We start from the raw sequence: 47,461 nt of genomic DNA, 5'->3' as shown, positions 1-47,461 counted from the left end.
GCGGGGGGGGGGGGCGGCCGGCGCCCCCCGCCCCGCCGCGCCCCCCCCCCCCCCCCCGGCCGTGGCGCCGCCGACAAAGCGGCTGGCCAGCGCGCTGCCGGCGGCGGTGGCCCGCATGAGGCGGCCGGCGCCGGGACTGCGCGCCAGCGCGATGGCGGCTTTCTGGAAGATGCTCATGGGCGCTCCTGTGCAAAAGAGCGCCACTGTGCGCGCGGGCCGCGCCACTGTCTTGAACGCCCGTGCGGGCCCACCCGCACGCCGCGCGACGCGGGCCGCCCTGCGCGGGCCGCCCGCGATACCGCGCCGGCGGACTCAGGCCTTGCCGGCCGCCAGTGCGGCGCCGGCGCCACGGCCGAACAGCGGACGCTGCACGGTCTGCGCCAGCAGCACGCCGGCCAGCGTCACCGCGCCGCCCAGCAGGTGGTAGCCATGCAGCTGCTCGCGCAGCAGCGCGAAGGCGGCCATGGCGGTGAACAGCGGCAGCAGGTTGATGAAGATGCTGCAACGGTTGGGGCCCAGCCGATGCACGCCTTCGATCCACAGGAAGGACAGCAGCACCGACGAGAAGATGCCGGCGTACAGGATCAGCGGCACGGTCTTCACGTCCAGCGCGGCCTGGGCGGCGGGCACCTTGAGAAACAGCGGCAGCATGTAGAGCAGCGCAAAGAACGATTGCACGAAAGTCGATTGCCAGGCCGGCAGCGGCACCTTCCAGTGACGCAGCAGCACGCCGTACAGCGCATAGGAAAACGCGGCCAGCAGCATCAGCCCGTCGCCCACGTGCACGCCGTTGTGGAATACGGCCAGCATGTCGCCCTGCCCCACCAGGTACAGCAGGCCCAGGAAGGACAGCACGCCGCCGACGGCCATGCCCAGGGTCAGCGGGTCGCGCAGCACCACCACGCTCAGCAGCATGCTGAGCAGCGGAATCAGCGCGGTCACGATCGCCATGTTGGTGGCGGTGGTGGTTTCGGCGGCGCGGTAGGACAGCGCCTGGAACAGCGCCGAGGACAGCGCGCCGTACAGCGCCAGCTTGGGCCAGTGGCGCAGGATGATCTTGCGGTTGCGCCAGGCCGGCACGGCGGTGAACAGGCCCATGATGGCCAGGGCCAGGACCAGCCGGTAGAAGGTGATGGCGGTGGGAGAGATGGCGCTGGCCGCCATCTTGGACACGATGACGTTGCCCGCCCAGAACAGGATGGCGAACAGGGGGAACAGATAGGACATGATGGGGCTCACCCGGAGAATGGGAATCGGTTTCCGCTTCGCCAGGCAAGCCCGGCGCAACGGAACCGCCATCCTATTGATGCGGGGTCAGCCCGTCTGCCGATGAAAAGGCAATCGCTATCGCAAAAAGGACATTCCCGTGCGGGCGGCCCCGTCGAGGCGGCCAGGACTCAGGGCTGGAACGGCGCCGGATCCAGCGGCAGCTCCAGCCCGCCCATCTGCGCGCTCAGCAACGCCGCGCTGCCGCAGGCCAGCGTGAAGCCCAGCGCGCCCTGGCCGATGTTCAGCCACAGATTGTCGGCGGCGTGGCTGCGGCCGATCAGCGGCTTGCCCTTGGGCGTGGCCGGTCGCAGTCCGGCCCAGGGAATGGCCTGGCGCAGGTCCAGGCCGGGGAAGGCCTCGTGGACCTGGCGCTTGAGCAGCGCGATGCGTTCCGGGTCGATCTGCGCGTCGCCGCCGCCGATGTCCACCATCGCCGCGATGCGCAGCACGCCGCCCACGCGGGCGTACACGATGCGGCGTTCGTAGTCAGTGACGCTGATGGCGGGCGCCATGCGGTCGTCGTCGGCCAGCGGCACGGTCAGGCTGTAGCCCTTGAGCGGATAGAGCGGCACGTCGTGGCCCAGCGGCGAGAGCAGCGCGCGCGTGCCGATGCCGGTCGCCAGCACCACCGCGTCCGCGCCGATGTCGCCGTCGCGGCTCTGCACCGCCACGACGCGGCGGCCTTCCCGCTGCAGGCCCGAGACCGGATTGGACATCGCGCATTGCACGTTGGCCATGCCCTGCAGGCGGTCGAACAATGCCTCGGTGAACTGGCGGCAATCGCCCGCCTCTTCGCTGGGCGTGTAGATCGCGCCCGCCAGGCTGGCACCCATGCCGGCCAGGGCCGGTTCCAGCGCCAGGGTCTGAGCGGCGTCCAGCACCTGCTGGTCGGCGCCGTGCGCGGCATGGTAGGCGACCAGCGCGCGCGCCTTGTCCAGCAGCTCGGCGCTGCGGTAGGCGATGAGCTTGCCGTTCTTCAGATGGCCGAAGTCCAGGTTTTCCTGGGCCAGCAGCGCGTGCATGACGTCACGGCTCAGGTAGGACAGGGTGAGCAGCTCGGCGGTCGAGGCGCGCGCCACCGAGGCGCGGCAGGCCAGCGCAAACTGCAGGCACCAGCGCCATTGATGCGGATCCAGCCTGGGCCGGAAGCGCAGCGGCGAGTCCGAGCGCAGCAGCCAGCCCGGCACGCTGGGCAGCACCCCCGGGCCGGCCAGCGGCGCGACGTAGCTGTAGCTGAGCTGGCCGCCGTTGGCGTAACTGGAAACTTCCGCAGGACGCGGCTGGCTGTCGACCAGCACCACGTCATGCCCCTGGCGCGCCAGGAAATAGGCCGAGGTGACGCCCACCACGCCCGCGCCGATCACGCAAACCCGCATACCTTATCCAAATAGACTGACACTGCGGCCTATTCTGGAGCGCTGGCCCTCCGGCGGCAAATGCCAATACCGGGCAGACCCATAACAAAAGATCATGTCCCAGGGTGAACGCGAGCCGGGCGCGGAACGGCGCGGCCCACAGGTGCTGGCCGGCAGCGGCACGGCCGGCCAGGACCGCGATGGCTCAGGCCGCCCGATGCAGCCGGATGATGGCCGCGCCCGTCGGGTCGCGCACCAGATCGGCCAGCGTGTGGGCGTTGAGCCCGTCGAAGAAGGCCTGCATGGCCTGGGCCAGCACGCCGGACAGCCGGCAGGCGCCGTCCAGCGCACAGGGCGGCTCGCGGCAATCGATCAGCGGCCCCTGCTCTTCCAGTTCGCGCACCAGGTCGCCCAGCCGGTAGGCGGCGGGGGAATGCGCCAGACACAGCCCGCCCCCCTTGCCCCGCGTGGTGACGACCCAGCCGCGCTGCGCCATGAAATGCGCCACCTTGACCAGGTGATTGCGGGACGCGCCGAAACGGTCCGCGATCTCCGGGATGGTCACCGCCGTCGGGCGGTCGCGGCACTGCGTCAGGTACATGAGCACCCGCAGTCCGAAGTCGGTGAAGCGGTTCAGTTGCATGGCGGCTGGAAGGGAAAGGACGGCGGCTCGGCGCAAGCCGGATCGCCAGGATACACCGCGTTCAGGCCGGCGCGCCGCCGCTGCCGAAGGCTTCGGCGTGAATGCGGTCGGCGCCCACGCCCAGCGCCAGCAGCGCCTCGCGCTGGGCGCGCATGAAGCCCGCGGGGCCGCACAGGTAGTAGTCCGCGCCCGGCAGGATGGCGGCGTCGCGGATGGCGCGCAGGTCGACGCGGCCGGCGTAGTCGTAGTCGCGGCCCGGCTCGTCCCCGCCGCCCACTTCCTCATAGAAGACCGCCTTGCGCACATTGCCTCGGCCGGCGGCGATGGTGTTGACGTGGTCGCGCATGGCGTGCGCGTCACGGTTGCGGCAGCCGTGCACGAAGCGGATCTGGCGCCCGTCGTCGGCCCGCACCAGGTGGTTCAGCATGGACACCATGGGCGTCAGGCCCACGCCGCCGCTCAGCAACACCACGGGCGCGCCGACGGCCTCGCGCAGCTGGAAATCGCCCTGCGGCGGCGCCACGTCCAGCACGCCGCCCACCTGCAGGCGATCATGCAGGGCGTTTGACACGCGGCCGGCCGGCGCGCCGGCCACGCCCGGCTCGCGCTTGACCGAGATGCGCAGCCGTCCCTGCCCCGGCGCGTCCGACAGGCTGTACTGGCGCGGCTGCATCAGGCCCAGTTCGGGCACGTAAAGGCGCACCGACACGTACTGGCCCGGCTGGTAGCCCGGCACCTGGCCACCATCGGCCGGCTCCAGGTAGAACGAGGTGATTTCGGTGCTTTCCGCCTCGCGCCGCGCCACGCGGAAGGCGCGCCAGCCGGTCCAGCCGCCGGGCTTGGCGGCGGAATCGGCGTACAGCCGCGCCTCCTCGGCGATCAGCAGGCCCGCCAGCTGGCCGTAGGCGGCGGCCCAGGCATCGACGAGTTCATCGGTGGCGGCCTCGCCCAGCACTTCGCGGATCGACGCCAGCAGATGCTTGCCGACGATGGGGTAATGCTCGGGGCGCACGCCCAGGCTGACGTGCTTGTGCACGATGCGCGTCACCACCGGCGCCAGCACCGACGGATCATCGATCTGCTCGGCATAGGCGGCCACCGCGCCGGCCAGCGCCTGCTGTTGCTCGCCGCCGGCCTGGTGTCCCTGGTTGAAGATGTGCTTGAGCTCGGGGTTGTGCTCGAACATGCGCGCGTAGAAATGACGGGTCAGCGCGACGCCGTGTGTTTTCAACACCGGGGCGGTGGCCTTGACCAAAGCGCGGACGGACGGACTCAGGGCGGGGGAAAGGGACATCCAGGACTCCAGGGGCGCGAGAGGGCTCGCTTTTAAAGATGTATTAATAATACATCTTTAAAACAGCCTCCCGCAAACCCATGGCCGCCCTGCCCGCCCGGGCCTCGTCCGCCCATCCCGCGGGCGGGCGGACCGGCGCCGCGCGTGGGCCTTACGGGGATTCGGCGTATTGGGCCAGTCCATGGCCGAAGGACCAGTTCTCCTTGGCGACCTCGACGATGTTCACGAATACGTCCTCTCCCCGAAGGCCGGGGCTCTCGCCCAGCAATGCCGTGATCCGCCGGAACAGCGCCTTCTTCTGGTCCAGGCCGCGTGTGTTGTTGGCGGTGATCTGGATGAACACCAGATCGTCGCTGCGCGCGATGTTCATATAGGTCGCGCCGTAGCGGAAGTTCGCCGCCTCGTGCTCCGTGATGGTCATGAACTGGTCGTCTTCCGGCACGTTGAAGGTTTCCCGCAGCGCGCGGTAAACGCCGTCGAAGAGGGCCTGCCGGTAGGCTTCCGGCTTTCCGGCGCGCAAGGCGATGTGCACGAGTGGCATGGTGAATTCCTCGGTGGGTTGTAGACCCGATCCATACTAGTTATTCTTTTTCTTTATTCATACTTATATCAGTCATTAAGGCTCAAAATGAATGAGCGCTCGCTGGACCTGGACACCGTCAAGGCCTTCATCCGCATCGCCGAGCTGGGCAGCTTCACGCTGGCAGCGGATTCGCTGCGCATGACGCAGGCCGCGGTCAGCCTGAAGCTCAAGCGGCTCGAAGACCGGCTCGGTTTCCGGCTGGTCGAGCGCACGCCCCGCCATGTGGAGCTGTCGGCGCGCGGCGCCGGTTTTCTCGAACACGCCCGGGAACTCATGGCGGCGCATGAGCGCGCGCTCGCCCTGTCGGTCGAAACGCGGCAGCGCCTGACCATCGGCATCAGCGACCATGTGGCCGGCCCGGAGCTGCCCGCGCTGATCGCGCGCATGAACGCGCAGGATCCCGAACTCCTGATCGAAATCCGCATCGGCTCCTCGGGCGACCTGCTGCAAAGCTATGACCGGCGGGAGCTGGACACCGTGATCGCGCGCCTGCACGCCGGCCGCGACGACGGCACGGTGCTGGCCGAGGAACAGCTGGGCTGGTTCGCGGCGCCGCACTGGCAGCACCGCGCGGACGAGCCGCTGCCGCTGGCCACGCTCGCCGAACCCTGCGGCGTGCGCGCGCTGGCCGCCAAGCGGCTGGACGAGTCGGCGGTGCCGTGGCGCGAGGTCTTCGTCGGCGGCGGCGTGGCGGCGGTGGCGGCGGCCGTCATGGCCGGGCTGGGCGTGGCCGCGCTGGCGCCCCGCATGCTGCCGTTCGGCGCCGTCGACGTCGGCCCTCGGCTGCGACTGCCCGAGATGCCGCGCCTGCCGGTGCTGCTGCACACGCGCGCCAGGGGCGGCCGCCCCCAGCAGGCGCTCGCCGCGCTGTCGGCGGCGTTCCAGGGCGCGATACGCGGCTGATACGCCCGCACCCAGGCCGTGCGCCATACCCTTTGCCGCCGCAGTCCTGGCGCCGGCCCGGTTTACACTCACGGTTTCGTCGCAACACACCACAAAGGTTCATCCATGAGCACCGCTACGCTCAAGACCCGCCTCTCCGATTCCGTCAAGGAGGCCATGCGCGCCAAGGCATCCGAACGCCTGACCACGCTGCGTTTCCTGCTGGCCGCCGTCAAGCAGAAGGAAGTGGACGAACGCCGCGACCTGAACGACGCCGAGATCACCGCCATCATCGAAAAGCAGGTCAAGCAGCGCCGCGAGTCCATCGCCGCCTTCGAGCAGGCCGGCCGCACCGAGACCGCCGAGCAGGAAAAGGCCGAGCTGGCCGTGCTGCAGGAATTCCTGCCGCAGGCCGCCACGCCCGAGGAAGTGGCCGCCGCCATCGACGCCGCGCTGGCCGAAGTGGCCGCGCAGGGCGTCACCGGCGCGCCCGCGATGGGCAAGGTCATGGCGCTGCTCAAGCAGTCGCTGGCCGGCCGCGCCGACATGACGGCGCTGTCGCAGCAAGTGAAAAGTAGGTTGTAACCCCCCCGAAGCGCTACGCGCTTCCCCCCCAGGGGGGCGCCACTACGGACCGGAGGGAGAGACTCCCCCCGAAGCGCTACGCGCTGCCCCCAGGGGCACCACTACGGACCGGCAAAGCCGGCTCCGTGTGGCCCCGATTGGGGAGGGACTGTTAGAGGTTGGGTTGTGGCGCTTTAGAACGCGCCGCCGAAGAGGTCCGGCTGGCGGGACTGTTCCTGGGGGTCGGCGAAGTTGCTCATGCCGACGCCGGCCAGCCGGTACAGCGTCTGTGGCGGCAGGTCCACCCGGTCGCACAACAGCCTGGCGATGGTCGCCAGTTCCTCGGCCGATGAGGGCGGATTGGCGCTGGTCAGGCTGCGCGTCAGGATGCGGAAGCGGTCGGTCTTGAGCTTGAGCACCACGGTGCGCCCCAGCGCGCCCTTCTTCAGCGCCTGGTCCCAGACCTTGCCCGCCATGCGGTCGATGGCCTCGCCCAGCGCCTCCAGGCGCACGTCTTCCGAGAACGTGGTTTCCGCCGACACCTGCTGCACCTGCTGGTCGGCGTCGACCTCGCGCTCGTCGATGCCGCGCGCCAGTTCGTAGAGCCGGCGGCCATAGCGGCCGAAATAATGCTCCAGCTCCTGCACCTCGTGCGTGGCCAGGTCGCCCACGGTCTGGATGCCCAGCTGCTCCAGCCGCGCCTGCGTCACCTTGCCCACGCCCGGCACCTTGCGCACCGGCAGCGGCGCCAGGAACTCCAGCACCTTCGAGGGCCGGATGACGAACAGGCCGTCGGGCTTGTTCCAGTCGGAGGCGATCTTGGCAAGGAACTTGTTGGGCGCCACGCCGGCCGAGGCGGTCAGCCCGGTTTCCTGGCGGATCTGGTGGCGGATGACCTGCGCGACCTCGGTGGCGGACGGCAGCCCGCCCTTGTTGACGGTCACGTCCAGGTAGGCCTCGTCCAGCGACAGCGGCTCGATCAGGTCGGTATGGCGCGCGTAGATCTGGCGCACCTGGCGCGAGACTTCGCGGTAGCGGTTGAAATCGGGCGGCACGTAGACCGCCTGCGGACAGAGCCGCTGCGCGCGCACCGCCGACATGGCCGAATGCACGCCGAAACGCCGCGCCTCGTACGAGGCCGCGCAGACCACCGAGCGCGGTCCGGTCCAGGCCACGACCACGGGCAGGCCGCGCAGCGCGGGGTTGTCGCGCTGTTCCACGGAAGCGTAGAACGCGTCCATGTCGATATGTACGATCTTGCGCAAAGGCTCGGGCATGGTCGGTGATCGAACGCGAAATGAGAACGGGCGAAGCATGGCGCGCGCGGGCGCCGCAAAAAAATATATTATGACCGCGAATCCCGCCTGCTTTCCTCTCCCCGTACCGGCCCATGACCGCAACCGCCCCGCAAGACTATTTCGGCCTGACCATTCCCTTCATGGACTACATCGGGCTGGTCCCCGAGCAGATCGGGCCGGCCTATGCCCGCACCTCGCTGCCCTGGCGCCGCGACCTGACCAACAGTCGCGGCGACGTGCACGGCGGCACGCTGATGAGCGTGCTGGACTTCACGCTCAGCGCCGCCGCGCGCGGCTCTGCCGACGCCGCCGTGGGCATGGCCACCATCGACATGAACACCACTTTCCTGTCGCCCGGCACGGGCGACCTGGTGATCGAGGCGCGCTGCCTGCGCCGTGGCGCGTCGATCGCCTTCTGCGAAGGCGACGTGCGCGACAAGAACGGCGAACTGGTGGCGCGGGCCACGGCGACCTTCAAGATCATCCGCCGCCGGCCCGGCGGCGACTGAACCGGCCCCGCCCGACTATTTCTTCGGCGCGGGCGTCTGCGGCTGCGGATCGCGCGGCATGAAGGAACTGCAGGACACCAGGTTGTAGGACACGGCGTCCTTCATGGCGCGCAGCGCCTCCACGTCCCAGGTGCCCTTGCCCCAGACCACGATGCGAACATCGGTGCTCTTGTCGCCGGCGGCCTTGACGTTCACGCGCGTCATCTCGGTATCGGCGAAGGGCGCCAGCACGCGGACCTCGCCCGAGCGCGAGGCCTCGTCCAGGCTGGGCACCACGCGGTAGGCGTTGTCGGTGCTGCGCAGGCAGGCATTGGCCTGCCGGATGGCCGCGTCGTAGGCGTCCTTGTAGTTCACCGCCGCCTTGAATTCGGTGTGGGGCGACGAACCGTCGCCCGAGATGCCCACCGAGCAGCCGGCAAGGCCGAGCGCCAGCGCGCAGGCGACCAGATTCCTGTACATAAGTCTCTCCAGATTGATAGGCGCGATTATCACGCAAACCGGCCCGGCGCAGAAACAGCCCGTCTCCGCCCCGCGTCCGGCGCGCGCCGCCGGGCGGTTCGACACCCCCGCCGCGCCTATGGCATGATCGAGCGCGCCGCCGGCGCTATGCGCGCCCCCTACCTCGCGGCCGCGCCCCGCTTGCCAGGGCCGCCGGCCGCGCGGGCACGGAAATCCATGGAGATCCCATCTTGATTTCGTTCATGAAACACACCCTTTTCGCCGCCAGCATCCTGGGCGCCTCGCTGGGCGCCAGCGCCGCGCAGCCGCCGCGCTATCCGCTGAAGGACTTCTTCCGCAACCCCGAGCGCGGCTACTTCCGCCTGTCCGAAGACGGCAAGACGCTGGGCTTCATGCAGCCGGCCAGCACGGACGGCAGCCCGGCGCGCATGAACATCTTCGTGCAGCCGCTTGACGGCAGCGCGCTCGTGGGCGAACCGCGCAAGCTCACCAGCGAAACCGCGCGCGACATCAGCAATTTCTTCTGGAAAGGCCCCGACGTGGTGCTCTACCAGAAGGACTTCGGCGGCGACGAAAACTTCCACGTCCTGGCGGTGGACGCCAGGACCGGCAAGGTCACCGACCTGACGCCCTACGACAACGTGCGCGCCAGCATCATCGACGACCTGGAGGACGATCCGGACCACGTGCTGGTCACGCACAACCAGCGCGATCCGCAGGTCTTCGACGTGTACCGCGTCAACGTGCGCAGCGGCGCCGCCGAGCTGGTGGCGCGCAATCCCGGCAACATCGTCGGCTGGCAGACCGACCATGCCGGCAAGCTGCGCGCCGCCGTCGCCAGCGACGGCCTGAACACCACCCTGCTTTACCGCGACGACGAGGCCGCCGAATTTCGGCCGCTGATCACCACCGACTACCGCACCAGCGTCCATCCGGCCTTCTTCACCTTCGACGACAAGAAGCTCTACGCCCAATCCAACCGAGGCCGCGACAAGCTGGCGCTGGTTGTCATCGACCCGGCCAGGCCCGATGTCGAGGAAGAAATCTACGCACCGCAGGAAGTCGACCTGGACGCGGCCGCCTACTCGCGCAAACGCCGCGTGCTGACCCTGGCCGTCTACCAGACCGACAAGCCGCAGTACAAGTTCTTCGACGCCCAGACCGAAACGCTGTTCAAGAAGCTGACGGCCAAGCTGCCCGGCTACGACCTGGCCCTGCAGGGTTCGAACCGCGATGAGAACAAGTTCATCGTCGCCGCCTACAACGACCGCACGCCGGGCTCGCGATACCTGTACGACGCTGCCTCGGACACGCTGAGCAAGCTGGCCGACCTGAACCCGTCGCTGCCGGAGTCCGGCATGGCGCGCGTGCAGCCGATCAGCTACCAGAGCCGCGACGGCCTTACCATCCACGGCTACCTGACGCTGCCGGCGGGTCGCGATCCGAAGAACCTGGCGTGCATCGTCAATCCGCACGGCGGTCCCTGGGCGCGCGACGGCTGGGGCTACAACCCCGAAGTGCAATTCCTGGCGAACCGGGGTTTCTGCGTGCTGCAGATGAACTTCCGGGGCTCGACCGGCTATGGCCGCCGCTTCTGGGAAGCCGGCTTCGGCCAGTGGGGCCTGAAGATGCAGGACGACATCAGCGATGGCGTGGCCTGGCTGGTCAAGCAGGGCATCGCCGATCCCAAGCGCGTCGGCATCTACGGCGCCAGCTACGGCGGCTACGCCACGCTGGCCGGCGTGGCGTTCACGCCCGACCTGTACGCGGCGGCGGTGGACTACGTGGGCGTGTCCAACCTGTTCACCTTCATGCAGACCATCCCGCCCTATTGGAAGCCGATGCTGGCCAAGATGCAGGACATGGTGGGCGACCCCGTGCGCGACAAGGACCGCCTGGCCGCGACCTCGCCGGCGCTGCACGCGGACCGCATCAAGACGCCGCTGTTCGTGGCCCAGGGCGCCAAGGATCCGCGCGTCAACAAGGACGAAAGCGACCAGATGGTCAAGGCGCTGAAGGCGCGCGGCGTCAACGTGGAGTACATGGTCAAGGACAACGAGGGCCACGGCTTCCACAACGACGAGAACAAGTTCGAGTTCTACGAGGCCATGGAGAAGTTCCTGCTCCAGCACCTCAAGCCGTAGTCGCCTTCGATCCCGCGGGGCTGGCCGCGACGGCCGCATTGGCCGCTTCCGCCCCGCCCTGCGCCGTCCAGTCCCAGGTCGCGGCCGCGCCGAAACCGACCGAGCCGCCGGTTTCCACCCGGTCGCGGCCCAGTTCCTTGGCGCGGTACAACGCCACGTCGGCGCGCGCCAGGATGCCGTCCGCCGTATCGCCGCGCCGGTAGGCGGCCAAGCCGCCGCTGACGGTCATCCTGATCTCGCCATCCACGGTATGCAGCGGCGCATCGCGCAGCGCATCGCACACGCGCTGCGCCTGCACCAACGCGCTGGCGGGCTCGCAGTCGTACATCAGCAACGCGAATTCCTCGCCGCCCAGGCGGCCGAAGCGGTCGCTGGCGCGCACCGCGCGCTGCACCACCCGCGCAAAATGTCGCAGCGCCTGGTCGCCGGTGGCGTGACCATGGCGGTCATTGATCGCCTTGAAGAAATCGATGTCCAGCAACAGCACCACCAGCCGGCCGTCGTTACGCTCGCAGCGCCTGAGTTCGTGCTGCAGCTCGTCCATGAAGCTGCGCCGCGAGTAGGCCTGCGTCAGGCTGTCGAAGGTCAGCGCCTCCTGCATGCGCTCGGACATCCGGGTCTGCACCAGCAGCAACAACGCCAGGAACAGCGCCGGCACGGTCACCGAGCCGCCGACAATGAAGAACAGTGCCCAGGGCGTGGGATGCAGCATCGAGCCGGGCGCTTCCCAGCCCAGGCCGTAGACCAGCACGCGCAGCAGATGCAGCGCCGCCAGCCCAAGGATGGCCAGCAGCAGGTACAGCGCCACGCCGCGCGTGCGGATCTGCCTGCGCCCGTCGAAGATCACGCAGGCCGTGGCGACCATGCCCGCGCAGGTGATCACGGAAAACAGCACGATGCGCGCGGCCACTTGATCGTGCCCATACAGCATGGCCGCCATCGCCACGATGCACAGCGCCGCCAGGGTGGCGCTGCGCCACACCTGCGGATGCAGCCCGAAGAACTGCCGCACGCCCACATAGACCAGGGCCAACGCGCTGATCCACGCGGCATTGGACACCATCACGGTCGCGTTCAGCGGCAGGAAGCTGCCCGCCGCGTACAGCAGCAAGGACAGCACGGTCAGCGCGTTCGCCAGCATGAATGCACGCACGCCAGGCACGCCGCTGGCGTGAAACTGCAACAACAGTGGCATGGCCAGCGCGGTGGCCAGCCCCCACATCAGGAAGAACAGAGAAGTTGTCATGGTGTTTGCCAACCGGAGCGTCGGGCTCCGCAGGCCTTAGGGAATTGCTGTTTCACTGGGTTCGTTTCCCCGCGCGTGTCGCTGCGAAGGGGGGATGGGCAATCCGCGCCGCCTCGCCACCAGCCGCGATACGCGGCCCGATTGCAAAAGGCGTTACATGCATCCATTTCTGACGCTTTTTGTTACCTACACGGCGAAAAGAAACCACGCGCGCGAGGCCCCAACAGGCCGCGCATCCGTCCGCCCTGAACCTTTAAGTCCCTGGAAACAAGCAGCAATCCCGGGATGCTGAGAAGCATACGCCAGGCCGTTGGCCCGTGGCTGCCTGTTTGCAGTAATTGACAGTCTCTTTCTAGGAAACGTCCTAAAGTTGCGGCTATCGACGGCGCCGACGAAAGCGCCGCGATCACGCCCTACGGGCGTGGCGCGTACTAGCCATGCACTCCGATCGCGCGAGTGCGAAGGTCCCCGCAGCGGGCGCCGCGCATCAAGAAATCCACTGTTCACTTCCGACGCCAGCGCGTGCCGCGCGGGCGCGAGCGCTTTCGGCCGCCATGCCGTGGGCGCGAGCCTGGACGGCCCCTTGGGCCGGCCGGCGGCTGGCCGCCCCTTGGAGGCTCGGACGTGGACGCCATATATCGCAACCGCGGATGTATTACGGATGTATGAGAAGAACGAGAAAGGAAGACACTTGCCGTCAGCGCCGCACAAGAGCGCCGCACGGCCAGCACGCCACCGGCAGGCGCCTGCGCCCGCCGCCCGCCTGCGCCACGGCTTCGCGGCCGTCTGCGCCGCCCTGGCTCCCCTGCTCTGTCCCGCGCCCGCCCAGGCCGGCGACGACTACGACGCCCTAATCCTGCGCGCGCGCGCCGGCGACCACCAACCGGCGCTGGCCATGCTGCGCGCCCTGGGTCCGGCCGGCGGCCCGCGCGCCATCCAGGACCGCATCCTGGTGGCCAGTTGGGCGGGCCGGCCCGACGAGGTGACGCAGACCTACGCGCAACTGCCCGCCGGCGCACAGCCGCCCGCCGACGTTCGGTTGGCGGTGGCGCGCGCGCTGCGCGACCTGCGCCGCTGGCCGGAAGCGCTGGCGCAGTTCCGCGCCGGCATGCGCGCCTATCCGTCCCAGCCCGCCTTCGCCGCCGGCATCGCCATGACGCTGGCGGACGCCGACCGGCTCGACGAGGCGCTGGCCGCGGGCGAGCAGCTGGTCCGCGCCCGCCCCCGGGACGCGGACGCCCACCTGGCCCTGGCCTATGTCCATGCACGCAGGAATACGCCGTTTGAAGCGTTGCATGCGACCGACCGCGCGCGCGACCTGGCGCCCGGCGCCGCCTACGTGGAACGCGAGTATGTGTTCGCCCTGCAACGCGCTCGCATGGCCGGCCCCGCGTTGGAACACGCCACGCGCCGGCCCGAGCTGTACACGGAAGCGCAGATGCGCCGGCTGCAGGCCGACGCGCTGGCCGAGCAAGTGCGCCTAGCCTCGATGCCGACGCGCAACGAGGCCGACAGGTTCGCGATCGCCGATCGCGTCCTGGCGCACTACGACGCGCTGATCCCGGCCTGGTCGACACAAGGCGACGAGACCCGCGACGATGTCATCCGGGCACGCATCGACCGCCTGCACGCGCTGCACGCGCGCTACCGCATGCGCGATCTCGCCAGCGAGTACGAGGCGCTGCGCGCCGAGGGCGTGGCCGTGCCGCGCTACGCGCTGGGCGATGTCGCTTCCGCCTATCTGTATCTGCGCCAGCCGGAGCAGGCCGCCGCCATCTACCAGCAGGTGGCCCAGGCCGAGGAAAGCCACGACGACGATCCGGTGGACAGGCTGGGCAACCAGACCGGCCGCTACTACTCGCTGGCCGAGGCCGAGGATTTCGACGGCGCCTCTCAGGTCATGGACGAGACCCGCGAGGGCTATCCGGCCTGGGTCTACGTCAAGGGCCAGCCCATGCGCATCCCCAACGACCTGCACCTGCAGAGCATGCAGGTCGACGCCGGCGCGCGGCTGCAGGCCGACGATACGCCCGAGGCCCAGGCGCGCCTGGAAGGCATGGCGCGCAACGCCCCCAACAACTCCACGCTCAAGAGCGAACTGGCCGCGCTGTATCGCGCCCGCTCGCTGCCGCGCGCCTCGGAGCGGACGCTGAAAATGGCCGAGACGCTGACGCCGCGCAACATCGGCGTGGAAAACGGCCAGGGCTTCACCGCCCTGGCCCTGCAGGAGTGGCGCCAGGCCGAGGCGCTCAGCCGGGACACGCTGGCGCGCGCGCCCGAGAACCCGCTGTCGCGCCGGCTGGCGCGCGAATGGGCAGTCCACAACAAGGCCGAGCTGCGCATCGGCGGCTACCGTGGCCTGGCCTCTGACAGCCCGGTGTCGGGCAGCGGCGATTTCGGCATCGACGCGGTGATCTATACGCCGCCGCTGGACTACAACTGGCGCGGCTTCGCCGGCGGCGGCTACGCCAACGGCGACTTCGAGGAAGGCCGCGGCACCTACCGCTGGGCGCGCGCCGGCGCGCAATGGCGCGGCCGCGACCTGACGGTCGAGGGCGAAGTGTCCGCCAACCAGTACGGCCACGGCGCCAGGACCGGCCTGCGCCTGTCGGCCGCCTACGACCTGGACGACCACTGGCAGATCGGCGGCTCGGCCGAGCGCCTGTCGCGCGACACGCCGCTGCGCGCGCTGGCCAGCGGCGTCTCGTCCAACGGCCTGTCGGCCTATGCGCGCTGGCGCGCGCACGAGCGCAGCGAATGGACGCTGCGGCTCTCGCCCTCGCGCTTTTCCGACGGCAACCAGCGCTGGGCGCTGGGCCTGGACGGCCGCGAGCGGATCCACACCACGCCGCACCTGAAGACCGACCTGACGCTGGAACTGTCCTCGCAGCGCAACAGCCTGGACGCGGAACGCCCCTACTTCAACCCGCGCTCGGACCTGATGGTCCTGCCCGGCCTGCGGCTGACGCACACGCTGCACCGCCGCTACGAAAACGCCTGGGAACAGATCGGCACGCTGGGCGCCGGCGCGTATACGCAGCAGGGCTACGGCACTGGCGGCGTGATCGCGCTGGGCTATGGCCAGCGCTACCGCGCCAACGACGTGCTCGACATGGGCGCCATGGTGACCGGCGTCAGCCGGCCCTATGACGGCCGGCGCGAGCGCGAGCTGCGCATCACGTTCGATCTTGCCTACCGCTTTTGAAGATGGGACCCACCCCCGCAGCGCTACGCGCTCCCCCCTCAAGGGGGCGCCGCGGCGGACCGGCAAAACCGGCTCCGCGCGGCCCCGACGAGGCTGTGCCATGGAGAACTGAATTGCTTGAACTTCGATTCCCCCGACTGTTGTTCGCGGGCCTGCTATTGCTGGCCACGCTGCTCCTGGGCGCCTGCGCCAAGGACATCCCCGTCTACGTCGCGCCCGCCGAGCGGCCGGTGGCCCCGGTCGACCAACCCTGGGTGCAAGGCCATTTCCTGACGCTGGCCTACCACGACGTGGAAGATGAAGACCCCGACCAGGGCTTTCTCAGCGTGCGCACCGACCGGCTGGTCGACCAGCTGAACTGGCTGCGCGAGAACGGCTACCAGGCCGTCTCGGTGGACCAGATCCTGGCCGCGCGCCAGCCCGGCGGCAAGCCGCTGCCCGAGCGCGCCGTGCTGCTGACCTTCGACGATGGCTACCGCAGCTTCCTGACCCGCGTGCTGCCCATCCTCAAGGCCTACGGCTGGCCGGCGGTGCTGGCGCCGGTGGGCACGTGGATGGACACGCCGGCCGACAGGAAGGTCGATTTCGGCGGCAACATGCAGCCGCGCGACCGCTTCCTGGACTGGAACGACGTGCGCGAGATCTCGCGTTCCGGCTTGGTGGAGATCGCCGCCCACACCGACGCCTCGCACTACGGCGCGCTGGCCAATCCCCAGGGCAATACCGAGCCGGCCGCCGCCGTGCGCAAGTACGACGCGCGCAATGGCCGCTACGAGAACGAGGCCGGCTTCGAGCAACGCATGGGCCGCGACGTGGCCGCGATCAGCGAAAAGATCCGCCGCGCCACCGGCAAGGCGCCGCGCGTCTGGGTCTGGCCCTATGGCGCCGAGGGCGGCACCACGCTGCGCATCGCCGGCGAACAGGGTTATCAGATGGCGCTGACGCTGGAAGACGGCCCCAGCCGCGTGGCGCGGCTCATGTCCACGCCGCGCATGCTGCTGGCCAACGACCCCACGATCCGGCACTTCGCCAATAGCGTGGCCAGCATCGAGACGGTGCCCGCGATGCGCGTCGCGCACGTGGACCTGGACTACATCTACGATCCCGATCCGGCGCAGACCGACCGCAACCTGGGCGAGCTGGTGCAGCGCATCGTGGACATGCAGATCAACACGGTGTTCCTGCAGGCCTACGCCGACCCGCAAGCCGACGGCCTGGTGCGCTCGGTCTACTTCCCGAACCGCTGGCTGCCGATGCGGGCCGACCTGTTCAACCGCGTCGCCTGGCAGCTGCACAACCGGGCCGATGTGTTCGTCTATGCCTGGATGCCGGTGCTGGCGCTGGACCTGGACCCGTCGATCGCCCGCGTGGTCCGCTGGGATCCGCAGCGGCCCGAAGCCGCGCCCGCGCCGGATCCCGACCTGTACCGCCGCCTGTCGCCGTTCGATCCGGTCGCGCGCCAGCGCATCGGCGACCTGTACGAAGACCTGGCGCGCCATGCCTTCTTCGACGGCATCCTGTTCCACGATGACGCGATGCTGGGCGACTTCGAGGACGCCAGCCCGGCGGCGCTGGCCGCGTACCGAAACGCCGGCCTGCCCGGCAGCATCGCCGCGCTACGCGCCGATCCCGAGACGATGCAGCGCTGGACCCGCTACAAGAGCCGCCACCTGGTCGATTTCACCACTGAACTCGCCGAGCGCGCCCGCGCCGTGCGCGGCCCGCGCATCAAGACCGCCCGCAACCTGTACGCCGAGCCGCTGCTCAACCCCGCCAGCGAAGCCTGGTTCGCGCAGAACCCCGACGACTTCCTGGACGCCTACGACTGGACCGCGCCCATGGCCATGCCTTACATGGAAAAAGTGCCGGCGGGCCAGGAACTGGCCTGGCTGGACCGCATCGTCGACGCGGTGGCCAGGCGCCGGCCGGACGCGCTGGACCGGACCGTGTTCGAGCTGCAGGCCGTCGACTGGCGCACCGGCCCCAGCCGGCCCGAGCCGACGCCCGTCGACACCGCGACGCTGGCCGGCTGGATGCAGCGCCTGCAGCTGCGCGGCGCGCGCAGCTTCGGCTACTACCCCGACGATTTCTCGCAAGACCAGCCCCGGCTGCAAGGCATCCGGCCCGCCATCTCCGAAGCGTGGTTCCCCATCCGATGATCGACCGTCTTCTCGCCCTGCTCATCCTGTGCGCGGTGCTGAGCGCGCCCTTCGGCTTCGCCCTGGCGCTGACCAGCCAGGCGCTGCTGGGATTCGTGTTCTTCTACCCGCTGTTCATGTCCGGCCTGTGGATGGCCGGCGGCCTGTACTACTGGTGGCACTGGGAGCGCCACTGGGCCTGGGGCGCGCGCCGCGAAGCGCCGGCCCTGGCCGGTAATCCGCTGGTTTCCATCCTGGTGCCCTGCTACAACGAGGCCGACAACGGCGAAGACACGCTGCTGGCCGCGCTGAACCAGAACTATCCCCACATCGAGGTCATCGCCATCAACGACGGCTCCAGCGACGGCACGGCGCAGATGCTGGATCGCCTGGCCGCGCAACACGAGCGGCTGCGCGTGGTGCACCTGGCGCAGAACCAGGGCAAGGCCATGGCGCTGCGCATGGGCGCACTGGCGGCCCGCAGCGAATACCTGGTCTGCATCGACGGCGACGCCATGCTGGATCCGGACGCCGCCGCCTACCTGGTGGCGCCGCTGATCGACAACCCGCGCGTGGGCGCGGTCACGGGCAATCCGCGCATCCGCACGCGCTCCACGCTGATCGGCCGCATCCAGGTGGGCGAGTTCTCGTCCATCATCGGCCTGATCAAGCGCACGCAGCGGGTCTACGGCCAGGTGTTCACCGTGTCCGGCGTGGTGGCGGCGTTCCGCCGCACGGCGCTGGACCGGGTCGGCTACTGGAGCCTGGACATGATCACCGAGGACATCGACATCAGCTGGAAACTGCAGCGCGATCACTGGTCGATCTTCTACGAACCGCGCGGCCTGTGCTGGATCCTGATGCCCGAGACGCTGCGCGGGCTGTGGAAGCAGCGGCTGCGCTGGGCCCAGGGCGGCGCCGAGGTCTTCCTGAAGAATCTGCGCTCGATCTGGAACTGGCGCCACCGCCGGCTGTGGCCGCTGATGGCGGAATTCTGCCTGTCCACGGCCTGGTCCTTCGCCTTCGCCATCTCGGTGCTGCTGTGGCTGGTCAGCCAGGTCGTCGCGCTGCCCAACAACATGCACATCGCCAGCCTGCTGCCGCCGGCCTTCACCGGCATGATGCTGGCGGTGGTCTGCCTGCTGCAGTTCGCCGTCAGCATCCTGATCGACCGCCGCTACGAGCCAGGGCTGGCGCGCTCGCTCTACTGGGTCATCTGGTATCCGCTGGCCTACTGGATGGTGAGCCTGCTCACCACGCTGGTGAGCTTTCCCAAGGTCATGCTGCGCAGGCAGGTCCGCCGCGCGCGCTGGACCAGTCCCGATCGCGGCATCAAATCCAAGGAGGCATCATGATCATCACCACGCGCCGGTCCCGCGCCGGCTACCTGTTCGACCTGCTGCTCACGGCCGGAGGCTGGTTCGCCTTCGTCTATCTGTTCGGCGCCGGCATCCTCGCCATCCTGCGCGGGGCCGCCGGCGGGCCCGAGATCTCGCTGTGGGCGGTGTTCCTGCCCACGGCCAACACCCTGTGGGGCTACGCCGCGCTGGCGCTGGCCAACGGCGCGGCGCTGGTGGCCTGGGCGCTCTACAACCACCGGCGCTTCGCCGGCAAGGACCGCCGCCGCCGGGCGGCCGCCGTCGGCGACGCCCAGCTGGCGCGCAGCTTCACCGTCGCGCCCGCGCAGTTGCAGCAGCTGCGCCGCGCCCGCGTCGCCGTCATCCATCATGGCGACGGCGGCGAGATCATCGGCATCGAACCGGCCCGCGCGCAGCTGCGCAGCGTGGCCTGAAATCGCGAGCGGGCCCGGGCCGCGCAGCCCCGGACCCGCTCGCGGCAACGCCTCTCAGGCGCGCTTGCCGCCCATCTTCGGCAGCAGGATCGCCACCACGCCCAGCAGCGGCAGGTAGGCGCAGACCTGGTAGACATAGCCGATGCTGGTGGCGTCGGCCAGCCGGCCCAGCGCGGCCGCGCCCAGCCCGCCCATGCCGAACGACAGGCCGAAGAACAGCCCCGCGATCATGCCGACCTTGCCCGGCACCAGCTCCTGCGCATAGACCACGATGGCCGAGAAGGCCGAGGCCAGCACCGCGCCGATGATCACCACCAGCACCGCCGTCCAGAACAGGTTGGCGTGCGGCAGCATCAGCGTGAACGGCGCCACGCCCAGGATCGACACCCAGATCACGATCTTGCGGCCGATGCGGTCGCCCACCGGACCGCCCACCACCGTGCCCACGGCCACTGCCGCCAGGAACAGGAACAGGTACAGCTGCGCCTCGCGCGTCGACAGGCCGAACTTGTCGATCAGATAGAAAGTGAAATAGCTGTTCAGGCTGGCCAGGTAGAAATACTTGGAGAACACCAGCACGCCCAGCACCGCCAGCGCGGCCAGCACGCGCTTGCGCGGCAGCTCCACCGCCGCGCCGTCGCGCCGCGCGCGCGGCTTCAGGCGGGCACGGTTGGCGCTGTACCAGCGGCCGATGCCGGTCAGCACCACGATGCCGAACAGCGCCGCCAGCGAGAACCAGGCCACGCTGCGCTGCCCGTGCGGAATGATGAACAGCGCCGCCAGCAGCGGCCCCAGCGCCGAGCCGACGTTGCCACCAACCTGGAACAGCGATTGCGCCAGGCCGTGGCGGCCGCCCGAGGCCATGCGCGCCACGCGCGAGGACTCGGGATGGAACACCGACGAGCCTGTGCCCACCAGCACCGCCGCCACCAGCAGCCAGCCGAAGGACGGCGCCACCGACAGCAGCAGCAGGCCGGCCAGCGTGAAGCCCATCCCCACCGGCAGCGAATACGGCTTGGGGTGGCGGTCGGTGTACAGCCCGATGAAGGGCTGCAACAGCGAGGCGGCCAGCTGATAGACCAGCGTGATCAGGCCGATCTGCGAGAACGACAGGCTGAATCCTTCCTTGAGCATCGGATAGATGGCCAGCAGGATGGACTGGATCATGTCGTTCATCAGGTGCGCCACGCTGATCGCGCCCAGCACCTTGAAGGCGGTGGAGGCGTCCTGCGCGGCGGCGTCGCGCGCGGGGCCGGGCGCCGCGACGGGGGCCGGCTCGGCGGCGACGGCGGGATTCTGGGCAGCGTTCATGTCTGGGCGGTCGGGAGTCTGAAAAGGCGGGTCTGAGAAAACGGGACGTGGACGGCGAGGCCGGCCGCCCTTGCGGAACCGACGGCCTCTGCTTGCCAGTGTAGGAAGGTTGATCGGGAGCGATCTGCCAATTTTCGTCGGGAAAGTGACAAAATAGGCGTTTCGTACCTAAGCCAGGGTGCTTACCACCCGCCTCGAAGTGACAGACATGGCCACCCGCCGCCCCGCTCCAGACCCCGCCCGCAGCATCGATGCCCAGGACTACCAGGACCGTCCGCGCGCGGTCACGGCCATGGCCAAGGATTTCCCCGCCGGCGCCCGCACCGGCGCGCACACGCATCCGCGCGCCCAGCTGCTGTACGCGGTCGAGGGCGTGATGCGGGTCAGCACGCCCAGCGGCTTCTGGGCGCTGCCGCCGCTGCGCGCGCTGTGGGTGCCGTCCGGCGTGCCGCACGAGGTCGAGATGGTGGGCGCGGTGTCGATGCGCTCGCTCTATATCCGCGCCGACGCCGCCAGCGCCTATTGGCCGGAATGCCAGGTGATCGAGGTCGGCGGCCTGCTGCGCGAACTGATCCTGGCGCTGACCGCCGAGCCGATCGATTATCCCGAGGACGGCCGCGCGGGCCAGATCGCCGCGCTGGTGCAATCGGAACTGGCCGCCGCGCGCGTGGTGCCCTTCCAGATCCCCTGGCCGCGCGACCGCCGGCTGCAGGCCATCTGCGCCGCCATCCTGGACCAGCCGGGCCTGTCGCGCAGCATCGAGGACTGGGGCGACGAGGTCGGCGCCAGCGCGCGCACGCTGATCCGCCTGTTCCAGTCCGAGCTGGGCCTGAATTACCGCCAGTGGGTGCAGCAGCTGCGGCTGGCCGACGCGGTCTGCCGGCTGGCGCTGGGCGAGCCGGTCGCGCGCGTCGCGGCCAGCCTGGGCTACCGCAGCGCCAGCGCCTTCAGCGCCATGTTCCGCCGCGCGCTCGGCGCCCCGCCGCAGCGCTATCTGCCGGCGCAGCCCGCATGAGGCCACGCGCGTCCGGCACGCGGCGGATTTCAGCGCCGCTTAAGCCTGTCCCCGGAAGGATCGGCGACAATAGCGCCCGGACGCCCCGGCGCCGCCGCCTCGCGGCCAGCCCGCAAATGCGCCCCCTTCCGTCCCCGAGCGGCCCGGCCATGTCTGGTTACCGAAACCAAATCGCCGCAAAGCCGGTCTATCGCGTTACGCCCTAGAATCGCCAGCAATGAGCAATCCCCAGCATTCTTCCGACGCCCCTCGCGGCAAACGGCGCTTCTCCTGGAAGCCCTTCCTGATCAAGACCGGCGTCGCCGTGGCCGGCGCCGGCGTCTGCGCCGCCGTGCTGCTCGGCCTGGCGCTGGCGCTGGCCTGGCCCAGCCTGCCCGACCTGCACGCCATGACCGATTACCGGCCGCGCGTGCCGCTGCGCATCTACACGGCCGACAAGGTCCTGATCGGCGAATACGGTGAAGAACACCGCAACGTGCTGCGCTTCGATGAAATTCCCGAAGTCATGCGCAATGCCGTGCTGTCGGCCGAGGACGACCGTTTCTACCGCCACGGCGGCGTGGACTGGATGGGCGTGGCGCGAGCGATCCTGACCAACGTGGTCAAGGGCTCAAAGAGCCAGGGCGGCAGCACCATCACCATGCAGGTGGCGCGCAACTTCTACCTGTCGTCGGAAAAGACCTACTCGCGCAAGTTCTACGAGCTGCTGCTGACCTTCAAGATCGAGTCCGAGCTTAGCAAGGACGAGATCCTGGCGCTCTACATGAACCAGATCTACCTGGGCCACCGCGCCTACGGCTTCGCGGCCGCCTCGCGCACCTACCTGGGCAAGCCGCTGTCGGAAGTGACGCCGGCCGAGGCCGCCATGCTGGCCGGCATTCCCAAGGCGCCGTCGCGCTTCAATCCGATCACCAATTTCGCGCGCGCCGAGATCCGCCAGCACTATGTGCTGAACCGCATGAAGGCGCTGGGCTACCTGACGCCCGAGCAGACCGAGGAAGCCTTCAAGCAGCGCGTGGTCGTGCGTGGCACCGAAGGCGCCAGCCCGCGCGGCTTCGCCATCCACGGCGACTATCCGGCCGAGCTGGCGCGCCAGCTGATGTACGGCGTGTTCCAGGAACAGACCTACTCCAAGGGCATCGACGTCTACACCACGATCGACTCCAAGGCGCAGGAAGCCGCCTACCGCGCGGTGCGCGACGGCGTGCTGGACTACACCCGCCGCTCGGTCTATCCCGGCCCCGAGGACCAGATCGACCTGCCCGACGGCGTCGAGAAGGACGCCCAGGCGCTGGACGACATCCTGGACGGTGTGCAGGAAAAAACGCCGGACAGCGAGGACCTGCTGGCCGCCGTGGTGCTGGCCGCCAGTCCGACGGAAGTGACCGTGGCCCGCAGCGCGCGCGACATCATCACGATTTCCGACAAGAAGGCGCTGGCCGTGGTGGCCCGCGCGCTCAACCCCAAGGCGTCCGACAGCCAGCGGCTGCGGCGCGGCTCGGTGGTCTACATCCACAAGGCCGGCGACGGCTGGGAGATCATCAACATGCCGGCGCTGCAGGCGGCGCTGGTGTCGATGGCGCCGCAGGACGGCGCGATCCGCGCCATGATCGGCGGCTTCGACTACAACCGCGGCACCTTCAACCGCGCCACCCAGGCCTGGCGCCAGCCGGGCTCGAACATCAAGCCCTTCGTCTACGCGGCGGCGCTGGAGCGCGGCCTGACGCCGGCCACCCAGATCTCGGACCAGCCCTTCATGCTGACCGCCGAGCAGACCGGTTCCAAGGCCTGGTCGCCCAAGAACGACGGCAACCGCTACGAGCCCATGCTGACCCTGCGCCAGGGCCTGATGCGCTCGAAGAACATGGTGTCGATCCGCATCCTGCAGGCCATCGGCCCGCAATACGCGCAGGACTACCTGACCCGCTTCGGCTTCGACAAGGCGCGCTGGCCGGCGGTGCTGCCGCTGGCGCTGGGCGCGGGCGGCGCCACGCCGCTGCAGGTCGTCAACGGCTACAGCGTGTTCGCCAACGGCGGCTACCGCGTCACGCCCTTCCTGATCGACCGCGTCACCGACCGCTCGGGCCATGTGCTGATGCAGGCCCAGCCCGTGGTCGCCGGCGACGCCGCCGCGCGCGCCATCGACCCGCGCACCGCCTGGGTCATGGACGGCATCCTGCGCGACGCCGCCACCAGCGGCACCGGCGCGCGCGCGCACCAGCAGCTCAAGCGCAACGACGTGGGCGGCAAGACCGGCACCACCAACGAGGCCGTCGACGTCTGGTTCTCGGGCTTCACGCCCACGCTGGCCACCACTGTCTGGATGGGTTTCGACCAGCCGCGCTCGCTGGGCACCAACGAATTCGGCAGCGGCCTGGCCCTGAGCACCTGGCTCGACTACATGCAGCCCGTGCTCAAGGGCGTGCCCGAAAGCAAGCCCGCGCCGCGTCCGGACGGCCTGCTGGTGGACAACGGCGAGTTCTATTTCAGTGAATTCCCGCCCGGCCAGGCGGTGGCCTCGCTGGACCTGTCCTCGGGCGATGCGCTGACCGATTTCCTCAACAACAACCGCTCAACCGGCGGCGTCGACAACACGGTGCGTCCGCTGTCCACGCCGGGCGCGGCGCTGCCCGGCGCGGGTCAGCCCGGCGCGGGACCGGCCGCCGCCGGACAGCCCGCGATCGCCCAGCCGGACCAGGCGCAGCCGCAAGGCCTGCCGGCCCAGGCGCCGGTGGCCCAGCCGCTGCCCGTGCCGACGCCCGGCGCTGTGCCGGGCCGGGCGCAGGGCCAGTCCCCGGGCCAGGCCCCCGCGGGCGGCGACCCCGCCTTTCCGCCCATCCCCGTGCCGCGCGTGTAAGCCGATGCGGCGCCGGGTCTGGCCCGGCGCCCGCTGTCCTGCCTATATGAAGCCGTCTTGAAGAGGAATCAGGCCGGATCCTGGCCCGCCTCGTCGTCCGCCGACTCGGGCTCGGTCACCATGGCGCGCGGCCAGGCCTGCAGCGATTCCAGGTCCAGGAAGGTGAAGTAGCCGTCCTTCCAGCCTTCCGTGTCGATGTGATAGACGTTGCCCAGCAACAGCGGCTCGGCCACGGGCGTATGCCCGGCCACCACCGCGCGCACGCCGAGCACGCCGGCGCGATCCACCAGGCGCAGGCGGTCACGCGACCACTGGCAGACCGCGCTGGTGCGCTTGTAGCGGTCGCGCAGCGCCTCTTCCAGGCGCGGCCAGAACAGCACCGGGCAGTCCGCGTGCACCAGCCCCACCGCCCCATCGCGCGTTTCGACCTCGATCGCCACGGGCAGGGCCTCGAAGGCCTGCGCGTACTCGCGCTGCCGTTCCTCGGGCAGGTCCAGGAACCAGCCGCCGCCGTAGCCGCGCCAATTCATCTGGTCCACCTTGCCGCTGCGGACGTGGCGGATCGCGTAGTCCTCGTGATTGCCTTGCACCGCGTGGAACCAGGGCTGCCGCAGCCAGTCCAGCACCTGCTCGTTCTCCGGCCCCCGGTCCACCAGGTCGCCCACCGAGAACAGCCGGTCGCGCGCCGGATCGAAACCCAACCGATCCAGGCTTTGACGCAGGCGGGAAAAATGCCCATGCACATCGCCCACCGCGAAGTCGCGGCCGGAGACGTTGCGAGGGATTCTGAGGAAAGGCTGCTGCATGGTGTTCCAGGGTGGCGGACAGGCACGGACTCCGCCTGGGGCGGCGGGCGGACGCCATCCGCACGGCGCCGCCAAGCTTACTTTTTAACCCGCTTTGAAACCGCGCGCTGACGGCCGCCGGCTCGCCCGCGACAGGCGAGCGCTCGGGAGTGGCCGGCGTCGCACAAAACGCTACGAGAATAGCTATTATTCGTGATACTGTTCCGCTTCCAATCAACCGACACACCCGAGGGCCGCGCTTGCGGCCCTCCGCCGTCCCCCATCCCATGGCCTCCGCCTCCACCATCAAAACCTGGTATGTGGTCCACAAATGGACCAGTCTGATCTGTACGGCGTTCCTGCTGATCATCTGCCTGACCGGCCTGCCGCTGGTGTTCCACCACGAGATAGAGCATTGGCTGGATGACGGCAAGCCCTTGTCGGACGTCCCCGCCGGCACGCCGCGCGCCAACTTCGACAAGCTGGTGGCCCAGGCCCGCTCCATGTACCCCGCCGAAGTGGTCGACTACCTGTCCTTCGATCCGGACGAGCCGCAGGCCTTCGTCGGCATGGCCAAGAAGCCGGGCGACGGCCTGGCTTCCGGCCACGCGGTGCGCATGGACGCGCGCACCGGCGACGTGCTGCTGGACGGTCCGCTCTACTCGCAGGACCGCTTTTCCTTCATGGGCATCATGCTCTCGCTGCACGTGGACCTGTTCGCCAGCCTGCCGGGCGAGCTGTTCCTGGGCTTCATGGGCCTACTGTTCTGCGTGGCCATCGTGTCGGGCGTGGTGCTGTATGGCCCGTTCATGAAGAAACTCGAATTCGGCACGGTGCGCGCCTCGCGCTCGACCCGGCTCAAATGGCTGGACCTGCACAACCTGCTGGGCATCGTCACGCTGGTCTGGGCCTTCGTGGTGGGACTGACGGGCGTGGTCAACGAGCTGTCCACGCCGCTGTTCCGCCTGTGGCAGTCCACCGAGCTGGTCGGCATCCTGGAGCCCTACAAGGGCCAGGGCATTCCCGCCGAGCTGGCCTCGGTGCAGGCGGCGGCAGATACCGCGCGCCAGGCCATGCCCGGCACCGAGATTTCCTTCATCGCCTTTCCCGGCAACGCCTACGGCAGCCCTCACCACTACCTGGTGTGGATGCGCGGCGACACCCCGCTCACCTCGCGCCTGAACACGCCGGTGCTGGTGGACGGCGCGACCGGCGCGCTCACCACCGTGGCCCGCATGCCCTGGTACCTGACCGCGCTGGAGCTGTCGCGTCCGCTGCATTTCGGCGACTACGGCGGCATGCCGCTGAAGATCATCTGGGCCCTGCTCGACCTGATCACCATCGTGGTGCTGGTCAGCGGCCTGTACCTGTGGCTGGCGCGACGCCGCGCCACCGAGGCGCGCATCGCCGACCTGATGCGCCGGCACGAAGCGGCGGCCGCCGTGCAAAGGACGCCCGCATGAGCAAGCAGAATCGCGGTTTCATGTTCGTCTGGGGCGCGCCCATCGTGCTGGGGTTGCTGAGCGTGTTCGGCCTGCTGGCCGCGCTGCTGGGCACCGGCGGCTGGCACTGGGCTTCCTGGACGGCGCTGACCATCCTGCTGGGCGTGATCGTGCGCTACTGGGCCTTCCCGCAGGAACGCTGACGCGCGCTCCTGCCCGCGCAGCCGCGCCCGGCCCAGGCCGGGCGCGCATCGCTCATTTGCCGAAGCGCTCCGGATCCGGGCCCAACCGCGCGCCTTCGACGATGCCGTCGATGGCGTCCATGTCGGCCCGCGACAGCTCGAAATCGAACACGTCGATGTTCTCGCGGATGCGCGCCGGCGTGACCGACTTCGGAATCACGATCAGGTCGCTCTGCAGGTGCCAGCGCAGCGTGATCTGCGCCGGCGTCTTGCCATGCTTGCGCGCCAGTTCCTGGATCACCTTTTCCTGTACCGCCTTGCCCTGGGCCAGCGGGCTCCAGGATTCGGTGGCGATGCCGTGGCGCTCATGGAAGGCGCGCAGCTCGCGCTGCGCGAATCCGGGATGCAGCTCGATCTGGTTCACCGCCGGCGTCACGCCGGAATCCTTGATCAACCGGCTCAGGTTGGCCTCGGTGAAGTTCGACACGCCGATCGAGCGCGCGCGGCCGTCCTGCTTCATCTCGATCATCGCGCGCCAGGCTTCCAGGAACTTGTCGCTGCCGGCCACCGGCCAGTGGATCAGGTACAGATCGACATAGGCCAGGCCCAGCTTGCGCAGGCTCTCGTCCATCGCCGCGTGGGCGTCGTCGTAGCCGTGCTTGTCGTTCCACAGCTTGGTGGTGATGAACAGGTCCTTGCGAGCAACGCCGGCCGCGCGCAGCCCCGCGCCCACGCCTTCCTCGTTCTGGTAAATCGCGGCCGTGTCCACGGACCTGTAGCCGGCGGCCAGCGCTTCCTTGACGCTGGCGGCGGCCTGCTCGTCCGGCACTTGCCACACGCCCAGGCCCAACTGCGGAATCCTGTTCCCGTCGTTCAATTTGACTGCGGGTACTTTCGACATAAACCCCTCCATGATTCGCGGCGCCGCCCTGGCGGCCCGGCCGCGCGACCAGGAACCGCAGCCGGGCGGAGCCCCTGGTCTGTAACACAAGGAATGCGGGCCCGTCGCGCTGCGCCCGCGATGCGATGCTGGATCGCGATGCCCTGGAATAGCAGGCCGACCCCAGGGTTTTCAGGCAGATAATAGCGCCGCTGTCCGATAATGGCGCCCTGAACCCGGCCGCCGCAAGTCGGCCGGCGCCGCGCTGGCGGCTCCGACCCGCCTCTCGCGCCCACCACCTATTCCATCTGCTCATGCCTGCCACTCCCACGCGGCCCCAGGGCCGCAACGGCTTTTCCACCCTGCGCACCCTGTTCCCTTATCTATGGCCGCCCGGACGCCCCGGCCTGAAGGCGCGCGTGGTCATCGCCCTGCTCTGTCTGTTCGCGGCCAAGGCCGCGACCGTCTACGTGCCGGTGCTGTACAAGCACGCGGTCGACGCGCTGGGCCAGGGCGCGCCCGGCGCGGTCGCCGTGCCGCTGGGCCTGATCCTGGCCTACGGCGGGGCGCGGGTGCTGTCGCTGATCTTCTCCGAACTGCGCGACGCCATCTTCGCCCGCGTCGGCCAGCACGCCATTCGCGCCGTCGGGCTGCAGATCTTCCGCCACCTGCATGGGCTGGCGCTGCGCTTTCACCTGGCGCGCCAGACCGGCGGGCTGAACCGCGCCATCGAACGCGGCACCAAGGGCATCCAGACCCTGCTGTCCTTCCTGCTGTTCAACATCCTGCCCACGTTCTTCGAGATCGGACTGGTCTGCGTGGTGCTGTGGCGCATGTTCGACGGCTGGCTGGCGCTGGCCACCGGCGCCACGGTCACGCTGTACATCGCCTACACGCTGCTGGTCACCGAATGGCGAGCCAAGTTCCGCCGCCAGATGAACGAGACCGACTCCGAGGCCAACACCAAGGCCATCGAAAGCCTGCTGAACTACGAGACGGTCAAGTACTTCGGCAACGAGGAGCACGAGGCGCGGCGCTTCGACGCCTCGCTCAGCCGCTACGAGCGCGCCGCCGTGCGCAGCCAGGTCAGCCTGTCGATCCTGAACATCGGCCAGGCCGCCATCATTTCCGCGGGCCTGACGCTGGTCATGTGGATGGCCGCCCAGGGCATCGCCGAGGGCCGCTACACGCTGGGCGACTTCGTGCTGGTCAACACCTACCTGCTGCAGCTGTATTCGCCGCTGAGCTTCTTCGGCTTCATCTACCGCGAGATCAAGCAGGCCATCATCGACATGGAGCGCATGTTCGAACTGCTGGACCAGGATCGCGAGATCGCCGACCGGCCCGGCGCGCGCGATCTGGCCGTGTCCGGCGCCGAAGTCGAATTCCGCGACGTGCGTTTTGGCTACGACGAGCGCCGGCCGATCCTGAAGGGCGTCAGCTTCCGCATTCCGGCCGGCAAGACCGTGGCCGTGGTCGGCCCGTCCGGCGCGGGCAAGTCCACCATCGCGCGCCTGCTGTTCCGCTTCTACGACACCGACGCCGGCGCCATCCTGATCGACGGCCAGGACCTGCGCGAAGTCACCCAGCAGAGCGTGCGCGCCGCCATCGGCGTGGTGCCGCAGGACACGGTGCTGTTCAACGACACCATCCGCTACAACATCGGCTACGGCCGCCCCGGCGCCAGCGACGCCGAGATCGAGGCCGCCGCGCGACTGGCCCATGTGCACGACCTGATCATGGCCATGCCCGACGGCTACGGCACCATGGTGGGCGAACGCGGGCTGAAGCTGTCCGGCGGCGAGAAGCAGCGCGTGGCCATCGCCCGCACGCTGCTCAAGAATCCCGCCGTGTTCCTGTTCGACGAAGCCACCAGCGCGCTGGACACCCACACCGAGCGCGAGATCCAGGCCAACCTGCGCGAAGTCAGCCAGGGTCGCAGCACGCTCATCATCGCGCACCGGCTGTCGACCGTGGCCGACGCCGACGAGATCATCGTGCTGGCCGATGGCCTGGTGGTCGAGCGCGGCCGCCACCAGGAACTGCTGGCGCGCGACGGCGTCTACGCCGGCATGTGGGCGCGGCAGCTGCGAAGCCCGGCGGATTGACAAGCCCTCCCCCACTGTCCGAAGATCGCCCCCTTTGAATCCAAGGCCCCGCCATGCAGGAATCCCCCGCCGCCCCCGAAGTCCTCGTCTGTAGCGCCGCCGACCTGGTGAACGGCGGCCTGGGCGTGAAAGTGCCGGTGCACGATGCCGCCGGCCAGACCACGGCCTTCTTCGTGCGCTACCAGGACCGCGTGCACGGCTACCTGAACCGTTGCGCCCACGTGGGCGTGGAACTGGACTGGGAAGGCAGCTTCTTCACCCGCGCGGGCGACCTCATCATGTGCGCGCGCCACGGCGCCACCTACCAGCCCGACACCGGCCTGTGCGTGGGCGGCCCCTGCAAGAACGGCCGCCTCACGGCGCTGGATGTGCAGGAACGCGACGGCGCGGTCTATTGGCGCCCCGCCGGCAAGATCCGCCCGCTGGACGCCGCCTGAGCGCGGGCCGTCCCTGGCCGCCGGACGGCTGGTGTGCTGTCCCTGGCTCGGGGGCCATACGGCGAGGCCGGCTCCAGGCCCGGGCCGCGTCAGACCCGGGCCGGCGCCGCGTCCCCTGCCGCCGGCGCTTCCCGGTCGGCATAGCGCCGCGCCAGCACCGCGCAGACCATCAGCTGCATCTGGTGGAAGATCATCAGGGGCAGCACCACGATGCCCATCTGCGACGTGCCGAACAGCACGGTCGCCAGCGGAATGCCCGAGGCCAGCGATTTCTTCGAGCCACAGAACACCAGCGTGATCTCGTTCTCCTTGGACAGGCCCAGCCGGCGCGCGCCCCAGGTGGTGATCAGCAGCACTGCGCCCAGCAATACCGCGTTGACCAGCACCATGGTGACCAGGTCCAGCGGCGGAAAGGCGTGCCAGATGCCCTGCGCCACCGCTTCGCTGAAGGCGGTGTAGACGGCCAGCAGGATCGAGCTTCGGTCCACCTTGGACAGCACGCGGCTGTTGCGCTGGGCCCAGGCGCCGATCCAGGGTCGCAGCAGGCTACCCAACGCGAACGGCAGCAGCAATTGCAGCAGGATGCGGCCGGCGTCGGCCAGCCCGTGACCGCCGCCCTGGCGGTGCAGCAGCACGGCCACCAGCAGCGGCGTCAGCACCGTGCCCAGCAGGTTCGAAGCGGTGGCCGCGCAGATGGCGCCGGGCACGTTGCCGCGCGCCATGGACGTGAAGGCGATGGACGACTGCACCGTGGAGGACAGCGTGCAGACAAACAGCACGCCCAGCCACAGCCCCGGCGTCAGCAGCCCCGGGAACAGCGCGCGCAGCCCTAGTCCCAGCAGCGGGAACAGCACGAAGGTGCAGCCCAGGATCAGGGCATGCAGGCGCAGGTCCTTCACGCCCGCCACGATGGCGTCGGTGGACAGCCGCGCCCCATGCAGGAAGAACAGCAGCGAGATCGCCACGTTGCTGGCGACCAGCATGAACGACGCCCCCTGGCCCACGGCGGGAAACACGCTGGCCAGGATCACGGTGGCGATCAGCGTGAGGGTGAAGGCATCGGGCAGAAAGCGGCGCATGGCGGAAGTTCCAGGACAGTTCCCGGCCACTATAGGCGCGCCTCTTGCCATCGTGAAGCCCATTGATTACTTTGACTGTCATCGGAATTTCCTATTACCAGCCGCCATGCTCAATCCGCTCTGGCTCAAGACCTTCGCCGCCGCGGCCGCCGCGCCCAGCTTCACCGAGGCCGCGCGGCGGCTGGGCCTGACCCAGCCCACCGTCAGCGAACACGTGCGCCAGCTGGAGCAGGCGCTGAACCGGCGGCTGTTCGTGCGCGACACCCACACGCTGGCGCTGACCAGCGACGGCCGCAGCCTGCTGGTGCATGCGCGCATCATCCTGGACGCCCACGAACGGGCCGAACGCCTGTTCGACGCGCCCCGGCTGCGCGGCCGCGTGCGGCTGGGCACCTCCGACGACCTGGCGCTGGGGCCCCTGCCCGACGTGCTGGCCGCCTTCCGGCTGGCGCATCCCGAGGTCGAGCTGGACATCAGCATCGGCGTCACCAGCGAGCTGTACAAGCTGCTGGACGACAACGCGCTGGACGTGATGATCGGCAAGCGCAGGCGCGGCGACCGGCGCGGCCAGACGCTGCACAAGGAAGCGCTGCTGTGGCAGGCCAAGGAAGGCCTGCCGCTGGATCCCGACGCGCCGCTGCCGCTGATCCTGCTGCGCGAGCCCAGCGTCACGCGCGGGCTGGCGCTGGACGCGCTGGCGCGCGCCGGACGCAGCTGGCAGATCGTCTGCACCAGCACCAGCTATGCCGGCTGCCAGGCGGCGGCGCGCGCCGGCCTGGGCGTGACGGTGCAGCCGTCGCACCTGTCCACCGCCGGGCTCGCGCCGCCGGCCGGCGCGCAGCGGCTGCCGCCGCTGCCACAGGTGGAATTCATCGTGATCGCGGCGCCCTCGCCCAACCGGCCCACCCGCGCGCTGACCGAGATCCTGATGCGCAGCCGGCTGGCCTGAGCGTCCGGTCCCCTCTCGCCCAAACCCGCGCTCAGGCCAGCGCCCTGGCCCACGCCCTGATCGCGCCGGGCTCCGCGCCCCGCTCCCGGCCCTGTCTACTGCGTCGCCGGCCGCGTGTGCCGCACGCTGCCCTCCAGCGGCTGCGGACGCTTGAGCAGGTTCAGGATGGGACACCACTGCTCCACCGCCTCGTGCACCGCGCGCACTTGCGCCTCGTCGGCGGGCGACACGATGTGCGCGGTGTAGCGGATGTTGTGCGGGAAGAACGGCACGTTCTCATAGCCCGGCTTGCCGCCGCGCGGATCCAGGTCGCCCTCGATCTCCACCTGCAGCGACTCCAGCGGCAGCTGCAATTCGGCCGCCTTGATCAGGAAGATGTGCGTCAGGCAGCTGCCCAGCGACCCGAGCAGCAGCTCGGGCGAACTGGGGCCCAGGTCGTAACCGGCGAAATCGGCGGGGCTGTCGCTCACCACCTGATGATCGCGGATGCGGATGCGGCGCACGCCGCTGCGGCCTTCGGCCGACACCTGCGCGCGCAGCTTCACGGGCTCGACGGTCTGCGGATCGCGGGCATTGCGCCGCAGCACGGCTTCGCGTTTCTGGCCCAGGTATTCGTTCAAGTTGCTCATGGCTTCTGTCTCGGTGCTTGCTCAGGAACGATGCGCGTGACGCGCATCCGGAAGGCCCGCTCCTTGCGGAGCGCGCCGGATATCGGGAATGGGGATGGGCTTGCGGTCCATAGCGCCCAGCAGCTCGCCCAGGCCCTGGGCCGAGCTGTTCTCCATGCGGCCGTCGGGGCCGCAGACGTTGTCGGCGCTGGTCCAGGCCGGCGCCGCGCCCGGCAGCCGGCGCGCGCGCAGCCAGCCGCGCCGGTCCACCATGAATTGCGCGCCGGCCAGCCCATCCTCGGGCAGGCCGGCCGCCAGCGCATAGGCGGCCCAGGCTTGCGGCCCCGTCGCCACGCAGTCCGCGTCGGTAACCGGCGCGCCGTCGCGGCTCAGGGCCACGGTCAGCAGGCGCGGGTCCTGTGGCTCGGGCGAGGCGCCCGGCGCCTGCGCCAGCACCCGCACGGGCAGGCCTCGCAGGTCCGTCAGCCAGGCCGCTCGGCCATCCCGGCACGACAGCGCCACGGCCGGCGCCGGCACCGCCGGCATGCCCGCCCCGCCGCTCAGGCCATAGGCCTGCAGCCGCAGATAGTCCAGCACGCGCCAGATGTCGTCGTCGCTCAGCGCCGCGCCAAAGGCCGGCATGGCCGGGGCGTCCTGCGGCGCGTCGCCGCCATGCGCCACGCGCCAGTGCAGCTCGCCCTCCAGCCGGTTGTCGAACAGGGCCGGACCCAGCACGCTGGGCCAGCGCGGCAGGCTGGCCGCGCGCACGCCGCGTCCGTCCGCGCCCGCCCCGTGGCAGGACGTGCAGTGCGCCTGGTACAAGGCCGCGCCGCGCAGCAGCTCCCGGTCCGAGAACGGCAGCGGCGAACGCTGGTAGGAAGTGGCCCGCGCCTCGGTCAGCAGCATGCGCGGATGCGGCCAGCTGACGCTCGCGCCCAGCGCGATGGCCGCCAGCGACAGGGCGATGCACCAGCGACGCCAACGCCACGCCGCCAGGGCCAGCAGCACGGCCGACGCCATCTGCGCGCCGGCCCAGGCCAGCCGCCGCCAGGTATGCGGGCTGACCGGCAGGTCCGCGTCATAGCGCCAGGCAAAGGGCCAATGGGCCACCGCCAGCGACTCGCCGCCCTGCCAGGCGAAGCCCTGCCCCAGCAGCAGCGCCAGCAAGGCCAGTGCGCCGGCGGCCAGCACCGCGCCGCGACGCGCCGGCTTGCCGTCATGGGAATCCGTATCCGCCTCGCGCCGCCACAGCCATGCGGCGGCCAGGGCCAATGCCAGCGCCGCGCTCGAGGCCAGCGCCAGATGTCCGGCGCGGGAACCCAGCAGGCCCGGCAAGCCCTGTGCCCGCGACCAGCCCAAGGCCACCAGCCCGGCCACCCCGGCCAGCGTCCAGGCCGAAGCCCAGGCCAGCCGCGCGCGCCCCTCCCCGCCCGCGCCCGCCAGGGCGGCCCGCGACCAGGCCAGCATGGCCGCTGGCGCCGCCGCGGCCGCCAGCGCCATCGCCACGGTACTCACCACGTCGCGTCCAGGCCCAGCAGCGCCAAGGCGCGATGCCGCAACGCCGCCAGCTTCGGATCGCCCCGATGACGCGGATACGGCAGGTCATTGACGATCTCGTCCTTGATGCGCGCCGGCCGCTCGCTCAGCACCACGATGCGGGTCGCCATGAACAGCGCTTCCTCGACGTCGTGCGTCACCAGCAGCGCGGTGAAACCCGCGCGTTGCCACAAGTCCACCAGCTCGGACTGCATGGCGATGCGGGTCAGCGAATCCAGCTTGCCCAGGGGCTCGTCCAGGATCAGGATGCGCGGGTCATTGACCAGCGCGCGCGCCAGCGCCGCGCGCTGCGCCATGCCGCCGGACAGCTGATGCGGATAAGCCTGGCCGAAGGCCTGCAGGCCGACGCGCTGCAAGGCATCGTCCACGCGCGCGCCCTGGGTCTTGAGCAGGCCGCGCGCCTGCAGGCCCAGCGCCACGTTGTTCCGGACCGTGCGCCAGGGATACAGCGTGGGGTCCTGGAACACCACGATGCGCGAGGGCGACGGACCGGCGATGGGCTCGCCGTCGGCCAGCAGCGCGCCCTCGGCTGGCGGTTCCAGTCCCGCGACCAGACGCAGCAGCGTGGACTTGCCGCAGCCGCTCGGACCGAGCAGAGCCACGAACTCGCCCGGCTGGATATCCAGGTCGATGTTGTCCAGCACCGGCAGGGCCGCGCCTTCCAGCTCGAAGCGGTGATTGACACCGCGCACCGACAGGGCCGCGCCGCGCGCCGCCGGCACGCCCGCCGCAGCGCCGAATCCCGGTGGATGCGCCGACGGCGCCGGGGAAACCGATTGCGCCACGGCTACCATTTGACGACTCCCTTCTGCCATGCGAGCAGGCGGTCGCGCCCCAGGAACAGCAGCGTGATCAGGCCCGAGAACACCAGCGCCATCACGATCAGCGCGCCGTACATATTGGCGTACGACGCCCAGCCCTGCGCCCAGGACAGATACCAGCCCAGGCCGGATTTCACGCCCATCATTTCGGCGGCCACCAGCACCGAGAACGACGCGCCCAGCCCCATGAACAGGCCGACGAAGACCTGCGGCAACGCCGCCGGTATGGCCACGCGCAGCACCAGGAACCACTCGCTGGCGCCCATGGTGCGCGCCACGTCGTAGTAGGCGCGGTTCACGCCCGCCACGCCGGACCAGGTCAGCACGGTGACGGGGAACCAGGTCGCCAACGCGATCAGGAACACCGCCGCCGACCAACCGGACGGAAAGAAGTAGAACGCCATCGGCAAAAGCGCGGTCGACGGCACCGGTCCCAGGAAACGCAGCACCGGATGCACCCAGTAGCCGAGCCCGCGCGACCAGCCGATCGCCACGCCGGTCAGGAAGCCCGCCGCCGCGCCCAGCGCGAAACCGTTGAACAGCAGCCACAGCGAATTGATCAGGCTGTCCAGGAGCCGCTTGTAGTCCGAGACGTAGACCTCGATCAGCGATTGCGGCGGCGCGAAGAAGGGACTGGGCAGCAGGGCCAGCTTGGCGGTTGCCAGCTCCCAACCGCCCACGGCCACCGCCAGCGCCGCGAACCACGGTCCGGCGCGGCGCAGCGCCTGCGCCGGCCGGGCCTGTTCGCGGCCCGACACCGCCGCCAGCAGCAACAGGGCCGCCAGCGCCAGCGCCGCCACGCCGAACTCGCGCGTATAGCTCCAGGACGTGAAGCCGACCTCGATATTGGGCAGGCCCAGCGTCAGCCCGCCCACGCCGGCCCACAGCGCGGCGGCGACCGCGCCGGTCTTCCACAGGCGCCATCCCGGCGCGCGCGCGGCGCCCGCCGGTGCGCGCGCCGCGCTGGCGGCCAACGCCGCGTCAGCCGAGGACATTGGGCACCACCGCTTGCGCGTATTTGTTGATGTCCAGGTTCGCGCTCAGGACCTTGATGATCTTCAGGTCCTTGGCGTAGCCCACGATTTCCTCGCGCAGCGCGGCGCCGGTGGAGGCATGGCCGTGCGTGTGGCTGCGCAGGATCTGCGCCACGCGCTCGGCCGGCACCTTGCCCGGCACGTAGGGCGCGAAGATGCGCGCGGTCTCGTCGGGATTGGACGCGGTCCAGCGCTGCGCGTCGATCACTGCGCGCGTGATGGCGGCGGCGGCCTCCGGGTCCTTGCGCACCAGGTCGCCGCGCAGGCCCAGCACGCAGCAGGTGCGGTTCTCGTAGTCGCCTTCCAGATTGGTGGCGATCTCGCGCAGCTTGTTGTCCTCGCGCAGCGTGTAGATGAGCGGATCGTCGCCAGCGATGGCGTCGACCTCGCCCTTCCTCAGCACTTCGCCGAACAGGTCCTGCGGATACTGGCGCCAGTCCACCTGATCGGGATCCAGGCCCAGCTGCGCCACGCGGATGGCGAAGAAGTTCTTCACCGGGCTGGCCTGGTCCGACACGGCCACGCGCCGGCCCTTCAGATCCTGCACGCTCTTGATGGGCGAATCGGCCGGCGTCAGCAGCCGCATGCAGCCGCCGTGCGTGCCGACGGCCAGCTTGACGTCGAAGCCCTGCTCCAGCGGCTTGAGCCAGCGCAGCGCCATGCCGATGCCGCCATCGGCATGGCCGGTGGCGATGGCTTCAAGCAGCTGATCGGTCGAGCCGCTGAAGTTGATGCGCTCGACGCGCAGGCCGTACTTGTCGAAAAAGCCGCGCTCCAGCGCCACCGACACGGGCGACTGGCAGACGGCGGTCTGGCTCCACGCGATCTTGAAAGTGCGCGGCGCGGTATTGGCCGCCAGCACGCGCGAACCCAGCATGCCGAGCGGCGCGGCCAGGCCGGCGACGCCGGCGGCGCGCAACAGCGCGCGGCGGGATATGCCGCGCGACAAACCCCGGGCGCCGTCCGCGCCCGTGTGGACTTTCGTATTCATCAACCTTCCTTATGAGCAGACTGTGAATGGCGATGCTTGCCATGCGGCATCATCCGTCTGCGCCAAGGGCCAGGACAAATACAAAGTCGGGATAACAATATGTGACCGGTGGCGCGCGGCGCCATCGGAATGCCGGCGGCAACGCCGCCGGCGCGGCGCGCGGCCTACTCCGGCAGGTGGTCGGGCACGCCTTCCGCGTCCACGCTCTTGACGCGGTCCAGCGCGTTGCGCGCGGCCGACATCGCCTCGACCGTGCTGCGAAAGCGCCGGCTGATGAAGATCTCGAAAGGCTGCGGCTCTTCCTGCTCGGGCGCCTGATCCTGCGGCTCTTCGCCTTCCTGCTGCGCCGCCTTTTCCGCCTGCGCCTTCGCGGCGTCCTTGGACGGTTTCACGGCGTCCTTGGACGGTTTAACGGGCAGGCGCCGCGTCTCCAGAAACGCGCGCGCGGGCACGCGTCCCTCGGGTTGCGTCGCATACGCCACCACTGAAAATCCGTTGATGATCTTCTCGGCCATGCCGGTTCCTTGTCTCTTATGGCGCGGTCGCACCGCGACACGCTGCTGTCCTACGACAACGGCGGACGCGGCTGAAACTTAAGCAGCCGCCGCTGGCACAGGGGGACCCATCTTGCCAGCGCCAATAAAAACGGCGTTGACATGCGTCAACGCCGCTCTTGCCGCCTTGAGGAACCGCCATCGCGGCGTATTTTCTATTTTGTCGATTCCGTCGCGGTGATGCGCTCGCGCACATAGGCGGCGGTTTGCGACAGCACGTCGGTCAGGTCCGCGCGCAGCGCTTCGAAACCTTCGTTGCGCTCGCGGCTGGCCTCGTCCATATACAGCGGGCGGCGGATCTCGACCTGCAGGCTGTGACGGTTCAGCGCGGGCTGGCCGATCTGCGCGATCAGCTGCACGCCCTTGTAGGGATCGTTGCGCGCAACGGTATAGCCCTTGGCGCGCAAGGCGGTCTCGATCAGGGCGATGAACGCCGGTTCGCACGTGCTGCCGTCGCGATCGCCCAGCACGAAGTCGGCCAAGGGATGCGGACTGGTCCGGCCCAGCCGCTCATAGGCGTCGTTGGGCATGGAATGCAGGTTCAGGTGCCAGACGGCGCCGAAGCGCCGCACGGTATCGCCGATCGCGCGCGACAGGGCCGCATGATAGGGCTCGTAATAGGCCTGGATGCGATGGCGCACCTCGGCGAGCGTGAGCTTGCGGTCGTAGATCGGCGTGGCCTTGTCCATGCGGCGCCAGATCAACCCCTTGCCCAATCGCGTCTTTTCACCGGGCTCCAGCGGCCCGGGCCAGGGTTCGGCCAACAGCTCGGGATCCAGGTCGCGCAGCGTGCGATTGGGATCGATGTACACGCGCGGAAAATTGGCGGCGACCAGGGTCGCGCCCAGCGCTGGCGCCGCCGACCACAGCGCGTCCACATGCGTGTCCTCGCCCTGGCGCAGCTGCGCCAGCGAAGCCGCGGCACCGAAATCCGCCGGATACGTCTCGCCGCTGTGCGGCGAATCACAGACCAGCGGCAACGCCGCGACAGCGGGTTCGAATACGGATACGGGCTGGAAATCGGCTTGCGTCATCGTCAGTCTGCCTGGATGTTGGCGGCCTTGGCCACCTTGGCGTAACGGGCCAGGGCCTCGTTGATCTGGGCCTGGAACTCCTGCGGTGTGGTCGGCATCAGCGTGCCGCCCACGTCCTCCGCCTTCTTGCGGAATTCCGCATTATCCATCGCCGCGCGCACCGCCTGGTTCAGGCGTTCGATCACGGCCGGCGGCGTGCCGGCCGGCGCCACCAGGCCGAACCAGCCGCCCGTGCCCATATCGGGATAGCCCAGCTCGATGTAGGTGGGCACGTCCGGCAGCAAGGGCGAACGCTGCGCGCCCAGCACGGCCAACGCGCGCAGCTTGCCGCCGGCGACCTGCGGCAGGGTCGAGGACAGGTTGTCGGTGATGGCGTCCACCTGGCCGCCCATCACGTCGTTGAGCGCCGGACCCGCGCCGCGATACGGCACGTGCAGCAGCTTCATGCCGGCCAGCATCATGAAGTTCTCGATGTTCACGTGGCCCAGCGAACCCACGCCGGGCGAGGCGAAGCTGTACTTGTCGGGCGTAGCCTTGGCCAGCGCCACGAACTCGGCCATGTTCTTGACCGGGATCTGCGGATTGACCGCGAAGATGCTGGGCACGGCCAGCACGTTGCCGATCGGCGCGAAGTCCTTGACCGGGTCGTAGTTCATCTTGCGGTAGACGGCCGGGTTGGAGCCGTGCGTGCTCATCGTCGCCATGCCGATGGTGTAGCCATCCGGCGTCGAGCGGGCGACCTGCTCCATGCCGAGCGAGCCGCCGGCGCCGGCCTTGTTCTCGACCACGATGGTCTGCTTCAGGTCGCGGCCTGCGTACTCGGCCACCAGGCGCGCCACGATGTCAGTGGAACCGCCTGCGGCGAAGGGCACCACCAGCTTGATCGGCCGGGTGGGATAGTCGGCGGCGCGGGCGGCGCCGGCAAAGGTCAGCGTGGCGATGATGCCGGCGAGCGCGACGCGCGCGAACCGGCCGGAAAGGCGGCGGGACATGAGGGCTACTCCGGGAAAGTGACGTGGTCGTTGCAGGCCGCCAGTGTCCGAACTTTACGGTCGCCTTTCAAACGACTATATTGCACGCCTTCATTACCAAAGATCATGCAAGAGATCGCCCGATGCGTCTGCATTCGCCTTCCATGTCGGAGCTGCACGCCTTCGTCACGGCGGCCCGCCTGGGCAGCTTCACCCAGGCTGCCGAGGCGCTGTGCGTGACCCAGGGCGCGGTCAGCCGGGCGATCTCGCGCCTGGAGGCGCATTTCGGCCAGCCGCTGATGCGCCGCAACGCGCACGGCCTGACGCTGACCGACACTGGCCGCAAGCTCTATGACGGCGCCCAGGAACCGCTGCGCGCCATCGAAACCCTGAGCGCCGGATTGCGCGCGCAGGACCGCCGGCTGCAATTGACGCTGTCCAGCGTGCCGACGCTGGCCAGCGCCTGGCTGATGCCGCGCCTGTCCGACTTCCATCAGCGTCACCCCGAGATCCAGCTGAGCTTCGCGCCATACCGGCGCGACGAGGATTTTTCCGGCGCCACGCCCGACGCCAGCATTCTCTCGGGCGAGCGGGACCAATGGCCCGGCTGGCAGGCCGACTACGTGATCGGCCGCGAAATGGTGGTCATCTGCCATCCCGCGCGCCTGGTAGCGCGGCGGTCACAAGGCATGTGGGACACGCCCGCCGGCCTGCTGGGCGAGCCGCTGCTCTATCACGGCAATGGCGTGGAGAACTGGGCGCAATGGTTCAGCGCCGTCGGCGCGCCGCGCGAGCGACTGAAGCTGGCCAGCGGCTTCGATCAGGTCTCGCTGCTGGTGCGGGCCGTGATGGCGGACATGGGCATCGCCGTGCTGCAGCGCTGCCTGGTGCGCGATGATCTGCTGGCCGGCCGCGTCGCCGCGCCCTTCCCCGGGCTGCAGGCGCGCATCGCCCGCGGCTACCATCTCTGCGCGCCGCCACAGCGGCGCGACCACTACGCGCTGGCCTGCTTCAGGAAATGGCTGCTGGATACCGCCGGCGCGGATCCGGACGTGGCGGCGGCAGGAGGCTAGGCCCCTTGCTCCTCGCCCGCCCCCTCTGCCGCGCCTGCGGCGCGGCCGCCAGACGTGATAAAGCCCCTCGCAAGGGGCTGGTTCCTTCGATGCCGCCGTGGAAAATCAGGGCGCGAGCTTGAAGCCCAGGTCCACGCCCCATTTGTCCGTTTCGCGCAACCATTTGGCGCCGCAGCTCAGGCAGCGGAAATGATCCTCGCGGCTTTCCTCGCGGCCACGCTGCGTCGGGTTGGTGAATCCTTGGTGGCCGAGCTGCGCGTGCGGCGCGACGCCGGCCAGGCCAGGGTTAATGCGTTGGCAAGCCAAGCACATAACGCTCATTGATGCTTCCCCACAAACTTAGTTACGAAATTGTAAGGGATTTCACCAATGTTCTTCGCAAAAAATTGTTAACGAAGCAAGAATGAGCGGGAAATATGTGCAGAAATCGGACAGTCAGCGCAATCCGCGCAAGGCGCTACGCAGGATCGCCGGATCCGCTCCGACGAAGTCAACGTGGATGCCACACTCCATATCAGCCCCACATTAGCCCCATATGGCGCCATATGGCCAGCATCAGCAAGCATCAGCACGCTTCTGACAGCGCCGCCAGGCAGGTCGCCAGGTGGTATGGCGAGGTCGACGGCATATCGCCGCGCGCCACCGCTCCCTGAGCATCCAGGCACTCGTACCAGCCGCCGGCATGCAGGAACCGGGCGCGGAAGCCATCGAGCGCCCCGGCCAGCGCTTCGCGCTCGCCCAGCACCGCCAGCATGCGCAGATACTCCGCCTGCGCCCAGATGCGGCGAGTGTCGTCGCGCACCGCGCCGTTTTCCGCCAGCGCGGCGCGCACGCCCATGGCGTCGACGCCATGGCGGCGCGCCCACTGCGCGGCGCGCGGCAGGCTCTCGGCCAGTTCGAGTCCGTCAAACACTTCGGCCGCGCCGCGCACCAGGGACAGCCATTCAAACTGATGGCCGGGCTCATGCCGGTTGTCCGGGGTTCCCTGCGGCGCCTCGGACACGCACTGCGTGGGCGCATGCACGAAATGCTGGGAGATGCCCTGCGCCAGCGCGCGCAGCCGCTGCGCGAACAGCGCCGGTTCGGCCACCTGCGCGGCGGCCAGGTAGGCTTCGGTCAGATGCATCATGGGATTCTGGGCCGGGCCGCGCAGCGCGCGGCTCCAGTCCGAAGCGACAGCCGCTTCGTACAGGCCGTCGGGCCGCTTGAAGCGGGCCTCGATGGTTTCCGCCGCGCCCAGCATGAGCTTGCGCGCCCCGGCGTTGTGCGAGCGCCGGAAATACGCGGCGCAGGCGAACACGATGAAGGCGTGGGTATAGAGATCCTGGGTCTCGTCCAACGGACGCGCCTGCGCGTCCACGCTGTAGCGCCAGCCGCCGCGCGCATCCTGGAAATGGGCGCACAGGGACTCGAACAGGCGGTCGGCATGCGCGGCCGCGTCGGCCCCCGACGCCTCGGCGTACACGTAGAGCTGGCGCGCGCACGCCATCGCGCGATAACGTTCGGCGGGCAGCGGATTCCCGGAAGCGGCATCCAGTGATTCGAAGGGTAGCCCGAGCGCCTGGTTGAAGCCCGGTCCCATCCACATGGGCAGGATCACTGAATCGAAATGCGCGCGCAGCGCGCGAATGCCGGCTGCGAGCGTGGAGTTGGTCTGTGCGGCTGCCATCTTGGAACGGCGCGGGCTCCAACGGAGCCTCATGTTATGGAGCAGCGACGATAACCGAAATTTTCGCTGCATTCTTTTCACCGCGCCTATAGCCAAGCGCCATGACCACACAGACCGATACGGCTACGAACTCCCTTCTGCATGGTTTCCGCGCTAGCGGAAGATGTTTTCCTCGACCCAGTTCTGCGCGAACAGTTCCGCGCGATCACGTGCCTCGTCCAACGAGGCGCAGTTGCCCAAGTGGGAAAATGCGGCATCCACTTCGGTGCCGCCCTCGGCCGTTACCGTCAGCAATACGCCATATCCGCCGGTATCCATGGCCGCTGTGGAAACGTCGATCAGTACTTCCTGGTCACGATGCTGCATGTGTTACCTCCCAGTCGGTTACCTAAACGCGTGAACCACGCGTGACGCGGCGGGTGCAGAAAGCCCGCTCGTATGAATAGACCTGCAAACGTCACGCGAGTTCATCTTACCGGTGCCGCGCGCGCGGCGATACCGCGACGGGGCGCGAAATGGCAGATTCCATCTCAGGAGATTCCCGCATGTCGCGCAGGCGCGCGCGCAAAGGCCGCAGCATTGCGTCCTTCCTGGAAAACATTCGCAAGATTCTTGGGAATGGATCGGCCTGCGCCGATCCGCCGCCTCAGCGCAGATGGATGGCGCCGGGCTCTTCCATGCGCAGGGCCAGCAGGCCCTTGTCGGTAATGCGCCAGCGGCCGTCGTCATCGGCCTCGATGCAGCGCAAGGTCTGGAGCGCCTGGGCGATGTCGGCGGGAATCTCCGCCTGCGCGGCGCCCGGCTGCGCATTGTCCGCGACCGTGCGCAGCCAATGGCCCAATTCACCCTTCTGGAAACGATGCAATGCCATGCCGTACTCTCTGATTCAAACTCGCTGTCGCCGGGTTCAACGATAGCACGGCGCCAGCGGCGAGCCCTGCCCTCATGACGCGCGCAGCGCCAGCGGGCGCTTCAGCCGCGACGCCACCGCCGAGGCCGCCACGCTGAGCGCGATGAGTCCCAGGCCCAGGGCCAGATCGGCGGAGATGCGCTCGTGGAATACCAGCGAGGACACGACCAGGCCAATCACCGGCACGCACAGCATGGCGATGGACGTGGCCACAGGCGGCAGCTTCTGCGTCATGCCCAGCACCACGATGAAGGTCAGCGCCGTCGCCAGCGGCCCGGTGTAGAAGATCACGGGCCAGGCGTCCGGCACGGCCAGGAAAGCCGGCGCGCCGTCGCGCAGGCAAGCCAGCGCGGCCAGCGGCACGGTCGCGATGCCGGTCTGCCAGGGAATCATGTCGGCGCCCAGCCGCACATGGCGATTGCCGCGCAGCTGGATGATGTTGCAGGCCCAGGCGAACGAGGCGCCCAGCAGCATGACCAACCCGATCACCGTGTGCGCCTGCCAGGGGCTGAAAGCGGGCGCCACGATCACGCCGATGCCCGCGTAGCTCAGCAGCGTGGCCAGCCACTGCGCGGCGGAAAGACGTTCCTTCAGTACCAACGCGGACAGCGGGATGACCCAGATCGACGTGGCGTAGGCGATCACCGAGGCGCGGCCGGGCGCCACATACTGCAAGGCCCACAGCGCCAACGCCGTGAACGCGCCCATCTGCAGCAGCGCCACGCCGGCGACCAGCGGCCACTCCTGCCGCGTCGGCGGCCGCAACCGGCCCATCAGCCCCAACACCAGCGCGCTGATCAGCGCCGCCGAGCCGAAGCGGCTGGCCGCCAGCCAGAGCGGGCTCATGTGGTCCAGCCCCAGCTTCATGACGGGCCAGTTGCCGCCCCAGATCATCACCGCGCCCGCCAGGGGCAGAAAACCGCGCATGCTGCTGTACTGACTCATTGCTGCCTGATTTACCGCTGTTTATTCCGTGCCTCGGCCCTTTTGCCGAAGAAGGCGAAAGTCTATAGGGTTAACCCCAGCATTATTGACTTCAATTTGCCGCAACCACAGGCATACTCAGCACAAACCAATCGACTATCCCTTTTTCATAGGTCATTCATGCTGGACATCAACCTGGACGCCACCGACATCCGGATCCTGAACGAACTTCAGCGCGACGCGCGCCTGACCAATGTGGAATTGGCCGCCCGGGTCAATCTGTCGGCCTCGCCCTGTCTGGCCCGGGTGCGGCGCCTGGAAACCGAGGGCCTGATCGACCGCCGCGTCACGCTGCTTAACGCGCGCAAGCTGGGCCTGAAGGTCAACGTGTTCATCCAGATCTCGCTGGACAAGCAGCGCAAGGCCGCCCTGGACGTGTTCGAGCGCGAGATCGCGGTGCTGCCGGAGATCATGGAGTGCTACCTGATGTCGGGCGACGCCGACTACCTGGTGCGCGCGCTGGTGCCCGACGTGGACGCGCTGGAACGGCTGATCGTCGAACACATCACGCGCATCCCCGGCGTGGCCAGCATCCGCTCCAGCTTCGCGCTCAAGCAGGTGCTCTACACCACCGCGGTGCCGCTGGCCTAAACCCGCGCAAACCCATACGCCGCGCGGCTTGCGGGATGCCGCCATGCCCCGCACAATGAAGGCGCATGGCGCCCGCCGCCGGCAGGCGCCGTTTCCCAACGCCACCCAAGGAGCACACCATGCCCGAAACCGACTGGTTCCCCGGCGGCGCGCTGCCCGACCGCCAGGGATATTTCGAAGTGGAGTTCGCCTCCGGCGAAACCGAGATCACGCGCTACGGCCTGCTGGGATGGGAGCCCGAGGAATCGCGCGGCCGCATCCTGCGCTGGCGCGGCCTGGATCCTGAAATCGAAGCCGCCGAGATCGCGCGCGCGCAAGCCGTGCGCCAGGGCGGCGACGCCGCCATGCTTTGAAATGGAAAGCGGGCGGCAAAGCCGGCCGCTGCTGCCCGCGCAGCGCGGGCGGTCCGGCGCCCATGGCGCCGGTCAAGGATCACAGTCCGTCGATCTTGGATATCTTCGTGCCGGCCAGCGACACACCAGCCATCAGCCCGCCATTGTTCATCACGAAGCCCACCACCGGCTGCTGCGCCGTGTTGGTGTCGATGCGGCCATTCGCGCCGATATCCACCACCGCGACAGTCGCGTCGGCCCCAACGGTCCAACCGCTGCTGTTACGGAACTTGTCCAACGCGCCTTGCGTCATGAACAGCAACACCATGGCCTTGGACTGCGCGCCGGCCTGGAAGCCGATCGAGCCAGCGGTGGTGCTGTAGTAGCCGGCATTGGCGCCGCCCACGCGCAGCACGCCCTTGCCGTGCTCGGCGCCGATGATGAAGCTGCCGCTCAGCACGTCCGGGAATATCAGCACGCCCTTGGCGCGCGCCACCAACTCCTTGGACTGCGGCGACGCCTGGTAGAGCTTGCCCAAGGTCTCGTCGGCCGCGCTGCTGAGCGACTTGCGCTGCTCGGCGGGCGTGGCCGATGAAGTCGGCGTGGTGGTCGTGCAGCCGGCGAAGAGCAGGCCGGCGACGCTGATGGTCGCGGCGGCCAGGCCGGCGCGGCGGAACATGGGAAGAGAATCGAACATGGAACGCTCCTTGTTGTTGTCATCCGCCCCCACTGTAACTGCCAGGGGGGCCAAGGCAAGCCACACGATTGTGATAAACGCAACAAAACCTGCCGCGGCACTTCAGTAGATGCCGCCATGCAACCGCACGCGCAGCGCGCCGGCAACATCTGGTAGGAGTTTACGGGAAAATACATACAGTCTGGCCCGGCGGCCGACAGGCGCCGGCGTTCAGGAGCGTATCCATTGCGCGTCCCACAAGGCCTCGCCACGCGCGAGCGCCTCGCCCAGCGGCTGCCTGCAGCGCTGCGCCACCGCCGCCAGCAAGGCATTGCACAGCGCCATCGGCGCGGTGTAGGAATCGAACGGCGAGGCGCTGGAGCACTGCGCCACCAGCACCTGGTCGGCCCAACGCGCGGCCGGCGCGGAAGCCGAGTCGGTGATCAGCACCACCTTCGCGCCGCGCTCGCGGAACACACGCAGCGCCTTGGCCGCCGCCACCGAGTAGCGCCGGAAGGTGAAGGCCAGCAGCACGTCGCGTTCGTCCACCCATAGCAACTGGTCTTCCAGGAACAACGGCCCCTGCGTGGCCAGCGGCCGCACGGCCGGCAGGCACAGGTTCAGGTACAGCGCCGCGTAGCCGGCCAGCGGCGCGGCCTGCCTCAGCCCCAGCACGTGCACGCGCGCCTTGCGTTGCGTCAGCGCGCGCACCGCGGCCTCGAACACCGCCGGATCCACCGTGGAGAAGGTCGCCTGCAAATTGTGCTGGTCATGCAGCAGCGCGTTGTGCAGGCAGGCGCGCGCACCGTGGCCGTCGGCGCCCATGGCGTCGGCGCGCTCGCCCGGCGAGGCCAGCCGGGCGGTGACTTCCGCGCGCGCCTCGGTCTGCGCCTGCGCATAGCTGTCGTAGCCCAGCTTGGCGAGCAGGCGCACCACGGTCGAGGCGCTGGTGCCCACCGCCCGTGCCAGCGCGGTGGCGGATTCCAGCAGGCTTTGCGGATAACGCGCCAGCATCTCGTCGACAAGCAGGCGCTCGGTCTTGGAGAGTTTGCGGCCATAGCCCGCGATGCGTTGGTTCAGGTTCATGGTGAGGGGCGATTCTACAAGGACGTTCTGGCTCGCGGCATGACGCGGCGGGGGGGGGGGGGGGGCGGGGCGGCCCCCCCCCCCCCCCCCCCCCCCCCCCCCCCCCCCCCCCCCCCCCCGCGCCAGCAGCGCCCAGACGCCGGC

Annotated in this window: 45 protein-coding genes; 18 read left to right on the top strand and 27 right to left on the bottom strand. The window is 69.3% G+C overall.

All coding sequences use genetic code 11. The annotated features are described in order from the left end of the window. Positions 1-312: 312 nt before the first annotated feature. The 5 genes from ACEU5R_RS19735 to ACEU5R_RS19715 all read right to left on the bottom strand — a co-directional run bounded on the left by ACEU5R_RS19735 (position 313) and on the right by ACEU5R_RS19715 (position 5,102). The gene (locus ACEU5R_RS19735; protein ID WP_392411333.1) at positions 313-1,227 is read right to left on the bottom strand and encodes a DMT family transporter; all 915 of its coding nucleotides are present in this window, start codon (positions 1,225-1,227) and stop codon (positions 313-315) included. A 170-nt stretch (positions 1,228-1,397) separates the two neighbouring features. Beyond that, positions 1,398-2,645 (bottom strand): D-amino acid dehydrogenase, encoded by a 1,248-nt coding sequence (locus ACEU5R_RS19730; protein WP_392411331.1) that lies wholly within the window; start codon positions 2,643-2,645, stop codon positions 1,398-1,400. A gap of 184 nt (positions 2,646-2,829) precedes the next feature. Further along, positions 2,830-3,267, bottom strand: a complete 438-nt coding sequence (locus tag ACEU5R_RS19725; protein ID WP_103273863.1) for an Rrf2 family transcriptional regulator — start codon at positions 3,265-3,267, stop codon at positions 2,830-2,832. 61 nt (positions 3,268-3,328) lie between these two features. Further along, positions 3,329-4,561: an NO-inducible flavohemoprotein gene (hmpA, locus tag ACEU5R_RS19720; protein WP_392411330.1), complete on the bottom strand. Its 1,233-nt coding sequence runs from the start codon at positions 4,559-4,561 to the stop codon at positions 3,329-3,331. A 151-nt stretch (positions 4,562-4,712) separates the two neighbouring features. Next, the gene (locus ACEU5R_RS19715; protein WP_392411329.1) at positions 4,713-5,102 is read right to left on the bottom strand and encodes a tautomerase family protein; all 390 of its coding nucleotides are present in this window, start codon (positions 5,100-5,102) and stop codon (positions 4,713-4,715) included. 87 nt (positions 5,103-5,189) lie between these two features. Between ACEU5R_RS19715 and ACEU5R_RS19710 the strand changes: the two genes are divergently transcribed. Together ACEU5R_RS19710 and ACEU5R_RS19705 are read left to right on the top strand one after the other, a co-directional pair. After that, positions 5,190-6,047 carry a LysR family transcriptional regulator gene (locus ACEU5R_RS19710; protein ID WP_103273860.1) on the top strand — a complete coding sequence of 286 codons (858 nt, stop codon included), beginning with the start codon at positions 5,190-5,192 and terminating at the stop codon, positions 6,045-6,047. 105 nt (positions 6,048-6,152) lie between these two features. Continuing rightward, positions 6,153-6,611 (top strand): GatB/YqeY domain-containing protein, encoded by a 459-nt coding sequence (locus ACEU5R_RS19705; RefSeq protein WP_103273859.1) that lies wholly within the window; start codon positions 6,153-6,155, stop codon positions 6,609-6,611. A gap of 173 nt (positions 6,612-6,784) precedes the next feature. Here ACEU5R_RS19705 and dinB read toward each other — a convergent pair whose 3' ends face one another. Further along, on the bottom strand, positions 6,785-7,867 hold the full coding sequence (dinB, locus tag ACEU5R_RS19700) for a DNA polymerase IV (RefSeq protein ID WP_103273858.1): 1,083 nt from the start codon (positions 7,865-7,867) through the stop codon (positions 6,785-6,787). Between the two features lie 113 nt (positions 7,868-7,980). On the opposite strand from dinB, the gene ACEU5R_RS19695 reads away from it, so the two are divergent. Then, on the top strand, positions 7,981-8,397 hold the full coding sequence (locus ACEU5R_RS19695) for a PaaI family thioesterase (protein ID WP_392411328.1): 417 nt from the start codon (positions 7,981-7,983) through the stop codon (positions 8,395-8,397). 15 nt (positions 8,398-8,412) lie between these two features. On the opposite strand, the gene ACEU5R_RS19690 is transcribed toward ACEU5R_RS19695, so the two are convergent. Further along, complete coding sequence (locus ACEU5R_RS19690) at positions 8,413-8,856, bottom strand: BPTD_2524 family lipoprotein (RefSeq protein WP_103273856.1); 444 nt, start codon at positions 8,854-8,856, stop codon at positions 8,413-8,415. A 242-nt stretch (positions 8,857-9,098) separates the two neighbouring features. Between ACEU5R_RS19690 and ACEU5R_RS19685 the strand changes: the two genes are divergently transcribed. Then, positions 9,099-11,000, top strand: a complete 1,902-nt coding sequence (locus ACEU5R_RS19685; RefSeq protein ID WP_369869673.1) for an alpha/beta hydrolase family protein — start codon at positions 9,099-9,101, stop codon at positions 10,998-11,000. Here ACEU5R_RS19685 and ACEU5R_RS19680 read toward each other — a convergent pair. Then, positions 10,990-12,246: a diguanylate cyclase gene (locus ACEU5R_RS19680; protein ID WP_392411327.1), complete on the bottom strand. Its 1,257-nt coding sequence runs from the start codon at positions 12,244-12,246 to the stop codon at positions 10,990-10,992. The two genes, ACEU5R_RS19685 and ACEU5R_RS19680, sit on opposite strands and share 11 nt — an antisense overlap. Before the next feature lie 691 nt (positions 12,247-12,937). Here ACEU5R_RS19680 and pgaA point away from each other — a divergent pair. The 4 genes from pgaA (at position 12,938) to pgaD (ending at position 19,381) form a co-directional block, all read left to right on the top strand. Next, positions 12,938-15,451 carry a poly-beta-1,6 N-acetyl-D-glucosamine export porin PgaA gene (gene pgaA, locus ACEU5R_RS19675; protein ID WP_392411326.1) on the top strand — a complete coding sequence of 838 codons (2,514 nt, stop codon included), beginning with the start codon at positions 12,938-12,940 and terminating at the stop codon, positions 15,449-15,451. Between the two features lie 113 nt (positions 15,452-15,564). Then, on the top strand, positions 15,565-17,610 hold the full coding sequence (pgaB, locus tag ACEU5R_RS19670) for a poly-beta-1,6-N-acetyl-D-glucosamine N-deacetylase PgaB (protein ID WP_392411325.1): 2,046 nt from the start codon (positions 15,565-15,567) through the stop codon (positions 17,608-17,610). Next, complete coding sequence (gene pgaC, locus ACEU5R_RS19665; protein ID WP_103273851.1) at positions 17,607-18,944, top strand: poly-beta-1,6-N-acetyl-D-glucosamine synthase; 1,338 nt, start codon at positions 17,607-17,609, stop codon at positions 18,942-18,944. Before pgaB ends, pgaC begins: the two co-directional genes overlap by 4 nt. After that, positions 18,941-19,381, top strand: coding sequence for a poly-beta-1,6-N-acetyl-D-glucosamine biosynthesis protein PgaD (gene pgaD / locus ACEU5R_RS19660; protein ID WP_392411324.1), 441 nt, complete (start codon positions 18,941-18,943; stop codon positions 19,379-19,381). The genes pgaC and pgaD overlap by 4 nt, the downstream gene beginning before the upstream one ends. 54 nt (positions 19,382-19,435) lie before the next feature. On the opposite strand, the gene ACEU5R_RS19655 is transcribed toward pgaD, so the two are convergent. After that, positions 19,436-20,692, bottom strand: coding sequence for an MFS transporter (locus tag ACEU5R_RS19655; protein WP_103273849.1), 1,257 nt, complete (start codon positions 20,690-20,692; stop codon positions 19,436-19,438). Positions 20,693-20,900: 208 nt separating this feature from the next. Between ACEU5R_RS19655 and ACEU5R_RS19650 the strand changes: the two genes are divergently transcribed. Further along, the gene (locus ACEU5R_RS19650; protein WP_103273848.1) at positions 20,901-21,707 is read left to right on the top strand and encodes a helix-turn-helix transcriptional regulator; all 807 of its coding nucleotides are present in this window, start codon (positions 20,901-20,903) and stop codon (positions 21,705-21,707) included. A 217-nt stretch (positions 21,708-21,924) separates the two neighbouring features. After that, complete coding sequence (locus ACEU5R_RS19645; protein ID WP_392411323.1) at positions 21,925-24,564, top strand: PBP1A family penicillin-binding protein; 2,640 nt, start codon at positions 21,925-21,927, stop codon at positions 24,562-24,564. A gap of 68 nt (positions 24,565-24,632) precedes the next feature. Here the strand turns inward: ACEU5R_RS19645 and ACEU5R_RS19640 are convergent, their stop codons facing one another. Continuing rightward, positions 24,633-25,370: a metallophosphoesterase gene (locus ACEU5R_RS19640; protein ID WP_103273846.1), complete on the bottom strand. Its 738-nt coding sequence runs from the start codon at positions 25,368-25,370 to the stop codon at positions 24,633-24,635. Between the two features lie 266 nt (positions 25,371-25,636). On the opposite strand from ACEU5R_RS19640, the gene ACEU5R_RS19635 reads away from it, so the two are divergent. Both ACEU5R_RS19635 and ACEU5R_RS19630 read left to right on the top strand, forming a co-directional pair. Further along, entirely contained in the window at positions 25,637-26,812 is a 1,176-nt protein-coding gene (locus tag ACEU5R_RS19635; protein WP_103273845.1) for a PepSY domain-containing protein, read from the top strand. After that, the gene (locus tag ACEU5R_RS19630) at positions 26,809-26,994 is read left to right on the top strand and encodes a hypothetical protein (protein WP_392411322.1); all 186 of its coding nucleotides are present in this window, start codon (positions 26,809-26,811) and stop codon (positions 26,992-26,994) included. The genes ACEU5R_RS19635 and ACEU5R_RS19630 overlap by 4 nt, the downstream gene beginning before the upstream one ends. Before the next feature lie 52 nt (positions 26,995-27,046). Here the strand turns inward: ACEU5R_RS19630 and ACEU5R_RS19625 are convergent, their stop codons facing one another. Next, on the bottom strand, positions 27,047-27,874 hold the full coding sequence (locus ACEU5R_RS19625; RefSeq protein WP_103273843.1) for an aldo/keto reductase: 828 nt from the start codon (positions 27,872-27,874) through the stop codon (positions 27,047-27,049). A gap of 293 nt (positions 27,875-28,167) precedes the next feature. On the opposite strand from ACEU5R_RS19625, the gene ACEU5R_RS19620 reads away from it, so the two are divergent. Together ACEU5R_RS19620 and ACEU5R_RS19615 are read left to right on the top strand one after the other, a co-directional pair. Further along, positions 28,168-29,961, top strand: coding sequence for an ABCB family ABC transporter ATP-binding protein/permease (locus ACEU5R_RS19620; RefSeq protein ID WP_392411321.1), 1,794 nt, complete (start codon positions 28,168-28,170; stop codon positions 29,959-29,961). Positions 29,962-30,014: 53 nt separating this feature from the next. Continuing rightward, positions 30,015-30,398, top strand: coding sequence for a Rieske 2Fe-2S domain-containing protein (locus tag ACEU5R_RS19615; protein WP_103273842.1), 384 nt, complete (start codon positions 30,015-30,017; stop codon positions 30,396-30,398). An 89-nt stretch (positions 30,399-30,487) separates the two neighbouring features. Here ACEU5R_RS19615 and ACEU5R_RS19610 read toward each other — a convergent pair whose 3' ends face one another. After that, positions 30,488-31,477 carry a bile acid:sodium symporter family protein gene (locus ACEU5R_RS19610; protein ID WP_392411320.1) on the bottom strand — a complete coding sequence of 330 codons (990 nt, stop codon included), beginning with the start codon at positions 31,475-31,477 and terminating at the stop codon, positions 30,488-30,490. A 106-nt stretch (positions 31,478-31,583) separates the two neighbouring features. Between ACEU5R_RS19610 and ACEU5R_RS19605 the strand changes: the two genes are divergently transcribed. Beyond that, positions 31,584-32,426 (top strand): LysR substrate-binding domain-containing protein, encoded by an 843-nt coding sequence (locus ACEU5R_RS19605; protein ID WP_103273840.1) that lies wholly within the window; start codon positions 31,584-31,586, stop codon positions 32,424-32,426. 95 nt (positions 32,427-32,521) lie between these two features. Here ACEU5R_RS19605 and ACEU5R_RS19600 read toward each other — a convergent pair whose 3' ends face one another. The 8 genes from ACEU5R_RS19600 to ACEU5R_RS19565 all read right to left on the bottom strand — a co-directional run bounded on the left by ACEU5R_RS19600 (position 32,522) and on the right by ACEU5R_RS19565 (position 40,017). Next, positions 32,522-33,055: an OsmC family protein gene (locus ACEU5R_RS19600; RefSeq protein ID WP_103273839.1), complete on the bottom strand. Its 534-nt coding sequence runs from the start codon at positions 33,053-33,055 to the stop codon at positions 32,522-32,524. A 21-nt stretch (positions 33,056-33,076) separates the two neighbouring features. Next, positions 33,077-34,552 carry a c-type cytochrome gene (locus ACEU5R_RS19595; protein WP_392411319.1) on the bottom strand — a complete coding sequence of 492 codons (1,476 nt, stop codon included), beginning with the start codon at positions 34,550-34,552 and terminating at the stop codon, positions 33,077-33,079. After that, a complete protein-coding gene (locus ACEU5R_RS19590) occupies positions 34,546-35,385 on the bottom strand; it encodes an ABC transporter ATP-binding protein (protein ID WP_392411318.1) in 840 nt (279 codons plus the stop codon). Before ACEU5R_RS19590 ends, ACEU5R_RS19595 begins: the two co-directional genes overlap by 7 nt. Then, positions 35,379-36,407: an ABC transporter permease gene (locus ACEU5R_RS19585; RefSeq protein ID WP_103273837.1), complete on the bottom strand. Its 1,029-nt coding sequence runs from the start codon at positions 36,405-36,407 to the stop codon at positions 35,379-35,381. The genes ACEU5R_RS19590 and ACEU5R_RS19585 overlap by 7 nt, the downstream gene beginning before the upstream one ends. Continuing rightward, entirely contained in the window at positions 36,394-37,437 is a 1,044-nt protein-coding gene (locus ACEU5R_RS19580) for an ABC transporter substrate-binding protein (protein ID WP_103273836.1), read from the bottom strand. The genes ACEU5R_RS19585 and ACEU5R_RS19580 overlap by 14 nt, the downstream gene beginning before the upstream one ends. A gap of 164 nt (positions 37,438-37,601) precedes the next feature. Further along, the gene (locus ACEU5R_RS19575; protein ID WP_392411317.1) at positions 37,602-37,952 is read right to left on the bottom strand and encodes a hypothetical protein; all 351 of its coding nucleotides are present in this window, start codon (positions 37,950-37,952) and stop codon (positions 37,602-37,604) included. A 194-nt stretch (positions 37,953-38,146) separates the two neighbouring features. Further along, a complete protein-coding gene (locus ACEU5R_RS19570; protein WP_103273834.1) occupies positions 38,147-39,025 on the bottom strand; it encodes an N-formylglutamate amidohydrolase in 879 nt (292 codons plus the stop codon). Positions 39,026-39,027: 2 nt separating this feature from the next. Next, entirely contained in the window at positions 39,028-40,017 is a 990-nt protein-coding gene (locus tag ACEU5R_RS19565; protein WP_392411316.1) for a Bug family tripartite tricarboxylate transporter substrate binding protein, read from the bottom strand. 122 nt (positions 40,018-40,139) lie between these two features. On the opposite strand from ACEU5R_RS19565, the gene ACEU5R_RS19560 reads away from it, so the two are divergent. Next, on the top strand, positions 40,140-41,069 hold the full coding sequence (locus ACEU5R_RS19560; protein WP_103273832.1) for a LysR substrate-binding domain-containing protein: 930 nt from the start codon (positions 40,140-40,142) through the stop codon (positions 41,067-41,069). Positions 41,070-41,174: 105 nt separating this feature from the next. Here the strand turns inward: ACEU5R_RS19560 and ACEU5R_RS19555 are convergent, their stop codons facing one another. The 5 genes from ACEU5R_RS19555 to ACEU5R_RS19535 all read right to left on the bottom strand — a co-directional run bounded on the left by ACEU5R_RS19555 (position 41,175) and on the right by ACEU5R_RS19535 (position 44,593). Then, entirely contained in the window at positions 41,175-41,390 is a 216-nt protein-coding gene (locus tag ACEU5R_RS19555) for a hypothetical protein (protein ID WP_103273831.1), read from the bottom strand. Between the two features lie 244 nt (positions 41,391-41,634). Further along, positions 41,635-42,738 (bottom strand): AGE family epimerase/isomerase, encoded by a 1,104-nt coding sequence (locus ACEU5R_RS19550; RefSeq protein WP_392411314.1) that lies wholly within the window; start codon positions 42,736-42,738, stop codon positions 41,635-41,637. A gap of 153 nt (positions 42,739-42,891) precedes the next feature. After that, positions 42,892-43,104, bottom strand: a complete 213-nt coding sequence (locus ACEU5R_RS19545) for a hypothetical protein (RefSeq protein WP_103273829.1) — start codon at positions 43,102-43,104, stop codon at positions 42,892-42,894. Between the two features lie 280 nt (positions 43,105-43,384). Beyond that, positions 43,385-43,609, bottom strand: a complete 225-nt coding sequence (locus ACEU5R_RS19540) for a hypothetical protein (protein ID WP_103273828.1) — start codon at positions 43,607-43,609, stop codon at positions 43,385-43,387. A 72-nt stretch (positions 43,610-43,681) separates the two neighbouring features. After that, entirely contained in the window at positions 43,682-44,593 is a 912-nt protein-coding gene (locus ACEU5R_RS19535; protein ID WP_392411313.1) for a DMT family transporter, read from the bottom strand. A gap of 159 nt (positions 44,594-44,752) precedes the next feature. On the opposite strand from ACEU5R_RS19535, the gene ACEU5R_RS19530 reads away from it, so the two are divergent. Together ACEU5R_RS19530 and ACEU5R_RS19525 are read left to right on the top strand one after the other, a co-directional pair. Next, entirely contained in the window at positions 44,753-45,223 is a 471-nt protein-coding gene (locus ACEU5R_RS19530; protein ID WP_103273826.1) for an Lrp/AsnC family transcriptional regulator, read from the top strand. Between the two features lie 119 nt (positions 45,224-45,342). Continuing rightward, complete coding sequence (locus tag ACEU5R_RS19525; RefSeq protein ID WP_103273825.1) at positions 45,343-45,576, top strand: hypothetical protein; 234 nt, start codon at positions 45,343-45,345, stop codon at positions 45,574-45,576. Between the two features lie 79 nt (positions 45,577-45,655). On the opposite strand, the gene ACEU5R_RS19520 is transcribed toward ACEU5R_RS19525, so the two are convergent. Both ACEU5R_RS19520 and ACEU5R_RS19515 read right to left on the bottom strand, forming a co-directional pair. Beyond that, positions 45,656-46,252 (bottom strand): YSC84-related protein, encoded by a 597-nt coding sequence (locus ACEU5R_RS19520; protein WP_103273824.1) that lies wholly within the window; start codon positions 46,250-46,252, stop codon positions 45,656-45,658. Between the two features lie 210 nt (positions 46,253-46,462). Next, complete coding sequence (locus ACEU5R_RS19515; RefSeq protein ID WP_103273823.1) at positions 46,463-47,317, bottom strand: MurR/RpiR family transcriptional regulator; 855 nt, start codon at positions 47,315-47,317, stop codon at positions 46,463-46,465. Positions 47,318-47,461 lie beyond the last annotated feature (144 nt).

This window comes from Achromobacter sp. 413638 (genome assembly GCF_043119405.1).
Classification (GTDB): Bacteria; Pseudomonadota; Gammaproteobacteria; order Burkholderiales; family Burkholderiaceae_B; genus Achromobacter.
The sequence above is the reverse complement of the archived record's forward strand: the minus strand, read 5'-3'. Positions and strand labels throughout refer to the sequence as shown.

Excerpts from the sequence above, each read along its gene's own strand:
- ACEU5R_RS19735 (WP_392411333.1), bottom strand. The coding sequence starts at position 1,227 with ATGTCCTATCTGTTCCCCCTGTTCGCCATCCTGTTCTGGGCGGGCAAC.
- ACEU5R_RS19730 (WP_392411331.1), bottom strand. The coding sequence starts at position 2,645 with ATGCGGGTTTGCGTGATCGGCGCGGGCGTGGTGGGCGTCACCTCGGCC.
- ACEU5R_RS19725 (WP_103273863.1), bottom strand. The coding sequence starts at position 3,267 with ATGCAACTGAACCGCTTCACCGACTTCGGACTGCGGGTGCTCATGTAC.
- hmpA (WP_392411330.1), bottom strand. The coding sequence starts at position 4,561 with ATGTCCCTTTCCCCCGCCCTGAGTCCGTCCGTCCGCGCTTTGGTCAAG.
- ACEU5R_RS19715 (WP_392411329.1), bottom strand. The coding sequence starts at position 5,102 with ATGCCACTCGTGCACATCGCCTTGCGCGCCGGAAAGCCGGAAGCCTAC.
- ACEU5R_RS19710 (WP_103273860.1), top strand. The coding sequence starts at position 5,190 with ATGAATGAGCGCTCGCTGGACCTGGACACCGTCAAGGCCTTCATCCGC.
- ACEU5R_RS19705 (WP_103273859.1), top strand. The coding sequence starts at position 6,153 with ATGAGCACCGCTACGCTCAAGACCCGCCTCTCCGATTCCGTCAAGGAG.
- dinB (WP_103273858.1), bottom strand. The coding sequence starts at position 7,867 with ATGCCCGAGCCTTTGCGCAAGATCGTACATATCGACATGGACGCGTTC.
- ACEU5R_RS19695 (WP_392411328.1), top strand. The coding sequence starts at position 7,981 with ATGACCGCAACCGCCCCGCAAGACTATTTCGGCCTGACCATTCCCTTC.
- ACEU5R_RS19690 (WP_103273856.1), bottom strand. The coding sequence starts at position 8,856 with ATGTACAGGAATCTGGTCGCCTGCGCGCTGGCGCTCGGCCTTGCCGGC.
- ACEU5R_RS19685 (WP_369869673.1), top strand. The coding sequence starts at position 9,099 with ATGAAACACACCCTTTTCGCCGCCAGCATCCTGGGCGCCTCGCTGGGC.
- ACEU5R_RS19680 (WP_392411327.1), bottom strand. The coding sequence starts at position 12,246 with ATGACAACTTCTCTGTTCTTCCTGATGTGGGGGCTGGCCACCGCGCTG.
- pgaC (WP_103273851.1), top strand. The coding sequence starts at position 17,607 with ATGATCGACCGTCTTCTCGCCCTGCTCATCCTGTGCGCGGTGCTGAGC.
- pgaD (WP_392411324.1), top strand. The coding sequence starts at position 18,941 with ATGATCATCACCACGCGCCGGTCCCGCGCCGGCTACCTGTTCGACCTG.
- ACEU5R_RS19655 (WP_103273849.1), bottom strand. The coding sequence starts at position 20,692 with ATGAACGCTGCCCAGAATCCCGCCGTCGCCGCCGAGCCGGCCCCCGTC.
- ACEU5R_RS19650 (WP_103273848.1), top strand. The coding sequence starts at position 20,901 with ATGGCCACCCGCCGCCCCGCTCCAGACCCCGCCCGCAGCATCGATGCC.
- ACEU5R_RS19645 (WP_392411323.1), top strand. The coding sequence starts at position 21,925 with ATGAGCAATCCCCAGCATTCTTCCGACGCCCCTCGCGGCAAACGGCGC.
- ACEU5R_RS19640 (WP_103273846.1), bottom strand. The coding sequence starts at position 25,370 with ATGCAGCAGCCTTTCCTCAGAATCCCTCGCAACGTCTCCGGCCGCGAC.
- ACEU5R_RS19635 (WP_103273845.1), top strand. The coding sequence starts at position 25,637 with ATGGCCTCCGCCTCCACCATCAAAACCTGGTATGTGGTCCACAAATGG.
- ACEU5R_RS19630 (WP_392411322.1), top strand. The coding sequence starts at position 26,809 with ATGAGCAAGCAGAATCGCGGTTTCATGTTCGTCTGGGGCGCGCCCATC.
- ACEU5R_RS19625 (WP_103273843.1), bottom strand. The coding sequence starts at position 27,874 with ATGTCGAAAGTACCCGCAGTCAAATTGAACGACGGGAACAGGATTCCG.
- ACEU5R_RS19620 (WP_392411321.1), top strand. The coding sequence starts at position 28,168 with ATGCCTGCCACTCCCACGCGGCCCCAGGGCCGCAACGGCTTTTCCACC.
- ACEU5R_RS19615 (WP_103273842.1), top strand. The coding sequence starts at position 30,015 with ATGCAGGAATCCCCCGCCGCCCCCGAAGTCCTCGTCTGTAGCGCCGCC.
- ACEU5R_RS19610 (WP_392411320.1), bottom strand. The coding sequence starts at position 31,477 with ATGCGCCGCTTTCTGCCCGATGCCTTCACCCTCACGCTGATCGCCACC.
- ACEU5R_RS19605 (WP_103273840.1), top strand. The coding sequence starts at position 31,584 with ATGCTCAATCCGCTCTGGCTCAAGACCTTCGCCGCCGCGGCCGCCGCG.
- ACEU5R_RS19600 (WP_103273839.1), bottom strand. The coding sequence starts at position 33,055 with ATGAGCAACTTGAACGAATACCTGGGCCAGAAACGCGAAGCCGTGCTG.
- ACEU5R_RS19590 (WP_392411318.1), bottom strand. The coding sequence starts at position 35,385 with ATGGTAGCCGTGGCGCAATCGGTTTCCCCGGCGCCGTCGGCGCATCCA.
- ACEU5R_RS19585 (WP_103273837.1), bottom strand. The coding sequence starts at position 36,407 with ATGTCCTCGGCTGACGCGGCGTTGGCCGCCAGCGCGGCGCGCGCACCG.
- ACEU5R_RS19580 (WP_103273836.1), bottom strand. The coding sequence starts at position 37,437 with ATGAATACGAAAGTCCACACGGGCGCGGACGGCGCCCGGGGTTTGTCG.
- ACEU5R_RS19575 (WP_392411317.1), bottom strand. The coding sequence starts at position 37,952 with ATGGCCGAGAAGATCATCAACGGATTTTCAGTGGTGGCGTATGCGACG.
- ACEU5R_RS19570 (WP_103273834.1), bottom strand. The coding sequence starts at position 39,025 with ATGACGCAAGCCGATTTCCAGCCCGTATCCGTATTCGAACCCGCTGTC.
- ACEU5R_RS19565 (WP_392411316.1), bottom strand. The coding sequence starts at position 40,017 with ATGTCCCGCCGCCTTTCCGGCCGGTTCGCGCGCGTCGCGCTCGCCGGC.
- ACEU5R_RS19560 (WP_103273832.1), top strand. The coding sequence starts at position 40,140 with ATGCGTCTGCATTCGCCTTCCATGTCGGAGCTGCACGCCTTCGTCACG.
- ACEU5R_RS19555 (WP_103273831.1), bottom strand. The coding sequence starts at position 41,390 with ATGAGCGTTATGTGCTTGGCTTGCCAACGCATTAACCCTGGCCTGGCC.
- ACEU5R_RS19550 (WP_392411314.1), bottom strand. The coding sequence starts at position 42,738 with ATGGCAGCCGCACAGACCAACTCCACGCTCGCAGCCGGCATTCGCGCG.
- ACEU5R_RS19545 (WP_103273829.1), bottom strand. The coding sequence starts at position 43,104 with ATGCAGCATCGTGACCAGGAAGTACTGATCGACGTTTCCACAGCGGCC.
- ACEU5R_RS19540 (WP_103273828.1), bottom strand. The coding sequence starts at position 43,609 with ATGGCATTGCATCGTTTCCAGAAGGGTGAATTGGGCCATTGGCTGCGC.
- ACEU5R_RS19535 (WP_392411313.1), bottom strand. The coding sequence starts at position 44,593 with ATGAGTCAGTACAGCAGCATGCGCGGTTTTCTGCCCCTGGCGGGCGCG.
- ACEU5R_RS19530 (WP_103273826.1), top strand. The coding sequence starts at position 44,753 with ATGCTGGACATCAACCTGGACGCCACCGACATCCGGATCCTGAACGAA.
- ACEU5R_RS19525 (WP_103273825.1), top strand. The coding sequence starts at position 45,343 with ATGCCCGAAACCGACTGGTTCCCCGGCGGCGCGCTGCCCGACCGCCAG.
- ACEU5R_RS19520 (WP_103273824.1), bottom strand. The coding sequence starts at position 46,252 with ATGTTCGATTCTCTTCCCATGTTCCGCCGCGCCGGCCTGGCCGCCGCG.
- ACEU5R_RS19515 (WP_103273823.1), bottom strand. The coding sequence starts at position 47,317 with ATGAACCTGAACCAACGCATCGCGGGCTATGGCCGCAAACTCTCCAAG.